The 57,671-nt window shown below is 47.8% G+C and carries 49 protein-coding genes (2 of these 49 only partly in view); 30 read left to right on the top strand and 19 right to left on the bottom strand.

From position 1 onward, the window contains the following. From KNP03_RS09855 to KNP03_RS09800, 12 genes are all read left to right on the top strand, one after another. Window positions 1–1,360: the 3' portion of a glycoside hydrolase family 3 protein gene (locus tag KNP03_RS09855; RefSeq protein WP_214828869.1), read on the top strand. It extends 1,415 nt beyond the left edge of the window; the window shows 1,360 of its 2,775 coding nt (coding positions 1,416–2,775); its start codon lies beyond the left edge, outside the window; the stop codon is at window positions 1,358–1,360. 220 nt (window positions 1,361–1,580) lie between these two features. Then, window positions 1,581–3,380, top strand: coding sequence for a GGDEF domain-containing protein (locus KNP03_RS09850; protein WP_214828867.1), 1,800 nt, complete (start codon window positions 1,581–1,583; stop codon window positions 3,378–3,380). Between the two features lie 250 nt (window positions 3,381–3,630). Further along, window positions 3,631–5,007 carry an alkaline phosphatase gene (locus KNP03_RS09845; RefSeq protein ID WP_214828865.1) on the top strand — a complete coding sequence of 459 codons (1,377 nt, stop codon included), beginning with the start codon at window positions 3,631–3,633 and terminating at the stop codon, window positions 5,005–5,007. Window positions 5,008–5,113: 106 nt separating this feature from the next. Next, window positions 5,114–5,608, top strand: coding sequence for an LURP-one-related/scramblase family protein (locus KNP03_RS09840; protein WP_214828863.1), 495 nt, complete (start codon window positions 5,114–5,116; stop codon window positions 5,606–5,608). Between the two features lie 13 nt (window positions 5,609–5,621). After that, window positions 5,622–6,152: an NUDIX hydrolase gene (locus KNP03_RS09835; RefSeq protein WP_214828861.1), complete on the top strand. Its 531-nt coding sequence runs from the start codon at window positions 5,622–5,624 to the stop codon at window positions 6,150–6,152. Between the two features lie 222 nt (window positions 6,153–6,374). Continuing rightward, window positions 6,375–8,768 (top strand): carbohydrate binding domain-containing protein, encoded by a 2,394-nt coding sequence (locus KNP03_RS09830; protein WP_214828859.1) that lies wholly within the window; start codon window positions 6,375–6,377, stop codon window positions 8,766–8,768. 155 nt (window positions 8,769–8,923) lie between these two features. After that, a complete protein-coding gene (locus KNP03_RS09825) occupies window positions 8,924–9,472 on the top strand; it encodes a bifunctional transcriptional activator/DNA repair enzyme AdaA (protein ID WP_214828857.1) in 549 nt (182 codons plus the stop codon). After that, complete coding sequence (locus KNP03_RS09820) at window positions 9,469–10,362, top strand: DNA-3-methyladenine glycosylase family protein (protein WP_214828855.1); 894 nt, start codon at window positions 9,469–9,471, stop codon at window positions 10,360–10,362. Before KNP03_RS09825 ends, KNP03_RS09820 begins: the two co-directional genes overlap by 4 nt. After that, window positions 10,349–10,834 (top strand): methylated-DNA--[protein]-cysteine S-methyltransferase, encoded by a 486-nt coding sequence (locus KNP03_RS09815; protein ID WP_214828854.1) that lies wholly within the window; start codon window positions 10,349–10,351, stop codon window positions 10,832–10,834. Before KNP03_RS09820 ends, KNP03_RS09815 begins: the two co-directional genes overlap by 14 nt. A 114-nt stretch (window positions 10,835–10,948) precedes the next feature. Then, the gene (locus KNP03_RS09810) at window positions 10,949–11,812 is read left to right on the top strand and encodes a DegV family protein (protein WP_214828853.1); all 864 of its coding nucleotides are present in this window, start codon (window positions 10,949–10,951) and stop codon (window positions 11,810–11,812) included. A 309-nt stretch (window positions 11,813–12,121) separates the two neighbouring features. Next, a complete protein-coding gene (locus KNP03_RS09805) occupies window positions 12,122–13,621 on the top strand; it encodes a malate:quinone oxidoreductase (RefSeq protein WP_214828852.1) in 1,500 nt (499 codons plus the stop codon). Window positions 13,622–13,724: 103 nt separating this feature from the next. Then, window positions 13,725–13,922 (top strand): hypothetical protein, encoded by a 198-nt coding sequence (locus KNP03_RS09800; protein ID WP_214828851.1) that lies wholly within the window; start codon window positions 13,725–13,727, stop codon window positions 13,920–13,922. Between the two features lie 125 nt (window positions 13,923–14,047). Here KNP03_RS09800 and KNP03_RS09795 read toward each other — a convergent pair whose 3' ends face one another. From KNP03_RS09795 to adhP, 3 genes are all read right to left on the bottom strand, one after another. Next, window positions 14,048–14,575, bottom strand: a complete 528-nt coding sequence (locus KNP03_RS09795; RefSeq protein ID WP_338082728.1) for a CarD family transcriptional regulator — start codon at window positions 14,573–14,575, stop codon at window positions 14,048–14,050. Between the two features lie 108 nt (window positions 14,576–14,683). After that, window positions 14,684–15,109, bottom strand: a complete 426-nt coding sequence (locus KNP03_RS09790; protein WP_214828848.1) for a MarR family winged helix-turn-helix transcriptional regulator — start codon at window positions 15,107–15,109, stop codon at window positions 14,684–14,686. Between the two features lie 111 nt (window positions 15,110–15,220). Further along, window positions 15,221–16,252: an alcohol dehydrogenase AdhP gene (adhP, locus tag KNP03_RS09785; protein ID WP_214828846.1), complete on the bottom strand. Its 1,032-nt coding sequence runs from the start codon at window positions 16,250–16,252 to the stop codon at window positions 15,221–15,223. A gap of 198 nt (window positions 16,253–16,450) precedes the next feature. On the opposite strand from adhP, the gene KNP03_RS09780 reads away from it, so the two are divergent. Together KNP03_RS09780 and KNP03_RS09775 are read left to right on the top strand one after the other, a co-directional pair. Further along, complete coding sequence (locus KNP03_RS09780) at window positions 16,451–17,191, top strand: hypothetical protein (RefSeq protein WP_214828844.1); 741 nt, start codon at window positions 16,451–16,453, stop codon at window positions 17,189–17,191. An 81-nt stretch (window positions 17,192–17,272) separates the two neighbouring features. After that, window positions 17,273–17,692 (top strand): CHASE3 domain-containing protein, encoded by a 420-nt coding sequence (locus KNP03_RS09775; RefSeq protein WP_214828842.1) that lies wholly within the window; start codon window positions 17,273–17,275, stop codon window positions 17,690–17,692. A gap of 16 nt (window positions 17,693–17,708) precedes the next feature. Here the strand turns inward: KNP03_RS09775 and ahpF are convergent, their stop codons facing one another. Beyond that, entirely contained in the window at window positions 17,709–19,232 is a 1,524-nt protein-coding gene (gene ahpF / locus KNP03_RS09770; protein ID WP_214828840.1) for an alkyl hydroperoxide reductase subunit F, read from the bottom strand. A gap of 11 nt (window positions 19,233–19,243) precedes the next feature. Next, window positions 19,244–19,807, bottom strand: a complete 564-nt coding sequence (gene ahpC / locus KNP03_RS09765; protein ID WP_214828838.1) for an alkyl hydroperoxide reductase subunit C — start codon at window positions 19,805–19,807, stop codon at window positions 19,244–19,246. A gap of 317 nt (window positions 19,808–20,124) precedes the next feature. On the opposite strand from ahpC, the gene KNP03_RS09760 reads away from it, so the two are divergent. After that, on the top strand, window positions 20,125–20,811 hold the full coding sequence (locus KNP03_RS09760; RefSeq protein ID WP_214828836.1) for a BglII/BstYI family type II restriction endonuclease: 687 nt from the start codon (window positions 20,125–20,127) through the stop codon (window positions 20,809–20,811). A gap of 4 nt (window positions 20,812–20,815) precedes the next feature. Here the strand turns inward: KNP03_RS09760 and KNP03_RS09755 are convergent, their stop codons facing one another. Beyond that, window positions 20,816–21,262, bottom strand: coding sequence for a very short patch repair endonuclease (locus tag KNP03_RS09755; RefSeq protein WP_214828834.1), 447 nt, complete (start codon window positions 21,260–21,262; stop codon window positions 20,816–20,818). A gap of 56 nt (window positions 21,263–21,318) precedes the next feature. Continuing rightward, a complete protein-coding gene (locus KNP03_RS09750; RefSeq protein WP_214828832.1) occupies window positions 21,319–22,689 on the bottom strand; it encodes a Sau3AI family type II restriction endonuclease in 1,371 nt (456 codons plus the stop codon). Window positions 22,690–22,832: 143 nt separating this feature from the next. Here KNP03_RS09750 and dcm point away from each other — a divergent pair, with 143 nt between their 5' ends. After that, the gene (gene dcm, locus KNP03_RS09745; RefSeq protein ID WP_214828830.1) at window positions 22,833–24,167 is read left to right on the top strand and encodes a DNA (cytosine-5-)-methyltransferase; all 1,335 of its coding nucleotides are present in this window, start codon (window positions 22,833–22,835) and stop codon (window positions 24,165–24,167) included. 51 nt (window positions 24,168–24,218) lie between these two features. On the opposite strand, the gene htpG is transcribed toward dcm, so the two are convergent. From htpG to KNP03_RS09725, 4 genes are all read right to left on the bottom strand, one after another. Further along, a complete protein-coding gene (gene htpG, locus KNP03_RS09740) occupies window positions 24,219–26,087 on the bottom strand; it encodes a molecular chaperone HtpG (protein ID WP_214828828.1) in 1,869 nt (622 codons plus the stop codon). 326 nt (window positions 26,088–26,413) lie between these two features. After that, window positions 26,414–27,124: a 23S rRNA pseudouridine(2604) synthase RluF gene (rluF, locus tag KNP03_RS09735; protein ID WP_214828826.1), complete on the bottom strand. Its 711-nt coding sequence runs from the start codon at window positions 27,122–27,124 to the stop codon at window positions 26,414–26,416. Between the two features lie 84 nt (window positions 27,125–27,208). After that, entirely contained in the window at window positions 27,209–27,856 is a 648-nt protein-coding gene (locus tag KNP03_RS09730; RefSeq protein ID WP_214828825.1) for a C39 family peptidase, read from the bottom strand. A gap of 71 nt (window positions 27,857–27,927) precedes the next feature. Then, window positions 27,928–29,301, bottom strand: coding sequence for a YjiH family protein (locus tag KNP03_RS09725; RefSeq protein WP_214828824.1), 1,374 nt, complete (start codon window positions 29,299–29,301; stop codon window positions 27,928–27,930). Window positions 29,302–29,560: 259 nt separating this feature from the next. On the opposite strand from KNP03_RS09725, the gene KNP03_RS09720 reads away from it, so the two are divergent. From KNP03_RS09720 to KNP03_RS09700, 5 genes are all read left to right on the top strand, one after another. Then, window positions 29,561–30,553: an LLM class flavin-dependent oxidoreductase gene (locus KNP03_RS09720; RefSeq protein WP_214828823.1), complete on the top strand. Its 993-nt coding sequence runs from the start codon at window positions 29,561–29,563 to the stop codon at window positions 30,551–30,553. A 138-nt stretch (window positions 30,554–30,691) separates the two neighbouring features. Beyond that, window positions 30,692–33,868: an EAL domain-containing protein gene (locus KNP03_RS09715; protein WP_214828822.1), complete on the top strand. Its 3,177-nt coding sequence runs from the start codon at window positions 30,692–30,694 to the stop codon at window positions 33,866–33,868. A gap of 12 nt (window positions 33,869–33,880) precedes the next feature. Then, the gene (locus tag KNP03_RS09710; RefSeq protein ID WP_214828821.1) at window positions 33,881–34,630 is read left to right on the top strand and encodes a P-loop NTPase family protein; all 750 of its coding nucleotides are present in this window, start codon (window positions 33,881–33,883) and stop codon (window positions 34,628–34,630) included. Continuing rightward, the gene (locus tag KNP03_RS09705; RefSeq protein ID WP_214828819.1) at window positions 34,618–35,478 is read left to right on the top strand and encodes an MBL fold metallo-hydrolase; all 861 of its coding nucleotides are present in this window, start codon (window positions 34,618–34,620) and stop codon (window positions 35,476–35,478) included. Before KNP03_RS09710 ends, KNP03_RS09705 begins: the two co-directional genes overlap by 13 nt. Next, entirely contained in the window at window positions 35,475–35,906 is a 432-nt protein-coding gene (locus KNP03_RS09700) for a GNAT family N-acetyltransferase (RefSeq protein WP_214828817.1), read from the top strand. The genes KNP03_RS09705 and KNP03_RS09700 overlap by 4 nt, the downstream gene beginning before the upstream one ends. Before the next feature lie 22 nt (window positions 35,907–35,928). Here KNP03_RS09700 and guaC read toward each other — a convergent pair whose 3' ends face one another. The 6 genes from guaC to KNP03_RS09670 form a co-directional block, all read right to left on the bottom strand. Then, window positions 35,929–36,912: a GMP reductase gene (gene guaC, locus KNP03_RS09695; protein ID WP_214828815.1), complete on the bottom strand. Its 984-nt coding sequence runs from the start codon at window positions 36,910–36,912 to the stop codon at window positions 35,929–35,931. A gap of 199 nt (window positions 36,913–37,111) precedes the next feature. Next, window positions 37,112–39,172 (bottom strand): PAS domain S-box protein, encoded by a 2,061-nt coding sequence (locus tag KNP03_RS09690; protein WP_214828813.1) that lies wholly within the window; start codon window positions 39,170–39,172, stop codon window positions 37,112–37,114. A gap of 109 nt (window positions 39,173–39,281) precedes the next feature. After that, complete coding sequence (locus KNP03_RS09685; RefSeq protein ID WP_214828811.1) at window positions 39,282–40,466, bottom strand: MFS transporter; 1,185 nt, start codon at window positions 40,464–40,466, stop codon at window positions 39,282–39,284. Between the two features lie 136 nt (window positions 40,467–40,602). After that, window positions 40,603–41,862 carry an MFS transporter gene (locus KNP03_RS09680; RefSeq protein WP_214828809.1) on the bottom strand — a complete coding sequence of 420 codons (1,260 nt, stop codon included), beginning with the start codon at window positions 41,860–41,862 and terminating at the stop codon, window positions 40,603–40,605. Window positions 41,863–41,968: 106 nt separating this feature from the next. Next, window positions 41,969–43,978, bottom strand: a complete 2,010-nt coding sequence (locus tag KNP03_RS09675) for a catalase (protein WP_214828807.1) — start codon at window positions 43,976–43,978, stop codon at window positions 41,969–41,971. Between the two features lie 153 nt (window positions 43,979–44,131). Then, window positions 44,132–47,635 carry a lamin tail domain-containing protein gene (locus KNP03_RS09670; protein WP_214828805.1) on the bottom strand — a complete coding sequence of 1,168 codons (3,504 nt, stop codon included), beginning with the start codon at window positions 47,633–47,635 and terminating at the stop codon, window positions 44,132–44,134. A 365-nt stretch (window positions 47,636–48,000) separates the two neighbouring features. Here KNP03_RS09670 and KNP03_RS09665 point away from each other — a divergent pair, with 365 nt between their 5' ends. From KNP03_RS09665 to KNP03_RS09640, 6 genes are all read left to right on the top strand, one after another. Beyond that, the gene (locus KNP03_RS09665; RefSeq protein ID WP_214828803.1) at window positions 48,001–48,762 is read left to right on the top strand and encodes an alpha/beta hydrolase; all 762 of its coding nucleotides are present in this window, start codon (window positions 48,001–48,003) and stop codon (window positions 48,760–48,762) included. A gap of 133 nt (window positions 48,763–48,895) precedes the next feature. Next, window positions 48,896–50,551 carry a glycoside hydrolase family 13 protein gene (locus KNP03_RS09660; protein WP_214828967.1) on the top strand — a complete coding sequence of 552 codons (1,656 nt, stop codon included), beginning with the start codon at window positions 48,896–48,898 and terminating at the stop codon, window positions 50,549–50,551. A 47-nt stretch (window positions 50,552–50,598) separates the two neighbouring features. Then, window positions 50,599–50,931, top strand: a complete 333-nt coding sequence (locus tag KNP03_RS09655; RefSeq protein ID WP_214828802.1) for a hypothetical protein — start codon at window positions 50,599–50,601, stop codon at window positions 50,929–50,931. A gap of 64 nt (window positions 50,932–50,995) precedes the next feature. Then, a complete protein-coding gene (locus KNP03_RS09650) occupies window positions 50,996–51,199 on the top strand; it encodes a YwbE family protein (RefSeq protein ID WP_214828801.1) in 204 nt (67 codons plus the stop codon). A 1-nt stretch (window position 51,200) separates the two neighbouring features. Next, a complete protein-coding gene (locus KNP03_RS09645) occupies window positions 51,201–51,368 on the top strand; it encodes a hypothetical protein (protein ID WP_214828800.1) in 168 nt (55 codons plus the stop codon). Between the two features lie 258 nt (window positions 51,369–51,626). Continuing rightward, complete coding sequence (locus tag KNP03_RS09640; RefSeq protein WP_214828798.1) at window positions 51,627–53,099, top strand: alanine/glycine:cation symporter family protein; 1,473 nt, start codon at window positions 51,627–51,629, stop codon at window positions 53,097–53,099. A gap of 55 nt (window positions 53,100–53,154) precedes the next feature. On the opposite strand, the gene KNP03_RS09635 is transcribed toward KNP03_RS09640, so the two are convergent. Both KNP03_RS09635 and KNP03_RS09630 read right to left on the bottom strand, forming a co-directional pair. Continuing rightward, window positions 53,155–53,952, bottom strand: a complete 798-nt coding sequence (locus tag KNP03_RS09635) for a formate/nitrite transporter family protein (protein WP_214828796.1) — start codon at window positions 53,950–53,952, stop codon at window positions 53,155–53,157. Between the two features lie 95 nt (window positions 53,953–54,047). Beyond that, window positions 54,048–54,437, bottom strand: a complete 390-nt coding sequence (locus KNP03_RS09630) for a VOC family protein (RefSeq protein WP_214828793.1) — start codon at window positions 54,435–54,437, stop codon at window positions 54,048–54,050. 80 nt (window positions 54,438–54,517) lie between these two features. On the opposite strand from KNP03_RS09630, the gene KNP03_RS09625 reads away from it, so the two are divergent. The 3 genes in view from KNP03_RS09625 to KNP03_RS09615 are tightly spaced (at most 36 nt apart) and all read left to right on the top strand, a layout consistent with a single transcriptional unit that may run on beyond the window. After that, complete coding sequence (locus KNP03_RS09625; protein ID WP_214828790.1) at window positions 54,518–55,648, top strand: GTPase; 1,131 nt, start codon at window positions 54,518–54,520, stop codon at window positions 55,646–55,648. Further along, window positions 55,649–56,791 (top strand): YcjF family protein, encoded by a 1,143-nt coding sequence (locus tag KNP03_RS09620; protein WP_214828787.1) that lies wholly within the window; start codon window positions 55,649–55,651, stop codon window positions 56,789–56,791. 36 nt (window positions 56,792–56,827) lie between these two features. Further along, on the top strand, window positions 56,828–57,671 hold the 5' portion of the coding sequence (locus KNP03_RS09615) for a 2-hydroxyacid dehydrogenase (RefSeq protein WP_214828784.1). Its footprint extends 119 nt past the window's final position; the window shows 844 of its 963 coding nt (coding positions 1–844); it begins with the start codon at window positions 56,828–56,830; its stop codon lies off the right edge, out of view.

Raw genomic sequence — 57,671 nt, 5'->3', positions numbered from 1 at the left:
GCTCGACGCATTCCTCGACCAACTGACTGACGAGGATCTGGCTTGTATCGTCCGTGGACAAGGGATGAACTCACCGCGTGTCACACCGGGTACGGCAGCTGCGTTTGGCGGCGTATCGGATCGCTTGAACGAGCTCGATATTCCGGCGGCATGTTGTGCGGATGGTCCGTCCGGCATTCGGATGGATGTTGGAACAAAGGCGTTCGCTTTGCCGAACGGAACGCTCTTGGCATCAACGTTTAACACCGGACTCGTGGAAGACTTGTTCGAGATGACAGGTCTTGAGATGCGTAAAAACCGTGTGGATACGTTGCTTGGACCAGGAATGAACATTCATCGGAACCCACTCAACGGACGTAACTTCGAGTACTTCTCAGAAGACCCGCATTTGACTGGAAAAATGGCGGTCGCCCAATTGAACGGGATGCACCGTGTCGGTGTGACAGGGACGTTGAAGCACTTCAGTGCCAACAACCAGGAAGCACACCGCCATGATATCGACTCGGTCGTATCGGAACGTGCATTGCGTGAGATTTACTTAAAAGGATTTGAAATGGCGGTCAAAGAAGGGAAGGCTTCTTCGATCATGACAACCTACGGTGCTGTCAACGGAATCTGGACCGCCGGATTGTATGACCAGAACACACGCGTCCTCCGTGATGAGTGGGGCTTCGAAGGAATCGTCATGACAGACTGGTGGGCCAAAGTGAACTTCCGCGAAGACGAGTCGGCGAATCGCCAAAATACGGCAGCGATGGTTCGCTCACAGAATGATTTGTATATGGTTGTGGACCGTCCAGACCTCAACTCATTCGAGGACAACACGATGGCTTCGTTAGCAGAAGGAATCGTGACGCGCGGCGAGCTATTACGCAGTGCGCACAATATTTGCTCGTTCATCTTGAAGTCACCGGCGATGGAACGCGTACTTGGGCTCCATGACGGATCCGTCGAGGTAATCGGATTCGAGGATGATGCAGACCAGACGCTTGATTTCAACCTGGATTATCAGCATCTTGAGAGCGGCGAAAGTGTCGACTTGCAGCAAGTGGACACGGCAACAGGAAACAAGCATGTGTTTGCTATCTCGGTCGACCAGACAGGGACGTATGACGTCACGTTGACAGCCCGCTCAAATGCAGGGGAGTTGGCGCAAATGCCGGTCACGTTGTTTGCGAACAACATCCCGGGACCAACCTTCACCTTTAACGGTACAGACGGGGAATGGGTGACGCAGACAAAACAACTGTTCTTCCTGAACCAACACAACTATCTTCAACTCTACTTCGCGCTCAGCGGGTTGGAAGTGAAAGAAATTTCGTTCACGTTGGCAGACGAGTTTAGTATGAAAAACGGATAAGTTTTAACGAAACAGCAAACCTGTCTCTTAATAGGAGGCAGGTTTTTCCTGTTGATCGGGTCAATCAAGAAATGAAAGGATAAAATGGGGAAGTAGATTGGATTCCTTGTGAAAGCGCTTTATAATAAGTGTAGAAGTCAGTGTAACGATTAAAGCTATACCGCGACGAACGTACATAGAAGATTTGATGAAAATAGATGGGGACGGAAGGGAAATGAGGATGAGCCGAACAGTAGGAAAACTATTCAGGTCATTTACAGAAAACATAAAAGGAATCATGCTATCAGCATTCTTTCTCATTTTTGTGATGATGGTGCTGATTGGAGCGAGTTCATTTTTCGGGATTGAACGATTGAGTAAAATGAATCAATTGACGAATGATTCCTATAATGTCTTGATGAAAATGGATTTTATCGAAAAGTCAGCGAATAAAGTGGAGCGCGACATATGGGAACATTTTTCGGGGAACGGTTGGAAGAGTTTTGTGGATCCGACGCAAGGAGCGGATGCGAAATTTAGAATGGACAACGAGCAACTCGACGTAGCGGTCAATTCGAGCGGGTTGCTGCCGTGGTCAGTGGAGGTCATGCAGGGGTCCTTCACGCTGAATCCTCAACAGCAGTACCGGCTCACATTTGATGCCGCATCGACCGTCGAGCGGCCAATCCAAATCATGATTGAAAACAGCAATTACTACAATAAATATCATGTCAATGTCGTCCCCATCACTCGTGAAATGGAGCAATATTCAATTGAGTTTCAAATGAATGAATCACAAGATCCATCTGTCCAGCTTGTATTCGCTTTTGGGAATGTATCGGACAATCAGATGATGGCGGCACATGAGATTACGCTCGACCATATTTCGTTAGTCGAAGTCGAGACAGGAAAAAAGCTCATACATAATGGCGAATTTCTCTCGAAAGACCCTCAAGTCGTTCTAGATAAGACAAAACGTGAATTTGAGCAAGCGATTCACTCCGTCACGAGTAGCGTCACGAATCGGCCGGAACAAAAAGAACTGGTCTATCAATTGAAAAAAGCGCTCAATCAATGGAGCGAAGAAAATGAACAAATCATTGATCGTTTGAATCTCTCTATTGCATCAAGCGGAAATTTGAATGCGGATCAGGAACTACAGACGCTCACCACGATGACGAGCGAAACGAAATCAGATATCACGCAATTGATCAACCAGATAAATAAAATCGAGACGGCACATTTGAACAATAATAAAGAGGAAACGGCCTCCATCAAACAGTTGGTGTACGGCAGTTTGATTCTGGTGGTCGTGGTTTCGCTTCTCCTGTCATGGTTTATCTATCTCTATTTCAATCGGACGATTATTCATCCGATTCGCCAAACATCGGATTGGTTGAAACAGATGACCGAAGAAGAGCATGGCATGATGAGTCGAACTGAACAGTTGAACCGCTCCAAACATTACGCTGCAATCCGGGAGATTCGTCAGCTTTATTACCACTTGAACGATTATCATGAATTGCTGTGCAATCAGGTTCAACTCGATGGATTGACCGGTTTGATTAACCGGAAGATGTTTGACCAGGTCATTGAAAAGGCGTTTCACCAACAGGCACAGGCCTCGCTTCTCCTGTTAGATATTGATCATTTTAAATTCATTAATGATACATACGGTCATTTGATTGGAGACGAAGTCATCAAACAACTTGCCGAGCACTTGCGCGAAATCGAGGTGGAGGGTGCGCTTAGTTTCCGTTACGGAGGAGAAGAGTTCGCGGTATGGCTCCCTCATACGGATCTTTATGAGGCGTATGAGATTGCGGAGCGTTTGCGGGAAGCCGTATCAAAAACGCCAAGTCCGACAGGGAAACCAATCACCATTTCTATCGGTGTGGCGGATTCTCAAGAAACGGATCTTTCGTCAACCGTGATCATCGAACGAGCTGACATGGCAATGTATCAATCAAAATTGTATGGACGGAACCGAACGACTTTATTTGAATATGAAGACCACCAATCAGAAAGTGAATCCGTATGAGCGGGATAATCGTTTGAGTTCACGAAAGAAAGTTAATTTAATGAATGATATTGTTTATGTAGCAATTGCTTCATCGGATTCGATTTAGATAAAACAAGGGTAAAGACGAATGGGTGACCTCAAATGAGGTCACCCATTTTCTCAATTGTTCTTTTACAAAATCTATACAGTGCTGTATTGCTATTGAAAATAGTTCTTTACATTTCTTCGTTACGCTACAAGGGTAGTACAAATTCAGGAGGGTTCACCGATGAAAAACACAATGAAGAAATTTGTTCCGCTCGCAGTTGTCTCGACACTCGCACTTGGTGGAATGGTAGGCGTTCAACAACAAAACTTAGAAGCAGAAGCGAAGGATTCCAATAATCACAAAGCGAAAAACGTCATCTTCATGATTGGAGACGGAATGGGTACGCCATACATGACGGGGCTTCGTTACATGAACGACGACTTAGATACAGTTGAAATGGAACCGACAGCATTTGACTCGCACTTGGTTGGTATGCAGACTACTTATCCGGAAGATGCTGAAGAGAACGTAACCGATTCAGCAGCGGCAGCGACTGCTATGAGTGCCGGGGTAAAAACATATAACAACGCAATCGCTGTCGATAACGATTTGACAGACGTGAAGACAGTGCTTGAACAAGCAAAAGAGAATGGGATGTCAACAGGTCTTGTCGCGACATCTCAAATTACACACGCGACACCTGCCTCATTCGGTGCGCACGAAGAGTCGCGTAAGAGCGAGGATGCCATCGCAAACGATTATTATGACGAACTCATTAATGGAGAACACAAAGTGGACGTCATGTTAGGTGGCGGAACGAAATTCTTCGAACGTTCAGACCGTAACCTTGCCAAACAATTCCAACAAGATGGCTATAGCTACGTGAAATCAGCGGAGGAAATGAAACAGGATCAGAACAAGCAAGTACTTGGTCTATTCGCTGAGAAAGGCATGGACAAAATGATTGACCGTGACGAGGCGCAGCCAAGCCTTGCAGATATGACAACGTCTGCTCTCGATCGCTTGAAAGGCAACGATGACGGCTTTTTCCTTATGGTCGAAGGTAGTCAAATCGACTGGGCCGGCCACGATAACGATGTCGTTGGTGCGATGAGTGAGATGAAAGACTTTGAAAAAGCGTTTGAAGTTGTTCGTGACTTCGCAAAAGAAAACGGTGAGACATTGGTCATCGTCACAGCGGACCACTCAACTGGTGGGATCTCAATCGGTTCAGATGGGGAGTACAACTGGAATCCGGCACCGATTCAAGCTGCCAAACGGACACCAGACTTCATGGCAAAACAAATTGAAGCAGGTGAGGACGTTGAGACGGTCTTGAACAAGTATATCGATCTTGATTTGACAGACGAAGAGATTCAATCGGTGAAAGAAGCGGCAACAACAAACGATGTAACAGAAATCGATAATGCAATCGAGAAAATCTTTGATACGCGTTCAGGTACAGGTTGGACGACAGGCGGTCACACAGGTGACGATGTACCGGTATATGCGTTTGGACCACAAAAAGAAAACTTTGTCGGATTTAGTGACAATACGGACCAAGCGAAACGCATCTTTGATCTTCTTAAAAACCATGGACGAATTAAAAACAAATAATTGAGTTCACCGTGCGATGAATCATCGCGCGGTTTTTTATGGTCATCGAAACTTTTCGGGATGAGTTCCCGTATAAAGGGTAATGAAGAAAATCGGAGGGATCACGATGCGAACGTTATACATGAAACAAAAAGTGTTCAGTTTACGTGGACGGTTCACCATCAAAGACGCGGATGGGCACGATTTGTATTTTGTCGAAGGGAGTTTCATGAAATTCCCGAAGTCGTTTACGATCAATGATGTGTCGGATCAAACTGTCGCCATCATCACGAAGAAAGTCTTCAGCTTCCTGCCGCAATTTTTTGTTGAGGTCGACGGCCGGGACATGCTGACAATCTCCAAAGAGTTCACGTTCTTCAAACCGAGGTATGCGATTGATGCCGCCGGAGTGGACGTTCAGGGAGACTGGTGGGATATGGACTTTGAAGTGACGAAAAACGGGCGCTCGGTAGGCAGTGTACAAAAGAAATGGTTCACTTGGGGAGACAGCTATGAAATTCGGGTCGAAGAATCGGAGATGGAACATCTTTTAATTGCCATCGTGGTGGCAATCGATTGTGCGAAAGCCGATCAAGCCGCCGCTTCAAGTGCTGCAACGTAAGGGAGAGGACACAATGGAATTTTGGGATGTGTATACGGTCGACCGGGAGAAGACAGACCGTACGTGGAAACGGGGAAGTCGATTGCCGGCCGGAGATTACCACCTCGTCATTCACGTTTGTGTATTTAATGATAAAGGCCAAATGTTGATTCAACAGCGTCAACCGTTCAAAGAAGGGTGGGCCAACATGTGGGATCTCACGGTGGGTGGGAGTGCCACGGTTGGAGATTCGAGCCAGGAAGCGGCGATGCGGGAACTCGAGGAAGAGATTGGATTGAGGCTTGATTTGTCGGAGACACGCCCGCATCTCACGGTGAACTTCAAGGAAGGATTTGATGACATCTACCTTGTCGAAGCAGAAGTGGACTTGAAGAAATTGACCCTTCAGGAATCTGAAGTACAAGCCGTGAAATGGGCAGATGAGGAAACCATCCTTCAGATGATCCAGGAAGGAACATTTATTCCGTACTATGGGTCGCTCATTTCCACCTTGTTTGCGATGCGAAAACAATGGGGCGGAATTGCTCACTTTGAAGGAAAATAAACGTGGAACCATTGTCGAATCAGGAGGCAATGGTTTTTTTGTGACAAACTGATTGCAAATTCAGAAAATAGTTGAACGAAGAATGGAAGAAATTTATAATGAAGCCATGAAAACGCTTACGAAAGCGCTTTCGTAAGTTGCTCGGAATAGTAGTATGTTACTCAAGTCAGGCAAGGTCGATCGTTCGTCCCTGCCTATTTTCATGTTGAAGGAGGAAATGGAATGAAGAAATGGGTCGCACTCGCACTTGGAACGGGACTGGCCCTCTCGTTCGCTCAAGATGCACCTGCTGAAAACCAAGGTAACAAGCCCGACAACACGAAGTGGAAGCTTGTCTGGTCAGACGAATTCAACCAGAATGAAATCGACCGCACCAAGTGGAACTTTGAAACGGGGAACTGGATCATTGATCAAGACGGCAATCCGGTGGCACCTGGTTGGGGAAACAACGAAAAGCAATATTACACGGACAAAAACGAAAACGCTTTCGTAGAAGACGGGAAGCTCGTCATTCGTGCAAAACGGGAACAGACGACAGATGAGTTAGGGACGTACGATTACACGTCTGCGAAGTTGTCGACAAAAGGTTTGTTTAATAAAACGTACGGTCGTTATGAGATGAAAGCCAAACTTCCAACAGGTAAAGGGTTATGGCCGGCATTTTGGATGCTGCCGGAAGAAGACCGTTACGGTGGATGGGCTGCATCGGGTGAAATCGACATCATGGAATCTTGGGGAAGCCAACCGGATAAAGTGGCCGGCACGATTCACTATGGTGAGACTTGGCCGAACAACAAGTATACAGGAAAAGATTATCACTTCGCTGAAGGAGACGGCATCGACAGCTGGCATACATACGCGGTCGAATGGGAGCCAGGCGAAATTCGTTGGTATGTAGACGGAAACCTTTATCAAACACAAAACGACTGGTATGCCAAAGGTAATAACAAGGCGACGAAATTCAGCTACCCGGCACCGTTTGACCAGGACTTCTACTTGGTCATGAACTTGGCAGTCGGTGGTTGGTTCGATGGAGACGTTGATGAGACGACACCATTCCCTGCTGAAATGGAAGTCGACTACGTACGTGTCTTTGATTTGAAAAACCGTGACTACCGTGAAGCGGTCGAACCGACATATTCTGATGAAGCCATCGTGTTGCCGGAAGGCGCGAAACAACCGTTAGAAGACGGAAACCTCATCTATGATGAAGATTACGCCCAACCGATCACGACCGTGACGAACGGTTCACAAACACTCGATCCGACATACTGGAACTATGTCGCGCTTCCTGACTTTGGCGGTGTAGGTTCAGTAGACGTAATTGATTTAGCAGGTTCACGCTTTGCGGATATTTCAATCAGTGAAGCTGGAAGCCAGCCATACTCGCATCAGTTGATTCAACACGTGTCACTCGCACAAGGTGGACATTATAAAGTGACGTTTGATGCAAGTGCGGACGAGGCACGCTCAATCGCTGTGAAAGTAGGCGGTGGTGCAGAACGTGGATATGCGAAGTACTCTGATGAAGGTGCGTTTGATTTAACAACAGACGTCCAAACATACTCACTCACGTTCGACATGACGGAAGAAACGGACCTTGCGGCACGCCTTGAGTTCAACGTCGGACTCAGCACAGCCGGTGTTCAAATCGGAAATGTGCGCGTAGAGCAAGCACCACGCGAAGCGTTCGACCCAGATGCGACGAAACCGGCACTTGGTGACGGCAACCTCGTATACAATGGAACATTCGACCAAGGTGCGATGGACCGGTTGACGTATTGGACGTTCGATTCTGGCGTGACAAAAGGAACGGGCACAGTTGACCCGACCGCCCGTCACTTCCGTTTCGAAACGAACAAGAAAAAAGGTGAACCGGCTACACTCGTTCAAAAAGGAATTCAATTGACTGAAGGTCGTGAATATGTCGTCCGCTTCAATGCACGTGCGGAACGTCTAGATGGTCTTCAAGTCGGATTCGTCGGAGCAGACGGAGATGTTTATCTCCCACTCCAAAACATCGCATTGACAGATGAGTTCGACACATATGAAGTGAAATTCACGATGGAGTCGGCTACTGATTTGATGAGTCAATTACAATTCGTTCTTGGCTCGGACAAAGGCGTCATTGAGATTGATGATGTTGAAATGTTTGATGTGACGCCAATCTACATGGACCCATCTCCGCTTAAAAACGGTACGTTCGCGGATGGATTCACGAATTGGGGTTCATATATCCACTTTGACGCGCAAGCAGCGATTCAAGCCGTGAATGAAGCGGCACTTGTCTCAATCGGACAAGAAGGACAAGAAGCGTGGAGCGTCTTGATGGAACAAGGTGGACTTGAGTTGCATAAAGACCAAACGTACGTCGTTCAGTTTGATGCGTCTTCAACGGTCGCTCGCACGTTCGAAGTGACAGTGGAGAATGCAGGTTACTATCGCTACTTGAGCGAGGTAGCTGCAGTCGGTCCGGAAACGAAAACATTCACTTATGAATTGACAATGCCGATCACTGACATGACTGGATTGAAATTCTTGATGGGTCACACAGGTGATTCACCACTTGGTGCGCATGATATCGTAATCGACAACGTGAGCATCACATTAAAATAACGGGGATCAGGGACTCGTCATGAGTCCCTTTTCTATTGGTCCGTGATCAGGCGATGGCGGTGAAGTTTGGTATAATAGTGCGACCATAAGCGCAAGAATCAGGACGCATTCCATGCAGAAGATTTGCTACAGTGAGGGGAGAAAGGGGAGAGGACATGCTGACGTTTGAAGAAATGTGGGAAAAGATCATCGCTTGCGACGCGACCTATGACGGACAATTTTATACGGCGGTGAAGACGACCGGAATCTATTGTCGTCCGTCTTGTCGCTCGCGTAAACCGAAAAAGCAAAATGTCGATTTTTATCCGTCACGAAGTGAAGCAGAAGCGAACGGGTTTCGACCATGCAAACGATGTCAGCCGGAAGTCGAACGCTCACCCCATCATGAACTGATCCAACGTGTGACAGCCTTTCTTCTCGATCGTTATAAACAACCGGTCCGGCTCGAACAGATTGCCGAACATGTTCAGTTGAGTCCGTTTCATGTGGAGCGCACCTTTACCCAGGCGACAGGGAAAACACCGAGACAACTTCTTGAACGGATCCGGGTCGACCATGCGGCGCACCTGCTACGGACGACAGACGCCAGTAACCTGTCGATTTGTTATGAGGCGGGTTTCCAGACGCCATCTAATTTTTATCGTGTGTTTCGTCAAATCAAGGGGTGTACGCCAAATGAATACAGGAAAGGGGTGCTAGTGTGACGCCTTTCATCATCCCCGTACAAGAACCGTTTGATTTTCAACAATGCTTGATATTTTTGAAGCGCTCCAAACAAGAGGTGATGCACGTCACAACAGACGAGTCCGTCCGTAAACTGTTTTATTTGGGAAATCGTTTTGTTTTAGTAGAGCTCAAATGGGACCCGGAAGGAATCGAGGTCTTGTTGTTTGAACAAGACGTCTCGGAGGAAGAACGAATCGTGATTGAACGGGAGGTCCGGGATTGGCTCGACTTAGACCGCGATTTACAACCGTTTGAACAACTCGCTCAGCAAGACGACGTGTTACGTCCTATATTCGAATCGTATCGCGGGCTACGTTTGATCGGATTTCCTGATTTATTTGAAGCATTGACGTGGGCCATTATCGGGCAACAAATCACCTTGTCATTCGCCTACACGCTGAAGCGTCGTTTCGTCGAACAGTACGGGGAAAGTCAGACCATTGAGGGTGTGACTTACTGGACGTTCCCGCGGCCAGAAGTCATTGCGACTCTTGAGCCGGAAGCGTTACGCCCCCTTCAATTCAGTTACCGAAAAGCTGAATATATATGCGATATTGCACGGGAAATAGTTGAAGGCACGTTGTCCAAAATGGCTTTGCGTCAGCTGCCTACCGAGGATATTCGAAAACATCTCTTACAACTTCGTGGTGTGGGAGAATGGACCGCTGATTATGTGCTGATGAAATGCTTTCAGGAACCATCGGCTTTCCCGGTGGCAGATGCGGGTTTACATCAGGCACTTATGTATCACTTAGGGTTGTCCCGTAAACCGACACAGGAAGAAGTGAAACGGTACGGAGCCCAGTGGGAAGGTTGGGGAGGTTACGCTACCTTTTATTTATGGAGGTCATTATATGGGAACGTATAAGCTGGACTACAATTCGCCTATCGGGGTGATGGAGTTAGTCGGAACCGAACAGGTCATCCAATCGATCTTATTTGTCGAGCGAGCGGACGTTTCGACTACGCCGAAGCTGGAGCTCCCTGAAGTGATGGTGCGGTGTCAAAGAGAGTTGGATGAATACTTTAGAGGGGAACGGACGACGTTTACGTTCCCGATTGAACAGACCGGCACACCGTTTCAGTGCGAGGTATGGAACTCCTTGACGACAATTCCATACGGAGAGACGACCTCTTACCGTGATTTGGCAGAACAGATGAGCCGACCGAAGGCGGTTCGTGCGGTCGGCAGTACGAACGGCCGAAATCGTTTGAGCATCGTCGTTCCATGTCACCGTGTCATTGGATCGAACGGTGCTTTGACCGGTTATGCCGGAGGACTATGGCGGAAAGAATGGCTATTACGTCACGAACAACGAATTGTACAACAGACCCAGTAAAAAAACATAAGCCCCTCCAAATCTGCTACACTAGAAGAGATCCTATCGTGATGTCGGAATCGACGAAGGTATAGGATGATTCCCGTCACTTGTGGATATTTTTTGGAGGAAGACATGATTAAACTACTAGCAGATTCAACGTGTGATCTATCAGATGACATACTCGAGAAGTATGAAATCGGGATTGCGCCGCTGATCATTACAATCGATAACAAATCGTATCAAGACCGGGTGGATATCCAACCGGATGAATTTTACGGCATGCTGGAGGCGCTCCCTGAGTTTCCGACGACCGCAATGCCTAGTCCTGCAACCTTCTTAACCTTGATGGAAGAAGCTGTCGCTTCGGGACATGATGAGATTTTATGTATTTGCATGTCGAGCGGAACGAGTGGGTCTTACCAGTCGGCTGTGATCGGGAAAGAATATTTCGAAGAAGCGCATCCGGATTCGAACGTGAAGATTCATGTCGTGGACTCATGCTCGATGAGTCACGGGAGCGGTTGGCTGTTGATGAAGAGCGCGCAAATGCGGGAAGCCGGGGCGACATTTGATGAACTCGTCGCCTTTAACGAAACGTATAAGACGAAAGTGAAACACTTTTTATCGGTCGACGATTTAGACCATTTGATCAAGAGCGGACGCATCTCCAATACGAGCGCCATCATCGGGAAATTGTTGATGGTCAAGCCGATCATGAGCATGAAGAACGGAAGAGGCGCCATCGTAGGGAAAGAGCGGGGCACGCGGAAAGTACTCAAGCATTATACGGATGAGTTCGTGAAACGCGTGAATCTCGACGTCACGAACTTTATCATCATCGGATATACGTCCGATCTCAAGATTGCAGAAAACCTAAAAACGAAAATTCAAACAGAAACGACGTTCGACGGCGACATCTACCTCATGCAAATGGGTGTCTCGGTCGGAACGCACGTCGGGCTTGGTGCCATCTCGATGTATTTCGTAGAAAATTGATTGAAGCCGTCTCTCCAAGAGGCGGCTTATTTGTTTGGCCAGACGTGCTCGATGACAGGAGTGCGGTCGTCAAAAATCAAGGCGACACACATCCGGGTTACGCATTGTACGCCATGTTTTGAATAGAATCTTCTTGTATTCTATTCGTCATATGGTCCGTCTAAAAGTTTCAACGCAAAAATTCATACTTAACCCTTATAAATCATCACAAAAGAGTTATAATCGAACTAACGATTAAATAGGACACGCTCGATGAATGGGGATTTGTCGGGACGTGCTAAAAATTCAGGGGATAAGGATGGGGTTTTCATGAGCAGTATGCAAACGAGAACAGACGTCATTTTGATTGGGGCAGGCATCATGAGCGCAACGCTCGGATCGCTCTTTAAAGAGCTCGTGCCGGAATGGAACATCAAAGTGTTCGAAAAACTCGGTTCAGCGGGGGAAGAAAGTTCGAACGAATGGAACAACGCAGGGACAGGGCACGCCGCACTTTGCGAATTGAACTACACGACAGAGAAGGAAGATGGAACGATTGATATCTCGAAAGCGGTCAACGTCAACGAGCAGTTCCAAATCTCACGCCAATTCTGGGCGCATCTCGTCAATAAAGGACTGATTCAAAATCCGGGTGATTTTATTCGCTCGATTCCACATATGAGTATGGTGCAAGGTGAGAAGAACGTCGATTTCTTGAAACGTCGTTTGGAAGCGCTCACAAAAAACCCGTTGTTTGACGGGATGGTCCTTTCGGATGATGCGGAACAACTTCGAGAGTGGTTCCCGCTCATTATGGAAGGTCGTACATCGGAGGAACCGATTGCTGCGACTAAAATCGATTCCGGGACAGATGTGAATTTTGGTTCTTTGACACGGATGTTGTTCGATCATCTCACGACAAACGGGGTCGAGGTGAATTATCAACATAGCGTGGAAGACGTGAAACGTCTCGAAAATGGTCACTGGGAAGTGAAAGTGAAAGACTTGTCTGCGAACAAGATTGAAACGCACACGGCACCGTTCCTCTTCATCGGAGGCGGCGGTGGCAGTTTGCCACTCTTACAGAAGACAGGGATTCCGGAGTCGAGGCAGATCGGTGGGTTCCCGGTCAGTGGACTCTTCCTCGTCTGTAAAAACCGGGACGTAGTTGAGCAGCATCACGCGAAAGTATACGGAAAAGCGAAGGTCGGGGCACCACCGATGTCGGTGCCGCATTTGGATACACGTTTTATTAACGGACGCAAAGAGTTGTTGTTCGGACCGTTCGCCGGTTTCACACCGAAGTTCTTGAAGACGGGCTCGAACCTGGATTTGATCCGTTCGGTGAAACCGAATAACCTTGTGACGATGCTGGCAGCAGGCGCAAAAGAAATGTCGCTCACGAAATATTTAATCGAGCAGGTACTTTTGTCTCATGATAAACGAATGGATGAATTACGCGAGTTTATCCCGAGTGCCAAGAACGAAGATTGGGAGATTGTCGTGGCGGGACAACGTGTCCAAGTCATTAAAGATACACCACAAGGCAAAGGCACACTTCAGTTCGGGACGGAGGTCGTGAGCGCAGAAGATGGCTCGGTCGCAGCCCTTCTGGGTGCTTCACCAGGCGCATCGACGGCGGTTCACGTCATGCTGAAGGTGCTTGAGCAGTGTTTCCCGCAACGTATGCCGGAGTGGGAAGAGAAGATCAAAGAGATGGTTCCGTCATACGGCTTGAAACTGTCGGAGCATCCGGACTTGTTTAAGACCATTCACGAATCGACAGCGGTCACGCTTGGTTTAGAAGAAAAAGACATGGTCCACAACTGAAGAGGATGAGGCGAGTATACAATCGTATGCTCGCTTTTTCATTGCCTAGCTTACTCGATATATCGATTGGGTAAAAAAACATAACAACTGAAGGAGGGACGGAATGAAACTTACAAAAATCCAAATCACGACGATTGTATTGTTTATTGCGTGGGGTGTTTGGGAGTTTTTTGTTTATGACTGGGCAAAGACCGAGGACGGACCTATTATTCGCGCAGATTTAGTGTTTATTTTACCAATACTTGCGATTATGTTGATTCTTTCAATTGTGCAATTATTTAGACGTAAAAAGAGCGTTTGAATTCCTACATGTAGAAAGACCGTTCAATCGAAGCAGGGCAAGAAGCCTTTAGTTTTTGTTGAACATTTTAACCCGTTGTTCGAGCAGGGCAACACAAAAAAAAGACCGCTTCCACAAGGAAGGGGTCAAGGTGTGAGTGTCGCCATACTTTCATGTAAGTATTCGCCAATACGACGTTCGATGTCGCTCTCTGAGCGTTCGAGGGCGAGCGAGAGTTCTTTCACCAAAATGGTTTTCGCGTTCTCTAATATTTTACGATCTTGTTCGTACAGTTTTTTGTTTACCTGTAGTGCCTCAATTTGGCGACGGCTTAACGTATTTACGACTTGAGCGATTTCTTGACGGTTTCCTGAATGGACGACATTTAAAAATTCGCGATTGCGATTGTTCGAATGTGGATTCCATTCAACGCCAGGCGAGCGGAACGACTCTAAAATCTCTAATGCTTCGTCAGCTTCGAGCAGCGTCAGCATCATCACGTTGTCGTTATCGACCGGGATGCTAATCTGTAACTTCTGTGAGTTGTTGATTGGGTGAAGTGTATAGTACGATTTCGTTTCTCCTGCGACCGTTTTGTCCGAAATGTCGTCGATACAACATACGCCATGGGTCGAGTAGATGATTAAATCTCCAGCTTTAAACAAGTCGATCACCTCTTCCTTAACTACAAGCATAGTCATTCACAATGTGAAATGTCAACTCGGTTGACGCATGGTGAAAGGTGTGCACATAAAAATCGTGACGGATTTAATCCGTCACGACTATAGTTTCCAGTCCATTCGTAGAATGATTTTCAATTGATCGAAGGCATCTTGTCCGATGCTTTCTTGAATTTGCTGCTCGAGTTGCGCTTTGAGCGCTTCGTTTTGTTCATAACAAGTATGACCGAGTGAGGTCAACTCGATACATTTGTCCTTTCGATTTTGCGGATGATCTGTCACAAGGACGAGCGCTTTACTTTCTAGGTTCTTGATCAATTTATGAATCGCTTGCCGAGAGATATGGACGTTTCGTGTGACCTCGGCGATGGTCGTCTTTGCTTGATAAAGCGTAGCAAGTATATACCATTCGGAGTTTGAGATATGGATGTCACTCTGCTCATTCCAGGATCGTTCACTCATGCGTCGAACTTGATCGTTTCGTTCTGTCAGTAAATCAAGTAGACGTGTTGACGTTGATGGAGTCAAATCAAGTCACTCCTCTTTCGTTTCCAGGTTTTAGACGTTCCTAACTATACAAAAGCAACTATACCCAGTCAACGCCAAATCAGAACAAAACGAGGCACAAGGCCCCGTTTTTTACTGACAATCTTTATTTTTGAAGTCGATGACCATCCGGCCTTGAATCTTACCTTGTTCCATTTCTTCGAAGACGTCTTGTACTTCGTGGAGACAACGTTTTTGGACAACCGGAACAACGAGTCCCTCGGCTCCGAATTGGAAGGCTTCTTCTAAATCTTTACGTGTTCCGACGAGGGAACCGACGACTTCGATTCCGTCGAGCACAAGGCGTGGGATGTTCAAGTCCATCTCTTCTGAAGGAAGACCGACCGCAACGACCTTACCACAAGCGCGAACCGCGTTAACTGCAGAGTTGAAGGCGGCTTTCGAAACGGCAGTGACGACCGCTGAGTGGGCACCTCCAAGCTTCTCCTGGATAATGTCGGCTGCGTCGCCTTCAGTAGCCGGGTTGATTGTCAGATCAGCGCCGCTCTCTTTAGCGAGTTCGAGTTTGTCGTCGTTAATGTCGACTGCTACAACATGAGCATTGAAGACGTGTTTCGCGTATTGAATCGCAAGGTTTCCGAGTCCGCCACATCCGTAGATGACAATCGTTTCACCAGGTTTTACATCGGCCACTTTGATGGCTTTATACGTCGTGACACCCGCGCACGTGATACTCGAAGCTTGAGCCGGATCGAGTCCTTCGGGAACTTTGACCGCATAGTCGGCAAAGACGATACTTTGTTCGGCCATCCCGCCGTCGACACTGTAGCCGGCGTTTTGCACATGGCGACAGAACGTCTCACGACCTGTTGTACAATATTCGCAACGTCCACAAGCATGGTACATCCACGCGATGCTGACACGGTCTCCAACTTTAAGGCTCGTGACGTCATCTGCAATCTTGGTCACAATCCCGATACCTTCATGGCCGAGGACGCGACCTTGGACATCACCGAAATCACCGGCAGCGACGTGTAAGTCAGTATGACACACGCCACAATATTCGACATCGACAAGCGCCTCTCCAGATTGTAGAGGACGTAACTCTTTCTCGACGACCTCGACATTTGCTTTACTTGATGAGTTAACAACGACTGCTTTCATTTCTGAACACACTCCTTGTGAAAAGTATACGGAAACTCGTATGGTTGAATTTCCAAATCAACACAGTCAGAATAACATAGAACGCTTTATGAAAACGCTTTATTTTCCAATTGTTATGTCTAGAGTATGAACTTTTTTCACATAAAGGTTTTTGAGCATATTAATTAATACACAGTAAGGGAAGAGGGGACAGGAAACATGACGAGAACTGATTTATTCCGCAAATATAAACCGGCAATTTTAAAACTTTCAAATTTAGAAGAAGACACACTGAAGAGTGAAACATTTTTACTGGATCATGATGAAAAAAAGCAATTGTCGATTTATTATGCGCCGTTTGAATACATCAATCCAAATGCGAAAGTCGTCATCGCGGGTATTTCGCCAGGACTGTATCAAATGCGCCAGTCTTTCGAAGCGATTCGGGATTTGAAGGACGCCTCGGATGAAGAGGCGCTCCGTGCGGTCAAACAGCGCGGGAGTTTTTCTGGTCCGATTCGAAAGAATCTGGTGACCATGCTCGATGATTTGGAGTTACATCGTCATTTGGGGATTGAGACAACGCTCGATTTGTTCGGTTCGGCGAATCATCTCGTGCAGAACACGGCAGTGTTACCTTACCCGGTGTTTTATAAAGGGAAGAATTATAACGGTTCAAGCCCTGACATGATCCGAACAGAGCTGTTCAAACCATACGTGGAAGGTGTATTCGCTGAAGAAATGGCACAATTGCAGGATGCGCTCATCATACCGACGGGGGTGAACGTGAGGCGGGCCGTCGAACAACTCGTCGAGCGGGGACTTCTGGACGGTGACCGGGTCGTCAGTGGGTTTCCGCATCCGTCCGGCGGGAACGGACACCGCCACCGGATCTTTGCAGAGAATCGGGAGGCAATGAAGCAACATATTGCGGAGTATTTCGCGAAGCATCCGATTTGATGGGACGGGTTGTGTAGTTGAAGCTGAAGAAATCCATTGCCTCATTTCCTGTTTCTGGGATAATGAAGGAGAGGTGATGGGATGAAGTGGTGGTGGCTTGGCGGAGTTATTCTCATTGGAGGTTTATTAACTATCAATGAGAATTGGTATGGGGACGCTGCGGCGGTTGGAACACCTGCCGGGATGATCGTGGCAACGTTGATTGGGATGAAAAATTTGAAGCAGAAACAGCGCCTCAAATTCGGATTGTTCTTCGCATTATTAATCGGCATGACCATTATATATGCTATCCCGACTTATTCTGTCATCGAGGCGGAGCAATTGCTCCAGCACCAATATGAGCACGTGCGGTATATAGACGACATTGGGGTGAGCAATGAGGGATGGAATCCATTCCAACCGAAACGTGTCTATCTGTTTGAAATCGAGTCAGAAAAACGCATTCTGTTTCTTCCGGACTCTGGGGAAATCGTAAACGTGAGAAAAAATCGCCCTCTTTAAGAGGACGATTTTTTCATTAGTTGCGAATCATGTAGTCGAAGGCACCGAGTGCTGCTGTCGCACCAGAACCCATCGAGATGATGATTTGTTTGTAGGCGCTGTTCGTGCAGTCTCCTGCCGCGAACACACCTGGGACGTTCGTCGCGCCATGACGGTCGACGATGATTTCTCCAAAGTTGTTGCGTTCGACCGAGTCGAGCCAGTCCGTGTTCGGAACGAGACCGATTTGGACGAAGACGCCTTCAAGTTCGATGTGATGGGACTCGTTCGTCTCACGAGACACATACGAGATGCCGTTCACTTTGTCCGTACCCGTGATTTCTGTCGTCTGAGCGTTCGTGATGACAGTCACGTTCGGGAGGCTGTGGAGACGGTCTTGAAGCACTTGGTCCGCCTTGAGCTCAGGAGCGAACTCGAGCACGGTTACGTGCTTGACGATTCCTGCGAGGTCGATTGCCGCTTCAACGCCGGAGTTACCGCCACCGATGACCGCGACACGTTTCCCTTCGAAGAGAGGACCATCACAGTGTGGACAGTAAGCGACCCCTTTGTTTTTGAACTCCGTCTCACCCGGGACGTTGACGTTACGCCAGCGTGCACCGGTTGAGAGGATGACACTCTTACTCTTCAAGACAGCGCCGTTTTCGAGTTCGATCTCGACGAGGTCATTTTTCTCGAGGCGCTTCGCGCGTTGAAGGTTCATGACGTCGATGCCATACTCTTTGACGTGCTCTTCTAGACTTGCGACGAGTTTTGGACCTTCTGTATAAGCGGTACCGATGAAGTTCTCGATACCCATCGTGTCCATCACTTGGCCACCGAAGCGCTCGGCGATGATTCCGGTACGGATTCCTTTACGAGCCGCATATACGGCCGCACTCGCACCAGCCGGACCGCCACCGACGACGAGGACGTCGTATGGGTCTTTGTCCGAAAATGCAGAGGCGTCAGGACCTGTACCGAGTTTCGCCAAGATCTCTTCAAGTGACATCCGACCGTTACCGAACGCTTCTCCGTTTAAGAAGACCGTCGGAACAGCCATGATCTCTTTCGCTTCCACTTCATCCTTGAACGCGGCTCCGTCGATCATCGTGTGGGTGATGTTCGGATTGAGGACGCTCATGACGTTTAGCGCTTGCACGACGTCAGGACAGTTGTGGCAGCTGAGGCTGATGTATGACTCGAAGTGATACGTACCTTCGATGTTTTGGATCTGTTTAATTGTGTCCGCATCGACTTTCGGTGCGCGCCCACTCACTTGGAGGAGGGCGAGGACGAGTGATGTGAACTCATGTCCGAGTGGAATCCCCGCGAAGACGATTCCTGTCTCTTCTGTAGGACTTGTCACGCTGAAGCTCGGTGTACGTTCGAGTGTCGCGCGTTCCACAGAGATGCGTGATGACATGCTAGCAAGCTCGTTGACGAGCTCGAGCATCTCACGAGAGACATTGTCTTCTCCAGCACTGACACGGAGGACGACGTCGCCCTCCATGAGTTGGAGATATTGGTCGAGCTGTTGTTTAATCGCTGCTTCTAACATGCAATCGCTCCTTACAATTTACCGACGAGGTCAAGGCTTGGGCGGAGTGTTTCAGAACCCTCTTCCCATTTCGCTGGGCAGACTTCGCCTGGGTTGTTGCGTACGTATTGTGCTGCTTTGACTTTGTTGACGAGCGTGCTCGCGTCACGGCCGATGCCGCCAGCGTTGATCTCGACAGTTTGGATGACGCCGTCTGGGTCGATGATGAACGTACCACGGTCTGCGAGGCCGTCTTCTTCGTTCAAGACGTCGAAGTTGCGTGAGATGACGTGTGATGGGTCACCAATCATGATGTATTCGATTTTTCCGATTTTCTCAGATGTTTCGTGCCATGCTTTATGTGTGAAGTGTGTGTCTGTTGAGACAGAGTATACTTCGACACCGAGGTTTTTAAGTGTCGCGTACTCGTTTTGAAGGTCTTCGAGTTCCGTTGGGCAGACGAATGTGAAGTCCGCCGGGTAGAAGCAAACAACGCTCCATTGACCTTTGAAGTTGTTCTCTGTGACTTCGAGGAATTCACCTGTTTGGAATGCTTGTGCTTTGAATGGTAGTACTTCTTTGCCGATTAATGACATGGGTTATGTCCTCCTTGTTTTTTTATCCTAGCGATTTTCTCATCTAGAATAATTATAATGTAATACTAACTTCATATAACGAGTGATAAAAGTCAAGGCGTTTGCTTGCTTAAATAGTTATATGCATATGAATGAGATACAAGGGATTGCCTATAAATAAGTATTGAAAGCGATTACAAACGTTATTTATTTTCCTGGATTAAGTAGTATCTTTAAAAAATATTAAATGGATTATAATGATGTTTAGAGAATGTGAAAATCTATCATATTTCTCGTCTCGGCATTCCGGATTATCATTTAAAAAAGGAGCGTAGTCTATGAAGTACCGTATTCATTCTCATCGATTTGGAGAAACGATATTAAAAAATGATGAGGAGTTCAAAGAAATTTGGACTGAGATTCATGACATCATTCAATCGATTAGTGATGACGACATCATAAAAACATTTAAAGAAAAATATGCTGAAAAGAATAAGAGTTTATCCTCGACATTGAACGATTTGTTCAAATCTGAATTTGTGAGAAGGGGTTGGGCGAGTGAAAGTCCAATTTTCCAAGAGGGAGAGTATCGTGAGAATGTTTGGCGGCTGGATTTTGCGAAGGATAACCTCTCAATCGAGGTGGCGTTCAATCATTCTGGTACTATCGCGTGGAATCTTTTGAAACCCGTGCTTGCTAGCGAGTTGAATCACGTGAAAAAAGCGATTCAAACGAAAATCGGTGTTATTATTTGTGCCACACAACAACTACAACGTGCAGGTAACTTTGATAATGCGATTGGAACTTTTGAGAAATATGTGCACCACTTAAAACCTCTAAACAATCAATTGACGGTTCCGATTGTAATCCTCGGATTAGAAGCACCAGAAACGTTTAAAGTCGAAGAGTATGTGAATGCCGCAAATAAAAAAAGAGGTCGCATAGAAGAAATCTACACGACACGCCTTGATGATGACTTATTAGTAAACTACGATGATCCGTTATTCGAGGAAGAATTGGACTGAAGAGTCATCCGCTTTTGTGATGACGAGAAGTCTTGGCTTGGTCGACGAAATGAGTGATGGTATAAATCACATGATCGAAGTCCTCATTGACCTGATGCTCCCAAAATCGGAGGATGACCCAGCCTTCCTCTACGTAATGTCGTGTGACATCGGCATCCCGTTCGATGTTACGTCCGATTTTTTGACGCCAAAATTCGGTGTTCGTCTTCGGTAGTTTGAAGTGGAGGGGGCAGCCATGCCAATAGCAAGAGTCCAAAAAGATGACGACATGAAGTCCTGGGAAAGAGATATCGGGTGTCCCGTAAAGTTTGCGATTGTTTTTGCGGTACCGATATCCGGCCGCCCACAGCGCTTTTCTCACTTTGACTTCCATCTTCGTATCTTTCCCACGGTTGCCGCTCATCGTTTTGAACACGGCTGGACTTGATGCTTTTGGTACGTTTTTGGCCATACCCCTCACCTCCCTCTATATAGGAAGATTCCACTTGAGAGGGAGAAGTACTCTTTTTAAGCGTCTAGAATCTGCTGGATGTAGTTTCGGTCTAACCAAAACGCCTGCTTTGTGATCCATTGTCCATCGGGGAGACGGACTTGGTCATCTCCATCCGCTCCTTTTGAACGTACATGTGCGACTTGATTGAATGTTGATCCGGGCAGGTTATTCTTCACTCTCTTTTTCATAGGGATCAACTCAACCCCTTCTCTGACGACCTTTCGAGCCTCAGACCACATCTCATATAGTTCGCTATCGATTGTCTCGAGCGGCATGTTCCACAGTCGAATGCCGACAAAGCGAGGGACTCGCTTTTTCTTCGGGACGTGTTCCTCATCATATTGAAATTCTAAGAAAAGATACTTCTGTTCCGCGAACGTATTGTAGAGGTCGGAATCTTCCCAGTCGCTTTGGCATAGGTTTTCAAAATCGACTTTGCCAAACGACATATGTTCGCGAATCGTTCCGTCGGGTTCTCGTGCGACCGTTTTGAACTTGATGTTCGCTTTTGCAAACTCTTCGATACTGGAGAGGTCTGTTTTCTTTACGCCTAATAATTTGGCCATAACGTGAGGAACCATTGCTTTATTCCTCGGGTTATAGGGGACCCCGGTCTCTTTACACAAATCAACCAACGACTTGCCGTAATGTGGAGAGAGGAGAGAGTTGAGAAGTTCTTCGATTGAGATTTTTTTTAACTCGCCCTGGTTCGCGATGGACTCCATTAATTCTGGGGTCAAATATTTACGAATCAACCCAGACATGTAGGAGGCTTTCAAAGAAAACGCACGAGGTTTGGCGGGTTCATCTGAGAATGGTTGAGTACGCACAATCGAACCATTTGCCCCTTTTGTGCAGGCGGACAGATACATGGTATCCGCCTCTGAGATGAGATGCGCCTCTCCGTTCTTGATTTTAGTAACGATTGTTTTCCAGTCCTGGCGCATCACGGCAAGATCTTCCTCTGAGAACTCGTTTAAGAACGCCTTATAAATACGATAGTCATCCATCGGAATCTCAGGCTCATACTGATAGAGCATGATGAGCATGCTCGTCGCTTTTGAGAGGAAACTGGAGGTCTCGAATGAATACTCGTGCTCACTATGGTAATCAATCATGTTCAAGACGAGTCGTTCTTTCGATGAATAGGTGCCATTCTTATTTCTCTTGAAAGGAGTGACCTTCAACTCGATACCGAGTTCCTCGAAGTCGGGACGGGCGTCCGAGTTGATGGGATACCCGAAATGGCTTTCCTCGATGACGTGACCAAGTGCTCCTTTTGACCGGACGTTTTTGATGCGCCCTGTCGTATCGATCTCACCAAATGTTTTTCCTTCGGCTTCTCTCGCTTTATCCATCAACTCTTGAACTGTCTCGTAACGCAAAGTAAAACCTCCTATAAATTTACATATATATTGAGTATAACTTAATCGTTGATCCCATTCACCATTTCTGTTAAACTATTCTCATTGAGAAATACTGCCGAATGAAGTACATTTAAGTTAGAAAATACGAAAGGGTGTTCCCATTGATTAAAGTAGTTGAGTTATTTGCCGGTGTAGGAGGTTTCCGCATCGCGCTTGAAGGAATTAAAGATGTGAATGCCGAGCCTACATCCGATAAATTCGATGTGGTTTGGGGCAATCAGTGGGAGCCGGCGACGAAGGTGCAACCGGCCTTCGATTGCTATGCTGAACGTTTTAAAGGACGTGGCCAACATGTGAATGAAGACATTGCCTTGTCTTGGATGGAGGCGGGTCCGCACCATTTACTCGTTGGAGGTTTCCCGTGTCAAGATTATAGCGTGTCGCGAAGTTTGAAGAACGAGCAGGGTATCCAAGGGAAGAAGGGTGTCTTGTTCTGGGAAATCATGAACATCATCGAGCAGGAGAAGCCGCCTTACGTTCTTCTCGAGAATGTCGATCGCCTGATGAAGTCACCGGCTAAGCAGCGCGGACGTGACTTCAGTGTCATGCTCCGTGCGTTTGCCGATCAAGGGTATACAGTCGAATGGCGTGTCATCAATGCGGCGGACTATGGATTTGCCCAACGTCGCCGTCGCATCTTCATCTTCGCGACACGGTCTGACTTGAATCACTCAAGCCGAGCGGGGAAAGCGAACCCTGAACAATGGTTGCTAGAAGAAGGATTCTTTGCGCCATCATTCCCAGTGCTTGAGACGACGAGTGAGAAACACCCAGGTTCAACATTCGAGTTGCCGAAAGACATCGTTGAGATTTCTGACACGTTCTCTGCGACTTATCGCAATGCCGGTATCATGACGGGGGACCAAGTGACGACGCTTGAAACGATTCCGGTTCGAGAGACACCTAAGACACTTGGAGAGGTCGTTCAAGAGGTATATGAGCAGTTTGGCCCTGCCCCAGAACAGTACTATCTAGATACAGAGAAGGTTAAAAAATCTGGGCGTACGGAAAAAGAGGAATTGGCTTACATGAAAGGGCCGAAAAAAATCGAGCGTACTTCTGCGAGCGGACACGTCTATGTTTATGCCGAAGGTGGCATGTCCTATCCGGATTCATTGGACCTGCCAGGTAGAACGATGTTGACGAGCGAAGGAACGTGTAACCGCTCGAGCCATGTTATCGAAGACCCGTATACGAAGAAATTGCGCTATTTGCGTCCAGAAGAGTGTGAAGGATTGAATGGCTTCCCATATGGATGGACGTCGACGATGACTGATCGCAAACGATACTTTACGATGGGGAATGCGCTCGTCGTCGGTTTGATTGAGCGGATGGGCCATCGAATCGCCGAGATTCATGAGCAAGAAGATGCTACCAACATTCTGCATGAAGTGAGACAGATGCAACTGTTGGGGACGTACAATAACTTTAAATAAGAAAACCTCTATCCCACCTTGTGTTTTTTGGTGGGATAGAGGTTTTCTTAGTCACTCCGCCATCAACGCACACACCGCATTCGAATACGCTACCGGATCTTCAATCGGTAACCCTTCAATGAGGAGGGCTTGTTGATACAAGAGGTCTGTATACTGTTTCGCTTTTGCTTCATCTTCCTTATAAACACGTTGGAGTGTCTGGAAGATGGCATGGTCGGCGTTCACTTCAAGTACTTTCTCCGCTTTCATACCGCCGCCGTTTGGCATTGCGTTCAAAATCTTCTCCATCTCAATCGAGACGTCACCGGCGACCGTCAGACAGACCGGATGTGACTTGAGGCGTGTCGACGCACGCACTTCTTTGACGCGGTCTCCGAGCTCTTCTTTCATGAAGGCGAACAAATCCTTGTTATCGTCGTTGAGCGATTTCGCTTCTTCATCATCGAGACCGAGGTCGCCGCTCGCAATCGACTTAAACTCTTTATCTTCATACGACTGAAGCATCTTAATCGCAAACTCGTCGATTTCTTCTGTGAAGTAGAGGATTTCGTAGCCTTCTTCCTTCAAGCGCTCTGCTTGTGGCAAGAGGTCGATGCGATGAATCGATTCACCTGTCGCATAATAAATATACTTCTGGTCGTCTTTCATTCGCTCGACGTACTCTTTCAGCGAAACGAGCTTTTTCTCGTGAGAAGAATGGAAGAGAAGCAAATCTTTCAACTCGTCTTTGGCTGCACCGAACTGGTCGTACACGCCAAACTTCAATTGACGTCCGAACGCCTCAAAGAACTTCTCGTAGTCCTCGCGCTCGTTTTTGAGCATCTTCTCGAGCATGCCTTTAATTTTTGATTTCACGTTCTTCGCAATGACGCGAAGTTGGCGGTCTTGTTGCAACATTTCCCGGGAAATGTTGAGCGAAAGGTCTTCTGAATCGACCATTCCTTTGACGAATCCGAAGTAGTCCGGCAACAGGTCAGGCGATTTCTCCATGATCAAGACACCGTTCGAGTAAAGCTCGAGTCCTTTTTCGAATTCTTTCGTGTAATAGTCAAATGGGACGGTTGATGGGATATAGAGAATCGACTGGTAACGGATCGTTCCATCGACATTCAAGTGGATGTGCTTGAGTGGCTCATCAAACCCATAATGCTTCTCGTGATAGAACGCCTTGTAGTCTTCGTCCGTCAACTCGCTCTTTCGTTTCCGCCAAATCGGCACCATGCTGTTGATTGTTTCTTCTTCGACGTAGTCTTCGTGCTCGTCTGAATCCTCTTTTTGACGATGCTTCGTCACATCGAGTTTGATCGGGTAGCGGATAAAGTCCGAATGTTTCTTGATGAGGGAACGAATCTCATACTCTTCGAGGAAGGAAGAATACGTCTCATCCTCAGTGTCGGCTTTCAAGTGAAGCGTGATTTCGGTACCGATGTCTTCTTTTTCTGTCGGTTCAATCGTATAGCCATCTACTCCTTCAGATTCCCAAAGATACGCTTGGTCGCTATCGACAGAGCGTGTACGTACCGTTACGCGGTCGGCGACCATGAAGGCGGAATAGAAACCGACGCCGAATTGACCGATGAGGCTGTGGTCTTCTTCCATCTTCGTCGCTTGTTTCATTGCGAGAGAGCCGCTCTTCGCAATCACGCCGAGGTTGTTTTCGAGCTCTTCCGCTGTCATCCCGACACCTGTGTCACGGATTGTGATCGTACGAGCGTCTTTGTCGAGCTCGATTTTGATGAAGTAGTCGTCTTTGTTGAACTCGATTGTCTCGTCCGAGAGGGCGCGGTAGTACATCTTGTCGATGGCATCACTCGCGTTCGAGATGAGCTCACGCAGGAAAATGTCCTTGTGTGTATAGATTGAGTGGACCATCAACTCTAAAATTCGTTTCGATTCGGTTTGAAACTGTTTCTTTGTCATGATCGTTCTCCTTTATCCGTTTGATTTTGGCACTCTGTACATAAGAGTGCTAACATTATTGATTATCCTAAAAATTAGGAAGATGTCAACCGGATTTGAAGAAAAGATTGACGGGAACGTAGGTTTCGCATATAGTTGAGTACATGCGATGAGCTGGTCTATGTAAGACGGCGGACATTCCCTTGAGGAACACGTTGTGGAGCGTGGTCCGTCGCGGTAGACTTTCGAGAGCACCTCTAGTGAGAGGTGCTCATTTTTTGTATGCGAATAAATTTTAATCACTCGAACTGCATGAATAAAGCCCGGACGACGCGTCTGGGCTTGTTTTAGTACCATTCTTTCGGTTCGTAATTCAATTCGCGGAACAACTGCTCACGCTCTTTTTTCGAAAGGTCGCGCCATTGGCCTGGCGGGAGCTTACCGAGCGTGATGTTCATGATACGCACACGTTGGAGGCGAAACACTTCATAACCGAGCGCCTCACACATGCGGCGGATTTGACGGTTGAGCCCTTGCGTGAGGGTGATGTTGAAGTCGAACTTCGAGAGCGGACGGACTTTACACGGAAGGGTCTTCTGTCCGAGGATTTTGACGCCGGCTTCCATCTGTTCGACGAACTCCGGTGTGATCGGCTTATCGACCGAGACGATATATTCCTTCTCATGCTCGTTTTCGGCACGGAGAATCTCGTTGACGATATCGCCATCGTTCGTCATGAGGATGAGACCTTCTGAGTCCTTATCGAGACGACCGATGTTGAAGATGCGGAGCGGGTGGTTGACCATGTCGACCAAGTTTCCTTTTACCTTCTTCTCTGTCGTACTCGTGATCCCGACCGGCTTATGGACGGCGATGTACACGTTGTTCCGTGCGACCCGGGCGATCGAACCGTTGACGAGGACTTCATCCCCTGGTTTGACCTGATCGCCGATTTTTGCTTTTTTCCCGTTGATGGTGACCCGACCCTCTTCGACGAGGCGGTCGGCTTGGCGGCGGGACGCCTTGCCGGATTCACTGATGAATTTATTGATGCGCATGATTACACGTCCTTTGTTTGGCTTCGTCCTCTCACTATAACGCATTTTCTACATAGCTGAAAACAAGAAACGAACAGGTTCCGTTTAGTCGAGCTTCGGAGGGTAGACGCGGGTGATACTGCCCCAAAAATTGAATTCATTGAAGTCGATATAGCGAACTTCCTTCACACGATTGTCGAGGACCTGAAGCAGAACGACATCTGGAAATCCCGGCTTCTCAAAGAGGAGATAGCCCACCCCGGTGACAGAATGGTTTTTATAGAAGCCATTGGCCATATTCAAGATGAAGGGGCGCCCGGCACTCAATTCCCGTTCGAATGTCGACCATTTCCATAAATAACGTGAACTTCCGTGTCCCTCGTATCCATACCGCTTCCATAGTTTTGTGACGATGGTGGCGATCCGGGTCGGAGGAGTGCCTTTTTCATCTTTAAAATAATTGGCAATCGCGATGTCACGGACGTCCTGCTGAATTTGATTGACGTCCTCCGGAATATGGTTGAATCCCTGGTCGCGATAAAAACGAAAGACGGCCGTAATCGACGTCAACGTGCAGTTGTTTTTTCCGTGTTCGAACTCCCGTTGAAGGAGGACGGGGACGCCTTGAATCCGTACGGTTCGCTTGAGCGTCCAACTGCCATGATACCGGTCGTTGACATACGCTTCCGGGTCAACGATTCCTGCATAGCCGTTATTGGCCACCTCTAACTGCCCTGCATACGTACGCTCCATCCTGTCCACCTCCTTTTCTTTCAGTATACAAAGAAGACCCTCTCTCATACAAAGGAGAAAGGGTCAGTGTGTTAAAAGACTAAATGTGCAATCCCGACAATAATCGGAAGCGTGATAAAAGTACGTAATAAGAAAATCAAGACAAGGTCGAGGAAGGAGATAGGTAGCTTCGAACCAAGCAACAAACCACCGACTTCAGACATGTAAATCAACTGTGTGACCGATACCGTCGCGATGACGAAACGTGTCAACTCACTTTCGATCCCACTCCCTAACACGGCAGGCAGGAACATGTCGGCAAATCCGACGACCATCGTCTGTGCCGCTTCGGCTGCCTCAGGGACTTGAAGGAACATCAAAATCGGCTCGAAAGGCTTCCCGATGATCGTGAAGAACGGTGTATATTCAGCGATGACGAGCGCGATTGTCCCGACTGACATGACGACAGGCAAGACACCAACCCACATATCGAGGACGTTTTTGAGTCCGTCTTTCACCGTGGCCATGGCACCTTTACTCGATTGTGATTTGTTCAACGCCTGCGAGAGCGCCCATTTCGTCAAGGACACATTAGACGGTACGGGTTCTTCCGGTTGTAGCTCGACCTTCTCGTACGACGTATCCGCTTTTTTCACGAGCGGATAAATCCGTGGCATGATGAGGGCTGCGACAAGCCCTGAAAAGACGATGGCCCCGTAATATTGCAGGAAGTAGGCATCAAGCTTCATGTACTGGAGGACGACAATCGTAAAGGTAATCGAGACGACCGAGAACGTTGTCGAAATGATGGAGGCCTCCCGCTTCGTGTAATAACCTTCCTCATATTGCTTCGTTGTAAGCAGAATTCCAATCGTCGCATCACCGACCCATGACGCGAGCGAGTCCAGTGAGGCCCGTCCCGGCAGGCGGAAGAGCGGACGCATCACTTTCATGAGAAGCGTCCCGACAAATTCGAGTAAGCCGAAGTTCAATAGGAGCGGCAGTAACATCCCGGCGAACAAGAATGTCGCGAACAGGATCGGCATGAGCGTGTTTAACAGTAATCCACCCGTGTTATCCGACGTAATGATTTCTGGTCCGATGACGAGTAGCGTCAGGAGCCCGACGATGAAGCCGATGACACGCATAACAAACCAGAATGGCGTCGGACTGAATAACGTGCTTAGATAGGCGCTATTCGAGATGAATGCCGGACGAGCAGTGAAATAGAGCAACGATCCGAAAATCGAGACGCCCATCATGATGACAGCTAGTGTCGGGACGTAATCCCCGATCCAGTCAATCAATAGATTGGACAAGAAGGCAACCGGAATCGTAAAGCCTTCCTCTGATGAGATTGGTACGATGAAAAACATGATGCCGATGAGCGATGGAATCAAGAATTTTAAAAAGTCTCGACTCGAAAAAGAAGGTTTCTTTCCGTCTGGTGCTGATAAACCATTCATGATGCATTCCCCATTTCCCCGAAGTGTTTGTGCTGTCTATGTATCCCCATTACACATCCAGCCCTTATTAAAACGTATTTCTTTCTCAGTATAAAAAATATGACCAGGTGCTATCAACCAAATGCGTGAATTTTCTAAAAATAATTGTGAGGCACTAGGCAAAACATTCGTATTCCCTATAGGCATTTAGTATGATGACGGCGAGTCCAACAAATTCAAGATATTTAGAAACTTCATTATAGAGATAGGAGAATGCATCATGAGATTGAGTGTGTTAGACCAGGCACCGGTCACGTCGGGTCATACGGGTGAGCATGCATTGAAGAGTGCTGTCGAGCTTGCGCAAGTCGCAGAGGAGTTAGGATATTACCGCATGTGGATGGCCGAGCACCACGGTGGCATGTCGTTTGCGAGTTCGGCTCCGGAGGTCATCACGGCCTATCTGGCGGCGAAAACGAACAAGATTCGTCTCGGGTCCGGCGGCATCATGATGATGCACTATTCGCCACTGAAGATGGCGGAAGTGTTCAAAACGCTCAGCGCTCTGGCTCCAGGCCGAATCGATTTTGGCGTTGGTCGTGCACCGGGAGGAGACGCGAACGCCATCTATGCGATGTCTCAAGGGCAAAAACCGATGATGGACGGTCTTTACGAAAAGCTCGATACGACGCTTCAATTGATCAAAGATGAAGCGCCTGAAGAGAGATGGTATAAGAACACGCCGGCCGCTCCGACCGGCATCACCCTTCCCGAGGCGTGGTTGCTCGGTTCAAGCGGAAGTAGTGCCGTACAGGCGGGACGAATGGGTCTCGGTTATTCGTTTGCTCAATTTTTCAACGGGGAACTGAGTGCCGACACGCTTGATACGTATCGCCACCACTTCACCCCGTCTGATTTTATGGAGAAACCGGACATCAGCGTCACGTATTTGGTGACGACAGCCGAAACGGAAGAAGAAGCGGAATATTTGGCCCGTCCGTCTGATTTATCCCGTCTCTTTTTAATGCGGGGGCAGTTGCGCCAACTATTGACTCCGGAAGCCGCGCAGGAATATCCGCTCACGGAAGTCGATCGCATGCATATCGCCAACAACCGGGCCATTCATCTTGTCGGCACGCCAAAACAGATCGCCCAGCAACTTCGAGACGAATCCGAACGATACGGTTTCGATGAAGCGATGATTTGCAGTATCCAACATAAGCAGCGTGACCGTTTGAACGTGTATCGCCTGCTCGCAAACGAATTGCTTTGATTTTTAAGCTCCTTCTCCGTTATGGGGAAGGAGTTTTTCAATAATTCAAAAAACACTTTACCTTTTTTTGAAAGGTCTTCTCTACATTAGCGTAAAAACGTTCTACACTAGAGGAAACTGTATCAATGGAGGTAGTGTATGAAACATATGAAAGGGGACCCACAATATCTGTTCGATTTGTTTGTTCGCTTGTATCGAATGGTATTTTTGATGGAAGTTACGTCGGATGGGTACCGCTACGTCCAAGTCAGTGAACAGGCAAGAATTGCTTCCTCGCTTCCTGAGAATGTGGCGGGTCGTTATTTACATGAGATGTATCGGACGGAGGTAGCAGATGAACTGATTCATCATTACGATCAGGTTGTCTTGACAGGTGAACCGGTCTATTTCATGTCCAAAATGAACATCGAAGCCAATACGGCGCGCTTTGCCTCGTCGATGTTGGTTCCGGTTGAAGACATAGAGGGAGAAGTCCGCTATGTCATCGGGCTAACAACGGATTTGTCAGAAGAAGCCGAACTTAAATTACTCCGCAGTATTGAACATATTGATTATTTGACCGGAATGCCGAACTTGATGAAGGTGAAACTGGAGCTCGAAAAGTTGTTTGAAGCAGAGGGGAATGAGGAGACGAGTGTCATGCGACTCCACATCAACCGCTTTAAAATGATGATGTCGCTACAGGGGGTAGAGCGATCAAATCAATTGATCAAGGAAATCACACGCCAAGTGGCAAATACGCTTCCGAAAGGTTCACTGATTGGCCGGGTCGACGGGGAAGACTTTATCGCGGTACTGCCCTATGTATCGTTGAAAGAGGCTCATATCTATGCCGAGCAGTTGCTTGAGATGATTGCGACAAACGCTTACCGAGTTGCGGAAGCGGAGTTTCCGCTTTCAGGATGTATCGGGATCAGTGCGGGGACAGTAGATGCGGACCGCATCATTTTGAACGCCTCCACGGCTTTGGTCGAGGCGCGACATGCCGGGAAACAAACCATTCGGTTATATGAACACGATGACTATGTTCAACGATACATCGACGAAATCACCATTGAAGCAGAGCTTGTCAAAGGGTTGCGACAAGATGAGCTGTACATGGTATACCAGCCGAAGGTTTCGATGGACGGAACGATTCATTTCGAGGCACTTGTTCGCTGGACGAATCCTATACTCGGAAACGTGTCACCAGAAACGTTTATCCGGATCGCTGAGCAGTCCTTGCTAATCGAAGACGTCACGGAATTTGTCATGCATCGTGTTTGCCAGAACATTCGTGAACACGCTTCGGTCTTCGGTGAACGACGCGTCGCGGTCAATATATCACCGATGCTGTTCCGTCAGGACTATATGGACGGAATGATGGATGTCATCGCGCAATATCAGTTGCAAGCGACACAATTCGAGTTTGAAGTGACAGAGCACACGCTCATGCAAGAACCTGTTGCGGCCATCAAGACGGTAGAGTCTTTGAAAAACAGAGGGGTTCGATTATTAATTGATGACTTCGGCGTCAGTTATTCCTCGTTGAACTATTTAAAAATGTTTGAAATCGATGGAATCAAAATTGACCGGTCTTTCATCTCACAGCTCGATCAAGAAAACGGATTGAAAGAATATGAAATCGTCAAACTCATCGTCTCGCTCGCGAAAAAATTGAACCTTGAGGTCACGGCAGAAGGGGTAGAAACGGAGGCGCAATACCAGGTCGTGCAGCAACTTGGTTGTGATGACGTCCAAGGGTACTTCTTCAGTCGTCCGATGTTGCCAACAGACATCGCTCCCGCCCTCGACATTCTGCACGCACAACACGCCGTGCTATCGAAAACCAGTGTGGGAAAACGCCTCTTGAAACCGTCGTTGAATGAGTCGGAGACAGAGCGCTTAAAAACAATCCTGCGACTTGAGATACTGAATACGCCCCAGGAAGAACGCTATGACCGAATCACACGACTCGTGACGAAAACACTGCAAGTGCCAATCGCCTTCATTTCTATCATGACGACGGATCAGCAATGGTTTAAATCATGTGAAGGAATCGAGCTGGAGGCGTCTTATTTGAAACGGGAATGGACGCTTTGTAATCGGGTGGTGTCGAGTGGAGCGCCATTTGTGATGGAGGATGTCGCGGCAGCCAATCTGGAAAGTGACAGTCCTTGGCTGAAGAAGGTCGGTTTTTATGCGGGTGTCCCACTCATCACGAAAGGGGGGCATGTCATCGGAACCCTCTGTGTCGTGGACAATCAAGCCCGGACGTTTGATGCGGATGCGTTGCGGACGCTCGAAGAATTTTCGCACTGGGTGATGGCGGAAGTGGAGTTGTCGGAAGAAACGCGCCGTCATGGCAGTCGACAGCAGGCACTCGAATCATTATATGAAGTCACGTCTCTGCAAATTCCGTTCAAAGAGCAATTGGAGCGGATTCAAGACGTAATTATGGAATGGGTAGGGTATTCCCATGCCATCGTTTTTTCCGTTGAGAAAGGATACCGACTCCTGTCTGAGCGAGGGGTCTCCCAATTAGAATGGGATGAACAGGCGTTGCGTCAACTCCATCGGCTGACGACAACCGGTCATCAAAAGTTGCAACAAGATGAACTCGTCATCCAGGATATTTCATTCGCTTCGATGATCAGTCTGCCACTCGTGCAGGATCGTCAAACATTCGGCTGGGTGGTGTTCTTAGCGGAGCAGGGAAACCTGAACGATATCGTTGACCGAGACGTGATTCAAGAATTGACGGACACGACACTTCTCGTGACCCGGTGGATGGAGAATGAAATTCGTAAAGAACGAAAACATCAAGAGGTTGCACGTTTAGCCAAACAAGACCCGCTGACGAAATTGGCAAACCGGCATGCCTTTATGACGGATCTTTATAAAAAAATGAATCGTTCCCAGGCGGCGACGCTTCTGTTCATCGACCTCGATGATTTCAAACGGGTGAATGATTTGTATGGTCATTTGATTGGAGATGAAGTACTCATCGAAACAGCGAATCGGATCGTGTCCTTCACAGAACGTTTCGGAGGCAAGGCCTACCGTTTTGCGGGAGATGAATTTTTAATCGTTCATGAAAAAGCCGGAGTAGCGTTCTCCTCGAAAGAAATCGAGACGTTGAACAAAGAAATTTCCGGGGAAATAAGGGGTTCCAACAACGAATTAATCAAGCTATCTGCAAGTATCGGCATCTCATCGACATCCAATTTGGAATCGGTGGATGAGTTGATCCATCAGGCGGATGCTGCCATGTATGTCGCGAAAAACAATGGCGGAAACCATTATTACGTGTATGACACTTATCAAAGACAGTAAGGGAGATTCTCTATGGGGAAGCTATGGTTGATTGAGGGATTACCAGGAAGCGGGAAGTCGACATTTTGCGAGGCGCTACGTGATGCTGAGAATAAAGCCACATTTTATTCTGAGGTCGATGCGAATCATCCGGTCGATGTTCATGGTGTGTACTGGTTGCAGGAGCAACCGGTGCAGGGCGAAGTTTTAGGTGAAGCGGATGGCGGATGGCTTGTACGGTATGGGTCAGGGGATGCGATTGCCGGGACAGACGTATATGAGCTACCGTTTGAACAGCATGCTCGAATCATGCTTGCGCGGTGGCGTCAGTTTGTCGAACAGGTAAAGCAGAACGGACAGCGCTATATTTTTGAATGTGCGTTTCTGCAGAATCCCTTTACAATCGGAATGGTCGCACAAGATGTCCCGCACGAGCAAATCGAGGCATATGTATCTGAGATTGCTGAAGTCGTCAGACCGCTTGCACCAACAGTCATATATTTAGAGACACAGAATGTGGAAAAGGTGTTTCGGCAGGTGTATGCTGAGCGTCCGGAAGGGTGGCAGACAGGATTCGTTGCGTATTATACGAGTCAGCATTATGCAAAACGTTGTAACCACCAGGGTGTCGACGGAACGATTGAGATCTTAAAGGAACGTCAGGAGCGTGAGATGAAGCTATTGAATCGATTGGCACTGCATCATCTCGTGATTCCAAACGATGAGCGTCGCTCTTTAGAAGGACTGAAAAAGATGCTGGAGGTCCCGTCATGCAACGATTAATCCGTCATTCGGAGCGTTTTTGGTACATGACGCCTGTTGAAGAAACCGATCGTCCGATATTGGGCGCAGTTGTTGGGGAGACGTACACATTGATGATTGATGCGGGAAATTCTGAGGCCCATGCCCGTTTTTTCATCGAGGAACTTGAACGGCAAGGAGTCAGCTCGCCTTCTTTTCTCGCGTTGACCCACTGGCATTGGGATCATATTTTCGGGTTGTCCGCCCTGCCAAACGTTCTTTCCATCTCAAGTGAAGCGACAAAGCGGGAAATGGAAAATCTGCTTCCCTATACATGGGATGATGATGCACTAACAGAGCGGGTTCAGGCGGGAATTGAAATTGAGTTTTGTGCGGCGGCCATTCGAAAAGAGTATGGCGCAGACCGATCAATTCGAATTACGTTGCCGACACTCACGTTCAATGAATCCGTGACGATTGAACTTGGCGGCGTACGGGCAGTGTTGAAGCATGTCGGAGGAGATCATGCGGCTGACGCAGTCGTCGTCTATATTCCGGAGGAAAAGATATTATTTTTAGGAGATGCGCTCTATGCCAATCTGTATGCCTCTTCCTGGCGGATGACAGCGACTGAAACCTTGCGCTTGTTGGACGCGATTGATGAATTTGATGCCAATGATTACGTCTGGTCACATGGGGAAGTCGTCCATCGTGCCGCGTATGAGAAAGATCGTGATGCACTTCGAAAAATTGCGGAAATCACGATAAATTTCCCGGGAAATAAAGAGTGTATCACGACGGAATACGAACGTCTGGTCAATCGGAAAACCGATGAAGAAGAGCAGGAGTTGATTACCTTTTTTGCAAATGGATCGGAGGGTTCCCGTTGAGTGACATCATTCAAATTCACGAAGAAAATGAAGCGTTTCAACACTTTTTAACCGGGAAACTACGCGCCTATAACGATCTCCATTCTTTCCATCATCGTCAGATTCGCAATGCTAACGTACCCGTCATTCAATTGAAAGTGGAAGAGCGTGGCGAAGTGATTGGGGGATTGTTCGGAAGCGTCTACTGGGGATGGTTCGACCTCGACCGGTTATGGGTGGACGCGGATCACGCGAAAACAGGAATTGGCACGAGGCTTCTGCAAGAAGGGGAGCGCCAAGCGATTCAACTTGGGGCGAAATACGTTAAACTAACGACTTTTTCATTTCAGGCGAAAGCATTTTACGAGAAATTCGGTTACGAAGTGGCTGGTGTTTTACATGATTTCCCGCCCGGGTCGGATTATTACATGATGACAAAATCACTATAAAAAGGCGACGCGAGTCGCCTTTTTAATATACTTTATCCCCGTTGAAGATTGAATTTTTGACCATGACATAATCCACGGTGCGTAACGCGTCCAAATTGTCTCCTCCAGCATAGGAGATTGCGGACTGGAGATCTTGTTCCATCTCTGTCAAGGTGTCTTGTAATGCCCCTTTATGCTCAACGTACATCTTTTTCCCTTCCACATTCTTACGTTCCCCTTTTTGGAATTCAGAAGCAGACCCGAAGTACTCTTTTAACACTTTCCCGTCCTGTTCGAACGTCCCCCCCGGAGATTCATCATGTCCGGCGAAAAGTGAGCCAATCATCACCATCGAGGCACCGAAACGAATCGATTTGGCGATATCACCGTGCGTGCGAATTCCCCCATCCGCAATAATCGGTTTCGTAGCTGCCTTTGCACACCAACGCAGTGCGGCAAGCTGCCATCCGCCCGTGCCAAATCCGGTTTTGATTTTCGTAATGCACACTTTCCCCGGACCGATCCCAACTTTCGTCGCATCGGCTCCTGCGTGTTCGAGCTCGCGCACGGCTTCGGGTGTCCCGACATTCCCCGCAATGACGAATGACCCCGGCAAATGGTGTTTAATATGTTGAATCATGCGAATGACGGCGTTTGAATGACCGTGGGCAATATCGATGGTAATGAACTCAGGGGTATGACCTGTCTTCGCCAGTGTTTCGATAAACCCGTATTCTTCTTGCTTGACCCCGACACTGATCGAGGCATAAAGACCTCGTTCATGCATGTCTTGAATGAAAGCAAGACGTGCTTCGGGATTGAAGCGGTGCATGATATAGAAATATCCGTTTTGAGCAAGCATTAGGGCTACTTTTTCATCAATGATGGTCTGCATGTTAGCCGGTACGACAGGTAGTCGAAAAGTGAATCCACCCAATTCGATGCTTGGGTCACACTCTGAACGACTATCTACGACACATTTTGCGGGAATTAATTGAATATCTTCATAATCAAATACTTTATCCACTCGGAACACCCCTAATACCGAACATTTCGGTTTTTATTTGTAATAATACTTCGTCCATTCGGTAATATAACGTAATAATGAAAAGAAGTCAAAGGATTTAGCAGAATTCCCAACTTAAAAAAGAATGTTATGAAGTGTTTAGCCGTTAAATGTTCGATTATTAGGTATTAATAAGATGTTTCACGTGAAAAAAGACCACTCAACAGTGGTCTTTAGCTAGTGCATATTGATTTCGACCGCCTGCTTTGGCCTCGTATAAAGCAAGGTCGGCACGTTTTAATAGTTGTTTCGTTGACAAACCGTTCACGAACCGGGCAACCCCAACACTTGAAGTGGTGATGAAGGTATGTTCTTCAATCTGCCAAGGGCGCTGCAGTGCATAAATGATCTTTTCGGAGACGCGATGCAGGGCAGAGATGTCAGTAAAACGAATCAAGACCGCAAATTCATCGCCCCCGAGCCGGGCAATCATATCCTGTTTTCGCAGTACGTTTGTTAATCGATGTGCGAGTTGACGCAGTAATTCATCCCCTACATCATGCCCGAACGTGTCATTGATATGTTTGAACCGGTCCACATCAAGGGCGAGGACGGCAAGTTCTTCTTCGCTCTGGTTGATTGTTGAAATGGCCTCGTCCAGATAAGCGAGGAAATAGCGTCGGTTCGGCAAATCGGTTAACGTATCGTGATAGGCCATATGTTTCAACTGTTTTTCTAACGCTTTTCGTTGCATGATTTCACGGCTGACGGTTAAGTAGTGCAACAAATTTCCGAAGTCGTCATAGATGGCTTGGATTTTCGTCTCGAGCCAGATCCATCGCTGATCCGCATGGAAGTGTCTAAATTCGAGTGTCAACGGCGCATCTTCTTCCGTCAACTTTCGGAGTTGTCTTCTCACTGCGTCGACATCCTCCGGATGAATGAAGTCCAGGGAGTTCTTTCCTTCGTAGTAGTTCGGGACAAAACCTAATACTGCACGATGGGAAGGGGATGCGTACCGGACGAGGCCGTTTCGTTCGAGAATACAGACGAGATCGCTCATATTCTCGGTAATCAAACGATACTGCGTCTCGCTCTGCTTCAATGCTTGTTCCATTGCCCGCTTCTCAGTCACATCCCGTAAAATCGTCAGAACGGCCGTCGTGCCTTCATAATCGATCAATAGACTGCTGATGTCCATGTGCAGGCGGTTTTGCTTCGGAGTAACTACAATCATTTCCGTATCATGTACAGGGCCACCGATGGCGAGTCTTGCCAAACGGACCTTTGTCTGCTCATGATACTCTGCCGCGATGAACGAGAAGATTGATTCACTCTCGAGGTACGTTTCTCCGATTGTTTGAAGTGCCATCGCGTTCGCGTAAAGAATCTGTCCTTCCCGATGGACAATAATCCCTTCCGGAATCGTTTCAATCAGTTGACGATAGCGGCGTTCGCTTTCCTTTGTCGCGCGCTCCGCATTTTTTTCCGGTGTCAAATCGATAATAATCGCGAACAAGCCCGTGATATTGCCGCCAATTTCAATCGGGATGTTCAGGACTGCGAGGTCGAGTCGTTCTCCGGATTGTTTGTAGGCATAAATGTGGTACTTGTGTGGGATACCGGTCAATGCAAATTGAAGACTTTTATGTACGCGTGCCCGCTCCTCTTGTGGTAGCAAACCTAAAAAAGGACGATGTGCCAAATCGTTTTCATCATAGCCTGTAATCGCTGAAACGGCAGGGTTGATGGATTTGATGTTCAAGTTATGATCGAGCACAAAGATTCCGTGCGGAGAATAGCGGCGGAGTGACTCGTGGTGATCTCGTAAGATGGACAACTCCAATTCACGGCGCTTTCGTTCCGTAACTTCCCGAACGACCGAGACAATGTGGGTACAGGTGCCACTCTCGTCAAAAATCGGTGTCACTTCAGATTCGAAGTAATCGAGTGGCAACGTTAAGACATCATTTGATTCGACCGTGTCGGTATAGAATGAGTCGGCGAGTCGATAATCTTCATACACGACACTTTTCCCTGTTTGCACAGCCTCATCATAATGCATTTTGATCAAAGCAGCTGTCTCGGAAGGGACCAATTCATCAATCGACTTTCCGAAATCGTCATCCGACCAGTTGATTGCCCGCTTCCCTGGTTCGTTCACAAAGACATAGCGATACGCTGAGCCGTCGACTTCCATGAAAAACACAAAGTCGGAGATTTTATCAAACGTTCGAAGTAAAATCGAAGTATTGTGTTGGAGTGTGTGGTCAGCTTGCATGTATGTCCCTCGTTTCATTCATTACTTTTTTACACGTCATTTTTATCTTACCGTAACGAGATGCAAATGTGTGAACTTTCAAAAAAAGACAGGATTGAATTCAATCCTGTCAGGCGGCGTGCTTCATTTTTTCGTGTTCGACGCGTCCGTTCATCACGTAATATACATACAAGGTGACGAAGACGAGACCGGCGAGACCGAGATAAAGTTGTGAGAAACCCATCAACGGGATGAGGAGCCCGATAAAGTACGGCCCAAATCCGAGTCCTGCATCCAGGGCGATGAAAAACGTCGAAGTCGCCATCCCCATCCGATGTGGAGGGGACGCTTTGACGGCGATCGCTTGGGTACCGGATTGGATATTGCCGAATCCGAGACCAATCAGGACACCGGATAATAGCAAGGTCCAGGCGCTGTCTGCCTGACTCAATACGAGTAATCCGATAGAGAACAGGGCGATGGCCGGATACATGACGACATTCGCTCCGCGCCGATCCATCAGTTTTCCAGTGATGGGGCGGGAGAGCAGGACGGCGACAGAGTAGACGAGGAAGAAGACGCTCGCCGCCTCAAGTAAATCGAGTTCGTTGGCATAAAAGTTAATGTATGAAAGAACACTCGAATAACTGAGCGCAGCCAGCCCGATGATGAGTGCAATCGGAAGGGCTTTTGGTTCGACGAATGATTTTAAAGAAAATCCGCGGACCAGCTCCGGCTCATTCGCTTCCGGGACGTCAACCATAAGAGAGCTGAACAGACTGATCAACCCGATTACAAAGCACAGAATAAAGATGACCGAGAAGTTGGTGTGCTGACTGAGTAACAGGCCGACGAACGGACCGATTGCGGTCGCGAGCGTCGAACTCATACTGTAGTAACCAATTCCTTCCCCTTTTCGTGCGGGAGGGATGACTTGGGCAACAATCGTTCCCGTCGCCGTACTTGATAACCCCATCCCGAGACCGTGCACGAACCGGGTCAGCAACAAGAATCCGACGCCCCACTGTAAAAAGTAAAGTAAGATAGTCAGCGTGAAGAACGTAAGTCCCATCAAGAGTGTTCGTTTTCGACCAATCGAATCGATGAGTCGCCCGATGAACAGTCGTCCCGTCAATGTCCCGATAATAAATATGCCGGTCACAAGACCAGCCTGACTTGTCGTCGCACCATAAGCCTCAACGGCATGAACACCGATCGTGACCATGAGAAGGAAGAAGATGAGCGTCAAGAAAAAGTTGACGAGAGAAATAATTAAAAAATCTTTCGTCCAGAGTTTTTGTACCTGGTGTTGCATCTGAAATGACGCCTCCTTGTTTATCTGAAACTAAATAGTTAATAAACATAACTAAAGGAGTATAACAGATACGTTCAGACGTTGTCTTGATTCAGGTATTAATAAAGCCGACAGTTCAAGCTGCCGGCTAACTTCATTAAGAGACAGGGTGTTTTCGATACCATAATACGAGCGGAACCAGAACAAGGGAAATGATACCGCCGAGCAAGGAGAGCATTAAATAACTGGACTGTGCCGCAATCACACCGGACAACATCCCTCCAGAAGCTCCGGATAGTGCAATCCAAACGTCCACAGATCCCTGCGTTTTCGCCCGTGTCTCAGGTGTGGTGGCATCTACGAGAATGGCAGTTCCACTGATAAGACCAAAATTCCAACCGACGCCAAGCAATACAAGACCGATGATCAATAGGAAAAGTGAGTCTGCCGGTGCATACGCCGCCACGACACCCGCGAAAAAGAGCGTGACACCGGAGGCGATTGCCATCACATCCCGGCCAATCTTATCGACAAGCACACCTGTGACGAGAGACGGAAGATACATGGCCCCGATGTGGAATCCGATGACGAGACCGACGGCACCCAGCTCATGCCCGTGCTGTCTCATGTGTACAGGCGTCATTGTCATGATAGCGACCATGACGATTTGACTGAGCACCATCACGAAGGCACCGACATAGACTCCCCGGCAATCGGAAACCTCACTTCCGTCAGAGAGGGAGGTTTGATGCTTAGTTCGCTGAGAATGTTCAATGGCGCGTGCGACGAGTAACGGGTCCGGGTTTAAAAAGATCAATAAGACGAGTCCGGCTAACAAATAGGCGACTCCCGCGAGAAGAAACGGTCCCGATAACGTAGGTAAACCGATGGTATCTGCGATGCGCCCCATCGGTCCGACTAAATTCGGTCCTGCCACTGCACCGAACGTTGTGGAAACCATAGCGATACTGACTGCTGTGGCTCGTTCAGTTGAATTTGCCAAGTCTGTTCCGGCATAGCGGGCTTGAAGGTTCGTCGCCGTCCCGGCCCCATAGATGAGGAGTGAGAAAAATAAGAGCGGAATGCTCTCGGCCGTCGCTGCGATGATGACCCCGAACGCCCCAATTGCCCCGGTAATAAAGCCCGTAGCGAGTCCGAACCGGCGTCCGACGCGCTGTGACATCATGCCGATCAAAAAGGCGGCGCCGGCTGACCCAAGCGTGAATAATGCCGTCGGAACACCGGCGTACGCATCGGTGCCCAATAAATCTCGTGCAAGTAAGGCGCCTACCGTGATGCCGGCCGCAAGTCCGGCTCCTCCGAAGATCTGTGATAACACGACAATGACCAGCGTTCGTTTATAGAGTCGTCGTTGTTTTTCCACATCTGCTACGTATGATTCGATTGTCTGTTTCAAGGATACTCCCCCTTTAATAACGATATACCCCCCTTAGTATATATTCAGAGGAGGGGGAAAGAAAGGAGAATGAAAAAACCCGACCAATAAAAGGTCGGGTTGGGGGTCAAGCGCGATCCCAAAAACGAGCTTGAGCTATCGCGTCGATAAATGAGTCGAATCCATCGAGGTTATGCTCAGCAAAATTGAAGACACCAGGTTGGTCCCTCTTCACACGACACGTGGAGAGTGCCTCTTTATGATGCACATGAAGAGCGAGCGGTTTATAGTGTTTGTACGTATTCTCGATAAATTCGAGCACGTCGTCTTCAATTTTTTCTGCTGCACTCACTAAGAAGGCAGCATCAAATAAACTAGAGTCTACGGTGTCATATGTTTCCTTCACTTTTAAATCGCCCAGCGTATACGCTTTTTTGCCGATGAGGCTATAGTTGATCCGGTTGTCTGCCAATGTTTGAACCCATTGTTTCACTTGATTCGCATCAACGTCACCGACAAGGAGAAGTGCGACGCTCTTCGTGTCCGTTTTTTTGATCGTGTTCGCCATCGAGAGGGCAGGAGAGGTCTTGTCCAATTCAACTTCATGGTTTTCCTCAGGTGCACTTATTCCCAAGTTGTCTGCGACGACTTCGGCGAGATGACGATCGATATGGTTTAACAAATCAACGGCATTTTCTTTCACCATGTCAGATTCGCATTTCCCGAGTTCAAAGCTGCAGGCGTCCTGAATGTGTTGCTTCTCAACGTCGGTCATACTGTTATAGAAGAGTTTTGCTTGTGAATAAAAATCGAGGAAACTGTCGCTTCGTCCTCGGATTTTATGTCCCTCAATCTTTTCTTGATAGTGCTCAAACCCGCCTTGTTCAACTGGAACCGGCTCGGGTTGATTGTCATTGAGGGCATTTTTGTGATAGCTGGTTTGACCTTTATGGACAGTCATTTGATGCATTCCGTCCCGTTGGTTGTTGTGGAACGGACAGACCGGTTTATTAATCGGGATTTGATGGAAGTTTGGTCCACCAAGACGTGATAATTGTGTATCGGTATACGAGAATAGGCGACCTTGTAGGAGTGGGTCGTTTGAGAAGTCGATTCCTGGGACGAGGTGTCCTGGGTGAAACGCGACTTGCTCGGTTTCTGCAAAGAAGTTATCGACATTTCGGTTCAATGTCATCTTGCCGACAAGTTTAACGGGAATGTCTTCTTCCGGCCATAGCTTAGTTGGGTCCAGTAAATCAAAATCATATTTGAATTCATCTTCTTCAGGAACAAGTTGCAGACCAAGCTCCCATTCAGGATAATCCCCTTTTTCAATTGCTTCATACAAATCAACTCGATGGAAATCGGCATTCTTTCCGAGTGCTTTTTGGGCTTCGTCCCACACTTGAGAATGGACACCAAGCTTTGGTTTCCAGTGGAATTTGACGAAGTGAGATTTACCTTCTGCATTGACGAGTCGGAACGTATGCACCCCGAATCCTTCCATCATGCGAAGGCTGCGGGGAATGCCGCGGTCACTCATCGCCCACATAACCATATGTGCCGTTTCGTGATTTTGTCCAACGAAGTCCCAAAATGTATCATGCGCACTCCCGCCTTGGGGAACTTCTGTATGTGGTTCAGGTTTGACCGCATGGATGAGATCAGGGAACTTAATGGCATCTTGGATAAAGAAGACCGGCATGTTATTTCCAACCAGATCGTAATTTCCTTCGTCTGTATAAAATTTGGTTGCGAATCCCCGAACATCGCGAACCGTATCTCCAGAACCTCGTGACCCTTGGACCGTCGAGAAACGAACAAATACCGGTGTTGTCTTCGATGGATCGTTTAAGAAATCAGCTTTTGTGAACTCGGCAAGAGGTTCATATACTTGAAATTCTCCATGGGCTCCGACACCACGAGCGTGAACAATCCGCTCCGGAATTCGTTCATGGTCGAAATGCGTCATTTTTTCCCGGAAGTGAAAGTCTTCAATTAATGTCGGACCCCGACGTCCTGCTTTAAGCGAGAATTCGTCTTCTGCCATCTTTAGCCCTTGATTTGTCGTAAATCCGGCTTTTTGCTCGTTATTAATTGTATGTTGTTTTAACTGCTCCTCTTTCTTGTTTCCCATATGATTTCCTCCCTTAAGTATAACTGACCCTATAAGTCCCGATTTGACCTACTGTATGGATGTTCCCTATACGTTATAAACAAACCCTCTTTTTTGAAAAAAGAGGAAATTTGGAAATAGAAAAACCGCAGACATCTGTCTGCGGTCCAAAAGTTATTTTTTAATGACGACCGATGAAGGGGTTGCCCCTTTTGCATAGGTGATTCGTTGGACGTTCTTCGCTCCATGAATCTCAGCGAGGTTCTCTCCATCTACGATGACTTCTTTTACCACAGCTCCGTCAAAGTCGATCACGGCACCAGCCTGTTTCGGTTTGACCTGGACGACGACATCTTTGAGTGCGTCACCTGTCAATTCCGTGTAAGCTCCGCGTACGAAGATTCCGTTTTTGAAGTGTGTCCCGCTGCCGATCGTCACCCCGATGAAATCGTCCTGAAGGACAAGGCGTGCAGCAGGGTGGTTCTCAACCGTATAGCGTGTCAATTCAGGACCAGGAGTAAAGTCGATTTGTGCGAGGACCGGGTCATGGTCACTTGCACGGCCTGACATTTCTGTAAAGTCGGAGTTGACGTGAATCATATCGATTTTCGTTGAGGCGGCAAGGTGGTTCGAAACGAGAATGTGGTCGAGTACTTGCGAGTTTCCTTGATAGACATAGGAATAACGGTCTACAGCAGGAACTTTTTCGACCATGTTCGTCATCAAATCACCTTTAAAGATTTGAAGCGCCTCTGAAAATTCGAAGTCATTGAAATCACCGAGTGCGACGACGTTCGCCTCTGGATTTTTCGTTTTCACGTCGGCAACGAAGTTATGAACGACTTGTGCGATTTGTTTACGTTGAACCTCACTGCCGAGAATGACCGGTTGTTGTGAACCGAAGAACCCGGTGTCTCCACCTTTTGAGTTCCAGTGGTTCGCGATGACGATGACGTTTTCGCCTTGGAAGTCGAACTGTGCAGCAAGCGGCTTACGAGAACTGTCGAATGCCGGGTTTGTCGGATCGATGCGGCCAGGGTTATGCGTCAACTTGCCATCCGCATAGCCGACAGCCGTTGTGGCATCACCGGCAGGCATTCCTTCCGTCAATGAGACGCGTTCCGGGTCGTACAGGAATCCGACACGGATGTTGGCGTTTGGAGCTCCACCGTCCTGGTTGTTCTCAGGGTCGATGTTGACGTATTTGTAAGTCTTCCCGCCGACCGCGACAATATTATCGATTAAGCGTTGATAGCTTTGGTCAGCCGAAGAGTCGCCAGCATCTTGACCGTTGTTATCCTGTACTTCTGTGACTCCGATAATGTCCGGACTGTTCAACTCTTCAACAAATGCTTTTGCCAATTTGAGCGCTTTCTCGTCAGACGTCTCTTTGACGTTGTTTGAGAAGTTCTCCAAGTTGTATGAAGCGATCGTTAATTGATCTTCTTCTGCCTGAATGAACGTCTTCTCGCGCTGAGCGTCGCCCTTCACGAAGGCGGCTTTCATCTCTTCGAGAGAAGCTTGAATTTTATAGTTGCCGTACGAATAACTGACGACTCCGACAATCGGGCCGTTGAAGCGGTCGCCTGTCGCGACGTCGAAATCACGCGCCTCTGCATTCGGTTCCAATCGGAATTGGATACGCTCAGGATTCGGATCGTTTTTCTTGAGTAAAATCCCGCCGTTGTATGTTTCCGTCGGCGTTTCTTCAAGAACCGTGACTAAATCACCGTATTGTTGTGGTCCGACCGACTTCAAGTTGTTCGTCTCGACACGCATGCCTTCGAGGCTTTCCCAGAAATCGATGGCATCTTTGTCCGGATTGAAGACAGCAAGGTTGTCACTGTCGATGAATTCCGTCGGCAGGTTCGACGCATCGATCGTAATCGGAGCGGGGAGGGTGACACCGCTTTGAAGCACGTCGACCGACCCGTAGCGCACATCGAGTTCTGTCATCTTCATATCTGTTTGTTGACGGTCGCTATACCCTTCGATGGCGTATTCGCTGACTTTCCCCTTCACTTTGACCAAATCACCGACTTGGATTCCGGCAATCGAGCGTCCGCCGTAAAGGACGATTCCTTCCGAGGTCCGTGCGTCCTGATCCGCTTCTGCATCCGGTGTTTGAATGAAGTAATACGTTGTCCCGCTCGAGACGAACGTCGATGTGACGACGCCTTCGACACCTTCTACTGTTTGTCCGTTCATCGGAGATGTATGAGAAGCACCTTGAATATCATGGATCCGGATTTTATCTGTGATTTTATAATCGTAAGTCGTGACAGCACTGAACGTTTCGCCCGTTTTGACGACTGTTTTTAAAGTCGTTGACGCATCGATATGGATCGGTGCTTCGTAACGTGTCCCGCTCACTTTCGGATCTGAACCGTCTAACGTGTAGAAAATCTCTGAATCCGCCGTCGTCGTTGCCAACGTGACGTCTTGAGGTCCGATGAATACGCCAGCGCCTGGTGTCGCCACAGCAGGGCGGAGCACCGACGTGTCAATTAACGTGTCGGAAGGGTCGCGTGGGATGATTTGATAGGCATCATCGAACTGCTGAACGATTCCCGTGATCGATGAATAGTTCACGTCTGTCTGCAAATCAAGAATGTTGCGCTCGTCCCGAACGATGAAGTCCGTCGTTCCGTCTGTCGCGACTAAGTTTTGTCCACTGCCCGAGAGCGTGACGTTTTGAACGGTTACGAGTTCCGACTCGACGTCCTCATTGATTTGTTCCCCAGTCAAAACTTGTGCTGCTGGGAGTGTCGCTGCTTGTTTTGAAACGACGACGGCACTGTTCAATTGAAGAAGTTCACGGTACGAACCGACAACGCCTGTGACAACGATCTCGTCACCGACATTGACCGCGAGGGACGTCGGACGAATTGAAAGACCGCCCGTTGCGTCTTGAATCGAAATCGTATTGGCGAGTTTGGCTGTGACGACCCCTTTGACGGTGACGTTTTCGCCTTCTGCAGTGGCCCGTGCATCTGCGATTGAAATCGGCGTGACCGGTGCAGGTGGTTCAGCGGTGCCACCATCCCCATATTCGACGCCGTGGAATGTATGTTTCCCGAGATTATCGAAAGTGTCTTGCGGTGTCGAAGTCCACTCTACCGTTGGGTCAAAGGCATCACTGCCATCACTGTCACCTTGTGTCACCGTATCTTTACGGATAAGCGATTGCTCGGCAGTAGCGACAGTTGTACCCCATTTTGATCCCGGGTCAAATCCGAGTTGCCCGAATACATCGAGGACCGTTCCGCCCTTTTTCAATATGATTGTGTCATCCCCGTTGAAGTTGGTCACACTGCTCGTTGTATTCGACTTTGCTTTTAATGCGTCAGACGCACTGCCATTTACGATGACGTATGTAGCACCGGGTGCTAACGTTCCTGTCAGATTCAACGTGTTCCCTGCAGTGGTGCCTCCGTTTGAATACAATTCGATTGTGTAAGCGGAAAGGTCGATCGTCGCGTTCGTTCCGTTGAACAACTCAATCGCTTTGTTGTTACTTGACCCTTCCACATATTCAGAAATAAATAAATCAGTTGCGTCCAGTAACCCCTCAGCTTGGACAGTTGTCGCGAGCGGCGTCATACTGCCGGCAATCAGTCCGACAGATAATGCGAGACCGGTCGCTTTCTTGAATGAACGTGCATGTTGTTTCCCCATGTTCTTGTCTCCCTTAGTTTAAAAGTCCGATACAAGTGCCCCGTTCGCTGTACCTATTAACGAATAGACGTGCCCCCTTTACGTCTAAAACAAAATGGTAGCGCTTACATTAAACGACTTGCCACAAATTTATGTGGATTCTTTCATCTCTTGTAAAGAAAGCGAAACCATCTTCCAACTTTTCGACTACATGTTAAACATAACCAAGCAGACGTCGGAACTCAATCGTCTAAACACGAAGTTATGATTACATTTTGATTACAAGGTGAATGGGATTTTTAAACTTGACGATTAAACATATAAATTCTACACTGTTTTAATGTTGACTAATTTTATATGTTAAGTTTGTTTTTTAGGAGGCGTTCATGAAAGAGACAATCTATCCTGTCATTCCTGGGGCAGGAACATTTTTCTTCGAAGGAAATGAAACCGGCGTTTTGCTGTGTCATGGATTTAATGGGACCCCGCAAAGTGTGCGTGACGTAGGAATCGATTTGATGGAACGAGGGTTTACCGTCTACGCCCCCCGACTCACGGGTCATGGGACCGCTCCGGAAGATTTTGAATGTTCGACGAATCGATGTTGGTATAAAAGTGTTGTGGAGGGAATTGAGCGATTGCGGGAGACGTGTGACACCGTCATCGTTGCAGGACAATCGATGGGCGGTCTTCTGGCGATCAAGGCCGCATTGGAACACAAGGTGGATGCGATTGTGACCATTAATGCAGCCATGTCTGTACCGGGATATGCTTGCCATGAGGCGGAGACGACTTGTCGATTCATTGACGAAGATGCACCGGACCTTTTGGCCGAGGATGTTTATGAGATCATCTACGACCGCGTTCCGACGAAAGCGATTCGCGAATTGTTGTCGTTAATTCAGGAAATTCGTCCCCGTGTACAGGAACTTCAAGTCCCGACTTACGTCATTCATTCGGCCGTAGACAATGTCGTCCCCCCGGAAGACTCGATTTGGTTATATGAACAAATTCAAACGCCGAAACAATATGCGGTGCTACAAAATGCATACCATGTGGCAACGATGGATCATGATAAGAACTATCTGGCCATGCTGATCGGGACATTCTGTGAACAAGTTTCGACGCTTCAACGAAATGCAGTCTGACGACTGCATTTTTTATGTTTTGAATTCTTTGCAAACGCTTGCACTAATGCTATTGTAAGACTAGAACAATACCTTTACTGTAGGAGGCGCGCGTCAAATGGAAACGACGTTCAGTCAGACAAAACAACCTGAAGTGGCCCGTGCATGGTGGAAAGAAGCCATCGCATATCAAATTTATCCGCGTAGTTTCAACGATTCTAACGGAGATGGAATTGGCGATCTTCGTGGCATCATCGATAAACTGGATTACTTAGAAGACCTTGGGATTGATGTCATCTGGATTTGTCCGATGTATAAATCCCCGAATGACGATAATGGATATGATATCAGCGACTATCAGGATATTATGGATGAATTCGGTACGATGGAGGACTTTGATGCCTTGCTCGAAGCCGTTCATGCCAAAGGGATGAAGCTGTTGTTAGACCTTGTCGTCAACCATACGTCTGACGAACACGCATGGTTCGCAGAATCAAAAAGCTCAAAAGATAATCCGAAACGCGACTGGTATATTTGGCGGGACGGCAAGAATGGTGAGCCGCCGAGCAACTGGGCGAGTATATTTGGGGGATCGGCCTGGGAATACGACAAAGAGACGGACCAATACTATTTGCACGTCTTTTCGAAGAAACAACCGGACCTGAATTGGGAGAACCCTGAAGTTCGCACGGCAGTATATGACATGATCAACTGGTGGCTCGACAAAGGGGTGGATGGCTTCCGTGTCGATGCAATCAGTCATATTAAAAAAATGCCGGCTGATACGATGCTGCCTTCTCCGGAAGGGAAACCGTATGTCACAGCTTTCTCGATGTATTCGAATATCGATGGCATTCACGACTACCTCCAGGAAATGAAACGTGAGTCGTTTGCGAAATATGACATTATGACTGTCGGCGAAACAAATGGGATTGAGCCGGAAGAAGCCGATTTATGGATGGGACCGAAGAACGGTGCGATGAATATGGCGTTCCATTTCGATCATGTCGACATTATGCGCCGTTCACGACTGTCTTCACTTGATGTCGTGGCGCTAAAACAAGTCTTCGACAAGTGGCAGCAAGGCTTGCTCGAGACAGGGTGGAATGCACTCTACATCGAAAACCATGACATGGTGCGGGCTGTATCGCTCATTGGCGACGAGAATCATTACTGGCGGGAAAGTGCGACAGCACTCGGGATGATGTATTTCTTCATGCACGGCACACCGTTCATTTATCAAGGGCAAGAGATCGGGATGAAAAATGTTCCGCTTCCATCGATTCATGATTATGATGACGTGGCGACGAAAAACGAGTATTTTGAACGGATTGCCAATGGAATGAGCGAGACGGACTCGATGCAACAAGTATGGGGAACGTCGCGCGATAACGTGCGGACCCCGATTCAATGGGACGCTTCCCCACATGCCGGGTTCTCGACAGCAACACCTTGGATGCCGATTCATGAAGAGTATGAAACGTTGAACGTAGCCGCTCAACTAGATGATCCGCATTCAGTACTATCGTTCTATAAAGCGATGATCCGTCTTCGCCGTTCAGAAAAAACATTCACTTATGGAAGCTACCGTGACGTCCTGCCGGAACACACACAGGCGTTTGTGTATGAGCGGGCTTTCGAAAACGACAGATTTATGATCGTCGTCAACATGACGGCCAACCCGGCCGAAGTGACGTTAGCTGACATCGCCACGGCGACGCTCGTGTTGACGAATGAGATGGATCCGGAGTCGATTGACACGGAGACGTTCATGTTGAAACCCTATGCAGCACGCCTCTATCGTCTTTGAATCAGTAAGCACCTTCCGTTCGGAAGGTGCTTTTCAGGAGGGATTGGATGCACATCATTGAATTTGAAAATGCGGATACGACGGAACGAGTCGTCATCCTCGAAGCAAATCGGGAGACGCTGATCCTTTCTATTCATCACTCCATCGAGATGGTGCCGATTGAAAGCTACCTGATTTTCGGTCAAGACCTCATGCTGGCTTATGAACGGTTGGAAGGGAAAGCACGCTTAGAAAACCGGACAGGGCAGACGGTCCTCGATGTGACACTTCGAAGGGGAAAAGTTTTAGTGACCTTCTTCCCGGGTGACGGTCAAAAGAGCATGGAGACCGATCAAAGTTATCTGACGACAGCCGTTCGCCAAGTCGGACTCTGGGAATAGGCTGTGACAAATAAGGGAAAAGGGCATATGATAGAGGATGACTAAATGAAAAGGGGTGACGGGCATGGATGGAACAAAACGTGCGGACATTCGCCCAGGACTCCACGTCCAAATCGTCTTGAAACAAGATCAACGCAGTGGAAAGTTAACGAAAGGGGTCGTCAAAGATATCTTGACGAACTCGCCGCGGCATCCACATGGCATCAAAGTACGCTTGAACGATGGACAGGTCGGTCGTGTGAAAGTGATCGAAGCTGGGGGTGAATGATATGAGTGAAAAGAAATTAAGTTTGCAAGAGGCAATGAAGCAAAAGCTCGCTGAAAAAAAGCAAAACCAAACGAAAGTACCAACAGGACTTCATGGAACGAAGCAAAAACCGTTGACGAGTCAGTTGACGAAAAAGCCGAATAACCAGAAGAAACGTACTGGTATTTAATCAACAGCCGCTCACGATGAGTGGCTGTTTTTAAATTCGTGTGGCAGAAAAAATAAAGAAATAAAAATTTTTTAAAAATTTATGTAAGCGTTTTAATCGTTGGTATATAGGGAATAATGCATGTTAATTTGTGAAGAAAAAGTGAACTAACCTGTAAAAAAAATATTGCAAATTGTCAGAATCTTTGTATAATTCAAAACTAAGAGATCATAAAAAATCTTCAACTTTAGATTCACACAACAGGGAGGAACTTATTCTATGGAAGCTGTACAAAATTTATTGCAAGGTAGCGTCGATTTCTTAAATGGCATCTTATGGACATACGTCTTGATCGTCGCACTCGTTGGAGCAGGGATTTACTTCACGGTAAAAACCCGTTTCATTCAATTCCGTTATTTAAAAGAAATGTTCCGAGCTGTTACGGATAAATCAGACGTAACTCCATCAAAAGATGGTAAGAGCATCACACCAATGAAATCATTCTTCATCGGTGCCGCAACTCGGATTGGTACTGGTAACCTTGCCGGGGTCACAGTAGCCGTTACACTCGGTGGACCAGGAGCAGTATTCTGGATGTGGATTGTCGCCCTCCTCGGTGGAGCAACAGCGATGATCGAGAGTACACTCGCTCAGGTATATAAAGTAAAAGATGACGTCGCATACCGTGGCGGTCCGGCTTACTACATCGAAAAAGGTTTGAACAACCGCGCACTTGGTATCGTATTTGCGATTCTCATCGCTTTAACATTTGGTCTTATTTTCAACTCGGTTCAATCAAACACAATCGCAGCAGCGTTTGACAATGCGTTCGGTATCGATGCTGCAGTTGGTGGGGCAATCTTGGTTGTTCTCACAGGTCTCGTTATCTTCGGTGGTGTTCAACGTGTTGCGAACTTCTCGGCCGTTGTTGTTCCAGTTATGGCCGTGCTCTATCTTGTCATCGCACTTTACGTTGTTGTCGTGAACTTCGCTGAACTTCCAGCAGTATTCGCTATGATCTTCAAGAGTGCATTCGGTTTAGATGAAGCAGTCGGCGGTGCAGTCGGTGCTGCTATCTCGAACGGTGTACGTCGCGGTCTCTTCTCGAACGAGGCTGGTATGGGTTCTGCGCCAAACGCGGCTGCAGCAGCTGAAGTATCACACCCTGCGAAACAAGGTTTCCTTCAATCACTCGGTGTATTCTTGGATACGTTGATCGTTTGTACGGCGACAGCAGCAATCATCCTTCTTTCTGACAGCTATGCTTCAGGTAATGGTGAAGGGATTGTTCTTCTTCAAAACGCATTGACGGAACAAATCGGAGCACTTGCTCCAGCATTCGTCGCAGTCAGCGTCTTCTTGTTCGCTTTCAGTTCGATTGCAGGAAGCTACTACTACGGTGAAACGAACATCGAATTCATCAAGAAGAGCAAACAAGCAGTCTTTGGCTTCCGTCTCGCAACAATGGCTTTCGTCTTCATCGGAGCCGTTTCGAGTCTCGGATTTGTATGGAGCCTTGCCGACCTCTTCATGGCAGGGATGACATTGATCAACATCACGGCAATCACATTGCTCGGTGGCGTCGCCTTCAAAGTCCTCAAAGACTACGAAGACCAACGTGCACAAGGACTCAACCCACGCTTCTCAGCTCGTAAACTCGGAATTGAGAACACAGAATGTTGGGACGTGGAAGAAGACGAAGTGGCACAAGGAACTGTCCAAGCGGCAGCAGCTGACACTTCAAAATCATAATACGTGAAAAGCAACAAACAGGGACCCTGCGCATCGGGGTCCCTGTCTTTTTATGTTATGCATTTTGACGCATCGGTTTGATCGTCTCGGTATCTGGTTTGTTTAAATAGAGATAACTTCCGGCAACGAATAGCGCGCCACCGACAATGTTTCCAAGCGTCGCAAAAATCAAGTTGTGGATTGCGCCACCAAAGTTGATGAGATCCGATGGGACGTAATGGAGAGCTAGTGCGAAAACGCCCATGTTTGCAATCGAGTGTTCGAACCCGGCAGCAAAGAAGACGACGACCGGAATCATTGTTAATAAAATTTTGGCGACATCGTTTTGCGTCTTGAGCGGCATGAAGATGGCGATACAGACGAGGACGTTACACAAGATTCCTTTTAAGAAAATTGCGAGCGCGTCACCGCTCATTTTTTTGGCTGCGACGACGGCGAGTAAATGCTCACTGGACACCTCACCCATACTATGTGCTCCGATGACAAGAAGAGAGAGTAGGGCTGCACCGACTAGGTTACCGAGCCAGCTGACGCTCCATATCTTAGCTAAGTCGTTCCAAGAAACGCGACCACGGTTCGCGCCGGTGAATAAGTACATTGTGTTGCTCGTAAATAGTTCTCCACCCATCCAAACGATGAAGACGAGTGCAACAGAGAAACTCGCTCCTGCAATCAACATCGTGCCGGGTACGTCGATAAACATATTTCCGACCGTGAAGGAAAAGACGACACCGATTCCGATTAAAAATCCGGCGATGATTGACCGGAGTACGTATTGACGAAATGAGTGATGAAGCATTGAAGATTTTTTATACGCGGCTTCTTCCATATAATCGATCACTTGTTTTTCCATCAAGAAAACCTCCTTTTAGACCCTTTCAGTCTAGGAGTTTGGATAAAAGTTTGCAATCGTTTTCACAAACTTTTAAGAAGTTCTCACACGTTCGTTCACATCGTCGCCACGAGTTCGACCTTGATTCGGTCCGGGTCTTCGAAGTAAAGAGCCGTATAATTTGGTCCGCCGGCGTAAGGGAACCGGTCAGAATAGAGCTCCTGAAAGCCGTGTGAGGTAAGCTGTGAACGGATGCTTTCAAGTTGCGTCATCGATTTTGCGTGAAACGCTAAATGATTCAATCCGGTCTTTTTTCGGTGATAGGGTGGGGAAAGGTGATCTTGCTCCGTTTGGACAAACACAATATATGTGTCACCGAAACGATAACTTCTACCCTCTTCCCATTTCTGATAGAGCGTGTAATCAAGTTGTTCACAGAGTAGCCATTCCCAGGCGTTTATACTCGTTTCCAGGTCAGATACGTACAATTCGACATGGTGGATCATAGGAATCCTCCTTTCGATGGACGTTTGAAAACAGTCCATTCTGTATAATTGAACTATACAACGAAGTCAGGGGGAAGCATATGGATAGAACAGGGCTCGTCTCCAATATCTTGATTGCCGGGAAGACCGGGGTCGGTAAAAGTGCGTTCATCAACTATATCTACGGGCACGATGTCGCCGAATCACGAGCAGGGAGTCCGGTGACAGACGAAGGACTCCATCAATATGATTATTATGACCTCGAGCGGGGCATTTTGTTTCGTTTCTATGATACATGGGGGCTGGAGGCGGATCGGTCTGAGGAGTGGCACCAATCTGTTCTGGCGACGGTGAATGAACGGGAAGGGGCACTCGACATATCAGAATGGTTTCACACCATATACTATTTGCTGTCTGTACAGTCAGGTCGGGTTGAAGCATACGAAATCGAGTCCATCTTAAAACCGCTATTTGCAAAAGGGAGTAACGTCACGATTATTTTGACGAATTTTAATGCGGAAAACGAAATGAGCATTGAAAAAGCGAATGCGATGGAGCAGGTGTTGATCCGTGAGCTACCGATTGACCAGTCTTCCATCATTCGGGTAAACAGTGTGGAGAAAAAGTTACTAACGGGACAAGTCGTCCCGACGAGCGGTTATGAAGCGGTCTGGCAACGGAATCGAACGAATCTTTGGAGAGACATTGAACGGAAACTGCCAATCAATTTGACGAATCATTTGTTAGAAGAAGTCGAAGCGTGGCGTGATCGAAGCAATCAATCTGCAGAAACCATCCGCATGCTGACTCCCCAAGCCATGATTAGCTGGAAAGCTCGAAAAATTGAGAAAGACCTGTCTAAAACGCTTGAACAGGCGGCGCTCACCACGGAAGACGCGATGGCTCAAGGCGTACTGCATTATATTCAACTAATGGAACGGTACCCATTGGTCGGACAGCAGCGTGATCAACTATTCAAAACCAAACGGGTGGAACTCGGATTTGACTATTCGTTTCAACAAACCATTCGTAAAATGGTGCTCGGGATGATTCCGGTGGTGCATTTTATTTATTGGGCGTTCAAACGACGAACCGCCGAACGGGGGATAAAAAAGGCTGTAGCGCAGCAATATGATTCAGTTCGTCAGACAATCGAAGAGGATGTAAGGAGAGGGTTTGAAAAAGAAATGCGTCGACTTGGTCAGACGCTGAATCCAGAAGGGGGAATTTGAGTGGCGACGGGAAAACGATTTGACTTAAGCGATTACGATTTAGCGGGTGAACTGGAACGATTACGCGGGAATGTGAAGAAACCGAACATCTTGATTGCGGGGGCAACGGGGGCCGGAAAGAGTTCGGTCGTCAATCATGTCTTTGGTCGGGACTTAACAAAAGTGGCCGCCGGTGAACCGGTCACGCGAGGCATCCATGAGTACAAAAGTGATGATGTCGCCGTTATCTTATATGACAGTGAAGGATATGAAATCGGAAGCGAACGGCAGCGGGCCTACGAAGAGGAAGTCATTGGATTCGTCGAATCGGCACAATCGAAAGATGCCGCGGCACGTATTCATCTCGTCTGGTATACGATTAACGCCTCAACGAAGCGGGTCACACCACTGGACCGGTCTTTAATCAAGCGATTGAGCGAGTGGACGTCTGTTGCGGTCGTCTTCACTCAGATTGATCAGGTGGACCTCGAGGAGTTGACAGCGCTTCGGCAAGAACTGAACGATGTCATCTCGGACGATTCCGTGTTTCAAGTGAGTGTCGCCAAAGAATTACTGGAAGAGGAGGCGTTCCAGCAATACCTGGATTGGGAGCGTCTAATCCGTTGGTCGGTCGAAGAATTGGATGGATCCCTGCAAGAAGGGCTGTTGATGGAAATACGGGCAGAGAGTAAAGCGATGTTGGATCTGAAACGGAAAAAAGCGCAGCGTATCATTTCCGGATATGTGGCGAGTGCCGGAACAGCGGCTGCGGTACCGCTTCCGTTTGCAGATGCGATTGCTTTAACACCGATCCAAGTGACGATGAGTGTCCATTTATTCCGATACTGGGGAATCAATGCGAGCGATGAACTGTTAAGAACCTTGATTGGAAGTACGATCATTCCACAAATCGGGCGTACCTTATCCAAAACGATTCTGCTGAACGTGCTGAAATTCTTCCCCGGTGCGAATGCGGCAGCGGGCGTCATCAATGCAACGGTAGCATCAGGCATCACCTGGGCGATTGGATTGGCGATCAATGAAGTCGCTTACCGAAATGCCATGGATTCCTCAAAAACGATTGAACAGTTGCTGAATCAAGACTTCAGTACACTATTTGAAAAGTTTTTAAAGCAAAATCCAGAGACAGATCGCACCTCATAACGACCTGGATAAGTGAGAATGAAAAGAGGGGAAACGATGAAAAAACGGATTTACATCACACGCCGATTACCCGAGGAAGCAGTCGCACCATTACGTGAACAGTTCGATGTGCGAATGTGGGACTTGGAGGGAGAGAGTGTACCGCGGGACGTCTTATTAGAAGAGGTTGCATCGGTTCATGCACTTTGGACGATGCTCAGTGACACAATCGACGAAGAGGTGTTTGAACGGGCGACCGAGTTGGAGGTCATCTCAAACCTGGCTGTCGGGTATAACAACATTGATTTACAGGCGGCTCGAGAGCGGGGAATCATCGTCACCAATACCCCGGATGTTCTGACAGAGACGACGGCCGACCTCACCTTTGGACTCATGATGATGACAGCACGTCGGCTCGGAGAGGCAGAACGGGATTTACGAGCAGGTGAATGGAAATCCTGGCTACCGATGGGGTACGTCGGGATGGATGTACATCAAGCAACGCTTGGGATTATCGGGATGGGAAGAATCGGAGAAGCGGTCGCACGGCGTGCCCGCGGATTTGATATGAACGTTCTCTATCACAATCGCACGAGACGTCACGAGTCCGAGTCGATGTTCGGTTTTGTATATTCCGATTTGGACGGATTACTGGAAAAATCCGATTTCGTGGTGTTACTTGCACCGTTGACAGAGGAGACGCGAGGAATGATTGGCGCGGAACAGCTCGCCAAAATGAAAAAAACGGCGATTTTGATTAATGTCGCACGTGGGGAAATGGTCGATGAGCAAGCGCTGTATGAGGCACTAAAAGAAAACCGGATTTGGGCAGCCGGGTTGGATGTGTTTGCGAAAGAACCGATTGACTTGAATCATCCGTTGTTGACGCTTCCGAACGTCA

Origin of the sequence: Exiguobacterium algae (assembly GCF_018617875.1) — a bacterium.
Taxonomy (GTDB): domain Bacteria; phylum Bacillota; class Bacilli; order Exiguobacteriales; family Exiguobacteriaceae; genus Exiguobacterium; species Exiguobacterium algae.
Note: the sequence above shows the minus strand (reverse complement) of the source record. Positions and strands in the feature narration are given on the sequence as shown.

Bases quoted from the DNA above. Each gene is read 5' to 3' on its own strand.
- KNP03_RS09850 (WP_214828867.1), top strand. From the start codon at position 1,581: ATGAGCCGAACAGTAGGAAAACTATTCAGGTCATTTACAGAAAACATA.
- KNP03_RS09845 (WP_214828865.1), top strand. From the start codon at position 3,631: ATGAAAAACACAATGAAGAAATTTGTTCCGCTCGCAGTTGTCTCGACA.
- KNP03_RS09840 (WP_214828863.1), top strand. From the start codon at position 5,114: ATGCGAACGTTATACATGAAACAAAAAGTGTTCAGTTTACGTGGACGG.
- KNP03_RS09835 (WP_214828861.1), top strand. From the start codon at position 5,622: ATGGAATTTTGGGATGTGTATACGGTCGACCGGGAGAAGACAGACCGT.
- KNP03_RS09830 (WP_214828859.1), top strand. From the start codon at position 6,375: ATGAAGAAATGGGTCGCACTCGCACTTGGAACGGGACTGGCCCTCTCG.
- KNP03_RS09825 (WP_214828857.1), top strand. From the start codon at position 8,924: ATGCTGACGTTTGAAGAAATGTGGGAAAAGATCATCGCTTGCGACGCG.
- KNP03_RS09815 (WP_214828854.1), top strand. From the start codon at position 10,349: ATGGGAACGTATAAGCTGGACTACAATTCGCCTATCGGGGTGATGGAG.
- KNP03_RS09810 (WP_214828853.1), top strand. From the start codon at position 10,949: ATGATTAAACTACTAGCAGATTCAACGTGTGATCTATCAGATGACATA.
- KNP03_RS09805 (WP_214828852.1), top strand. From the start codon at position 12,122: ATGAGCAGTATGCAAACGAGAACAGACGTCATTTTGATTGGGGCAGGC.
- KNP03_RS09800 (WP_214828851.1), top strand. From the start codon at position 13,725: ATGAAACTTACAAAAATCCAAATCACGACGATTGTATTGTTTATTGCG.
- adhP (WP_214828846.1), bottom strand. From the start codon at position 16,252: ATGAAAGCAGTCGTTGTTAACTCATCAAGTAAAGCAAATGTCGAGGTC.
- KNP03_RS09780 (WP_214828844.1), top strand. From the start codon at position 16,451: ATGACGAGAACTGATTTATTCCGCAAATATAAACCGGCAATTTTAAAA.
- KNP03_RS09775 (WP_214828842.1), top strand. From the start codon at position 17,273: ATGAAGTGGTGGTGGCTTGGCGGAGTTATTCTCATTGGAGGTTTATTA.
- ahpF (WP_214828840.1), bottom strand. From the start codon at position 19,232: ATGTTAGAAGCAGCGATTAAACAACAGCTCGACCAATATCTCCAACTC.
- ahpC (WP_214828838.1), bottom strand. From the start codon at position 19,807: ATGTCATTAATCGGCAAAGAAGTACTACCATTCAAAGCACAAGCATTC.
- KNP03_RS09760 (WP_214828836.1), top strand. From the start codon at position 20,125: ATGAAGTACCGTATTCATTCTCATCGATTTGGAGAAACGATATTAAAA.
- KNP03_RS09755 (WP_214828834.1), bottom strand. From the start codon at position 21,262: ATGGCCAAAAACGTACCAAAAGCATCAAGTCCAGCCGTGTTCAAAACG.
- htpG (WP_214828828.1), bottom strand. From the start codon at position 26,087: ATGACAAAGAAACAGTTTCAAACCGAATCGAAACGAATTTTAGAGTTG.
- rluF (WP_214828826.1), bottom strand. From the start codon at position 27,124: ATGCGCATCAATAAATTCATCAGTGAATCCGGCAAGGCGTCCCGCCGC.
- KNP03_RS09730 (WP_214828825.1), bottom strand. From the start codon at position 27,856: ATGGAGCGTACGTATGCAGGGCAGTTAGAGGTGGCCAATAACGGCTAT.
- KNP03_RS09725 (WP_214828824.1), bottom strand. From the start codon at position 29,301: ATGAATGGTTTATCAGCACCAGACGGAAAGAAACCTTCTTTTTCGAGT.
- KNP03_RS09720 (WP_214828823.1), top strand. From the start codon at position 29,561: ATGAGATTGAGTGTGTTAGACCAGGCACCGGTCACGTCGGGTCATACG.
- KNP03_RS09715 (WP_214828822.1), top strand. From the start codon at position 30,692: ATGAAACATATGAAAGGGGACCCACAATATCTGTTCGATTTGTTTGTT.
- KNP03_RS09710 (WP_214828821.1), top strand. From the start codon at position 33,881: ATGGGGAAGCTATGGTTGATTGAGGGATTACCAGGAAGCGGGAAGTCG.
- KNP03_RS09705 (WP_214828819.1), top strand. From the start codon at position 34,618: ATGCAACGATTAATCCGTCATTCGGAGCGTTTTTGGTACATGACGCCT.
- KNP03_RS09690 (WP_214828813.1), bottom strand. From the start codon at position 39,172: ATGCAAGCTGACCACACACTCCAACACAATACTTCGATTTTACTTCGA.
- KNP03_RS09685 (WP_214828811.1), bottom strand. From the start codon at position 40,466: ATGCAACACCAGGTACAAAAACTCTGGACGAAAGATTTTTTAATTATT.
- KNP03_RS09675 (WP_214828807.1), bottom strand. From the start codon at position 43,978: ATGGGAAACAAGAAAGAGGAGCAGTTAAAACAACATACAATTAATAAC.
- KNP03_RS09670 (WP_214828805.1), bottom strand. From the start codon at position 47,635: ATGGGGAAACAACATGCACGTTCATTCAAGAAAGCGACCGGTCTCGCA.
- KNP03_RS09665 (WP_214828803.1), top strand. From the start codon at position 48,001: ATGAAAGAGACAATCTATCCTGTCATTCCTGGGGCAGGAACATTTTTC.
- KNP03_RS09655 (WP_214828802.1), top strand. From the start codon at position 50,599: ATGCACATCATTGAATTTGAAAATGCGGATACGACGGAACGAGTCGTC.
- KNP03_RS09650 (WP_214828801.1), top strand. From the start codon at position 50,996: ATGGATGGAACAAAACGTGCGGACATTCGCCCAGGACTCCACGTCCAA.
- KNP03_RS09645 (WP_214828800.1), top strand. From the start codon at position 51,201: ATGAGTGAAAAGAAATTAAGTTTGCAAGAGGCAATGAAGCAAAAGCTC.
- KNP03_RS09640 (WP_214828798.1), top strand. From the start codon at position 51,627: ATGGAAGCTGTACAAAATTTATTGCAAGGTAGCGTCGATTTCTTAAAT.
- KNP03_RS09635 (WP_214828796.1), bottom strand. From the start codon at position 53,952: ATGGAAAAACAAGTGATCGATTATATGGAAGAAGCCGCGTATAAAAAA.
- KNP03_RS09630 (WP_214828793.1), bottom strand. From the start codon at position 54,437: ATGATCCACCATGTCGAATTGTACGTATCTGACCTGGAAACGAGTATA.
- KNP03_RS09625 (WP_214828790.1), top strand. From the start codon at position 54,518: ATGGATAGAACAGGGCTCGTCTCCAATATCTTGATTGCCGGGAAGACC.